Here is a 57,496-nt window from a genome sequence, read left to right as displayed (position 1 = left end):
CCTGGTTTGGTTGAGGGCTCGCGCGGCACGCTGGTGCTGTTTTCCTCACGCAAACAAATGCAGGACGTATTCGAGGGCCTGGAGCGCGACTGGCGCAAACGGGTATTTATTCAAGGCAACCTGTCCAAGCAGGAAACCCTCAATAAACACAAAGCGCGGGTCGATAGCGGTGAGGAAAGCGTGTTGTTTGGTCTGGCCAGCTTTGCTGAAGGTGTCGATTTGCCGGGCGCCTATTGCGAGCATGTGGTGATCGCCAAGATCCCCTTTGCCGTGCCAGATGATCCGGTTGAGGCAGCGCTTGCCGAGTGGATCGAGGCGCGCGGCGGCAATCCGTTTATGGAAATCGCTGTGCCGGATGCTTCGCTGCGGTTGGTACAAGCCTGCGGCCGTCTGCTGCGCACTGAGGAGGATCGCGGCATCATTACCCTGCTCGACCGGCGTGTTGTCACGCAGCGTTACGGCAAGTCAATTCTTAATGCGTTGCCGCCGTTTCGTCGAGAAATCAGCTAACACCCGCTGGTCGGCATAAGCAGGCGGCTGAACGCGAATATGGTTAAAACAAGCCGCAAGGCGATAAAGCAGAGTGACCTGCTGTAAATGAGTGTGTTGAAGCTGTTTTTTCGCTGTATTGCCAGTGCAGGTAGGTTTTAACGGTTTGTAGGCAACTTGCTGCGACCAATCAGCTCCAATCGGCGCAGGCGTGACGTTTTTGTCGTCATCAATATCTGTTTTTTGCTGTGGGCAATATTGCCCGAAGCAACCGCAATAATGGGAGAGAGTGGTTCGTGAAGGTTAAGTGCAGGCTGCAAACAGGTGTTCTGCTCTCGCTGCTGTTGGGTTATTGCAGCGTGGGTGTTACGGCAGAGCGGCAGGAGCTGTTCAACTTTGTCCGGCCAATGGACGCCGTCCAAGTCACAACGCAGGATGCTGAATTGCCCAATCGCATTGGCGAGCCTACGCCTGAGGGCGAAGTGCTGCGCCGGGTGACCTTCCATCCTGCGGCGCAGCCGAGCCTGCGTCTTACCCCGCAAAACGGCAGTTGGGACTGGTCGCAGCAGGCGTTGGTCAGCCTGCGTGTGCAAAACGCTATGGACTGGGCGCTGACCTTGGATGTGCTGATCGAAAGCGCCGACGGCCAACGTTTAAACACCCGCATTGCTTTACCGGCCGGCCCAGCGCAGACCTTGCTGATTCCCTTGCACGCCGCATCACCTCGTGACCACGGCATGCGCGCGGGGGTGCCGATGCCTTGGATGCATAAGGGCCAGCGGCTGTTGCTGGTGGACACGGTCAGTGGTGCGCTGGACTTAAGCCAGGTCAGTGCAGTCACCCTGTCGATGCCGCAACCGCAAGCGCCCCAGCATATTTTGATAAGCCAATTTGGCGTGAATGCTGAGCAGCTCTCAGATGCAGCCTATGCCGGTATCGTCGACAGCTACGGTCAGTTTGTGCGCAGCAACTGGCCGGGCAAAATCAAAAACGATGAGCAACTGCAGCAAGCCGCCGCGCAGGAACGAAAGCAACTCAATAGCTGGCTGGCTGAACGCCCAGCACAGGATAAATTTGCCGGCTGGACAGGCGGCATGCCGTTTGAAGCGAGCGGTTTCTTCCGTACTGAAAAGCGCGATGATCGTTGGTTTTTGGTCACGCCTGAAGGGCATCCGTTCTACTCACTGGGTGTCAACGCCGTCACTGCGCAACAGAGTGCCACCTATGTTGAGGGCCGCGAGGCGATGTTCGCCGGCCTGCCGCAACCGGGTGAGGCGCTGGCGGCTTACTTCGGCAGCTCTGACAGCCGCAGTGACACCGGTGCCAACCAAGGTCGGGCGTTTGCCAGCGGGCGTTGGTTTGATTTCTATAAAGCCAACGTGCAACGCAGTTACAACCAGGTTGACCCCGCAGCTTGGCGCGCGCTCAGTCAAGACCGGCTGCAAGCTTGGGGCTTCAATACCCTGGGTAATTGGAGTGAGCCAGCCTTTGGCGGCGACGCACGCATGCCGTTTAGCATTCCGCTGTCGATACATGGTGACTACGCCACCATCAGTACGGGCGTTGATTGGTGGGGCGCGATGCCTGACCCCTTCGACCCGCGCTTTGCCATGGCCACCGAGCGTGCGGTGGCGATTGCCTCACGCGATCACCGTGATAACCCTTGGCTGCTAGGTTATTTCGCCGATAACGAGCTGTCGTGGGCCGGCCCTGCGGATGACCCCAATAACCGTTATGCCTTGGCCTACGCCACCTTGCGTCTGACTACCGATGTGCCGGCCAAGCGCGCTTTTCTCAAGCTGCTGCGGGACAAATATCGTAATCAGAATGGGCTGTCGCGGGCCTGGGGTATCGAGCTGCCGGCGTGGGAATTGATGGAAGATCCGGGCTTTAAGGCGCCGCTGCCCAGCGCTGAGTTTCCGGCCATCGAGCGCGACATGCAGGCGTTTTTGCGCCTGTATGCCGAGACTTACTTCAAAACCATTGCGGACTCTCTCGACTGGCACGCACCGAATCACATGTTGTTGGGCGGTCGTTTTGCCAGCAGCATCCCCGAGGCGGTAACGGCATGCGCGCGTTTCTGCGATGTGCTGAGCTTCAATTTCTACACCCGTGAGCCGCAGCAGGGTTATGACTTTGCCATGCTGCGTAAGTTAGACAAGCCGCTGATGGTCACCGAATTTCACTTCGGCTCGCGAGACCGTGGGCCGTTCTGGGGCGGTGTTGCCGAGGTTTATAAGGAAGAGGAGCGTGGTCCGGCTTATGCAAATTTCCTCAACAAAGCTCTGCAAGAGCCGCAGATCGTGGGTCTGCATTGGTTTCAGTACCTTGATCAGCCCGTGACCGGTCGTTTACTGGATGGCGAAAATGGTCATTTAGGGTTGGTAGCCATTACCGATCGACCTTGGAAGGGGTTCGTCAACGCGGTGCGTAACGCCAACTTGGCTGTGCCAAAAACCTTGCTCAAGCCCGCGCCTGCGCCCGCCACTGAAGCGCCCTAAACATGTATTCGCAAGGCTGATAGTGCTGTGATCAGCCCAGCGCAGGGTTCACCGCACGCGGTGGACCTGAAACAATCCGGCGTTAGATTATCGACCAGTAGCAAAGGAGCGGGGCGGTGCACATACAGGGTTATTTCGACCTCAAATTCGAGACGCTCAAAGAGGCGTTTGCGGCATTGTTCGATGATCCGCAAGAGCGCGGTATGGCGCTCTGCGTGCAGGTCGGCGGTGAAACTGTGGTCGACCTGTGGGCCGGTGTAGCTGATAAAGACGGCCAGCAAGCCTGGCACAGCGACACCATTCTGAATTTATTTTCCTGCACCAAGACGTTTACCGCAGTAACTGCCTTGCAGTTAGTCGGCGAAGGCAAGCTTGAGCTGGATGCTCCAGTCGCGCGCTATTGGCCCGAATTTGCAGCGGCTGGCAAAGGCAAAATCACCCTGCGTCATTTGCTCAGCCATCAGGCTGGGTTGCCAGCGTTGCGCCAAATGTTAGCGCCTGAAGCCCTATATGACTGGCAGACCATGACTGCCGCGCTCGCCGCTGAGCAGCCCTGGTGGGCCTTGGGTGAAGGCCATGGCTACGCGCCGATCACGTACGGTTGGCTGGTGGGTGAAGTGTTACGCCGGGTCGAGGGGTGCGGGCCGGGTGAGTCCATCGTCGCGCGCACCGCCACGCCTTTAGGGTTGGACTTCCATGTTGGCCTCGCGGATGAAGAGTTTTACCGAGTGGCGATTATTTCCCGTGGCAAGGGCAATTTCGGCGATGCCGCAGCCCAGCGCCTGCTCAAGACCATGATGAGCGACCCTTCGGCCATGAGCACGCGGGCTTTTACCAACCCACCGTCGATTATGACCAGTACCAACAAGCCCGAGTGGCGGCGCATGCAGCAACCGGCTGCCAACGGCCATGGCAATGCGCGCAGCCTGGCAGGCTTTTACAGCGGGTTGCTGGATGGCCGCTTGCTGGAACCTGAACTACTGGCCGAGCTGACCCGTGAACATGCAGTGGGTGAGGACAAAACGTTGCTAACTCGCACCCGTTTTGGCCTGGGCTGCATGCTCGATCAGCCAGACGTAGCTAACGCTACCTACGGTATGGGCGCGCGTGCGTTTGGTCACCCGGGTGCGGGCGGCTCCATTGGCTTTGCCGACCCGGAGCGGGATGTGGCTTTCGGTTTTGTCACCAACAATCTTGGACCGTTCGTCTTGATGGACCCGCGTGCGCAGAAACTTGCACGCCTATTGGCTGATTGTTTATAGCCAGCTCGGCTAAACTGCTGCGCAACCTAGTACGGCCCGTCATATAAACGGGCTACCCCGGCTTTTTTGCTTATTACGTGTGGATGCCCGATGCTCGCCAACAAAACTCTCGCCATCGCCCTGTGTCTTCTGGTCAGCGGTTGCAGCCTTTTTGAAAAATCGGAAAAGCCTGCGCCGAAAATGGTCACCATGCCGCCGCCGGCAGTGACTCAGGCTTGGTTAGATGTGTATGAGCCGAAGGTGCGTGAAGCGATCAAAGGCACCCACTTTGAATTTGAGCGGCGTGAAAACCTCTTGGTGGTCACCGCGCCGGTGCAGGGTTCGTTCAACCCAGACCGTCCTCACATGATGCTGCCAAGTACCTTGGGGCCACTGAGCCGCTTGGCTAAGTTGCTGGAAAGCGACGAAAACATCGGCGTGCTGATTCTCGGTCATGCCGACAGCAGTGGTGAAGTCAATGCCAACCGTGACCTGAGTCAGCAGCGCGCCCGCGCCTTTACCTCGATTTTTCGCCTTAGCGGCCTCAAGCAAAATCGTTTGATGGTCAAGGGGTTGGGTTCGGACATGCCACGCGCCGCCAACGACAGCCAGCAAGGCCGTGCGCTCAATCGTCGCGTGGAAATCATGCTGACCGCCAAACCAACCCTCAATGCGCTTATCGCCAAGTACAGCCAGCCTGCGCCAGCGCCAAGCGTTGCTGCCGTCAAATCCGTGACTGATAAGAACGCAAAAACCGTTGCCAAAGCTGACAAACCCGCCAAGAGCCAGTGATTGTTGTTGTAGATCAAGCCCGCTAAATCGCTCGCGAGTAAGCTAGGCCCCATTTGCCCACGAGGATTTGTCGATGACTCAAACCCTGGCCGACATGCGCCGTGATTACACCCGTGATGGTCTGAGCGAGGCGCAAGCGCCGCATGAGCCTTTTGCTCTGTTCGAGCAGTGGTTTGCCGAAGCCGTGGAGACCGAACAACCGCCGGTTGAACCTAACGCCATGACGTTGGCGACGGTTGATGCTGATGGCCGACCGCACTGCCGAGTGCTGTTGCTGAAAGCCTTGGATGAGCGCGGTTTCACCTTTTTCAGTAACTACGACAGCGCCAAAGGCCAACACCTTGCGCTCAATCCATTTGCTGCGATGACTTTCTTTTGGCCCAGCCTAGAGCGCCAAGTGCGTATCGAGGGGCGGGTCGAGCGGGTCACAGCGGCTGAGTGTGATGCTTATTTTCAAGTGCGACCGCTGGGTAGCCGCCTAGGTGCCTGGGCTTCACCGCAGAGCCAAGTGATTGCTGATCGCGGTGAATTGGAAGGCTTCTTGGCACAAGCCGAGCAGCGTTTTCTCGATAAAGCACCACATTGCCCGCCGCATTGGGGCGGGTATCGCGTGCTTCCGGAGCGCATCGAGTTTTGGCAGGGCCGCTCCAGTCGTCTGCATGATCGGCTTAATTTCCGCCTACACGATGCGACTTGGCTGCGCGAGCGACTGGCTCCCTAAGCATTACTCAAGCACCGGAGTACTCTGCTGCAGCGCGTTCCAGCCAAACGGGCAGGGTGTTGCGCTTAACTCCGGCCGCTTGAGCTTCGGCTAAACGGGTCAGCATATAGCTGCGCTTTGCCGGCGAGTTACCCGCCAGTGACATCGCCAAATCGCGGGCCATCCAGCGCTTGATCCGCACATACAGCCACAAGTGGAAGCACAAGCCTGCTGCAGTGGTACTGGCGATAACAAAGTAATCCATAAATGTCCCCATCAAGGTCTGTTGCTGATGCGTTGACGCCCAACTTGGGGGCGTGCGGCCCGTAACTGGCCGTCTATGGCTAAAGGCCTATACGGTTATGGCTTAAGTTTAGGCTAATCGGTAGGTGGCTTTGAAGGTGGTGCAATGTCGCGGTAAAGGCGTTGGGGCAGGCTTGGCGCTGGTTTTGCGTTATATTGTCAGCTGTAAGTTGTACTGCGCAGGCGTATAAAGAGCGCCTGCCTAACTGGAGAAAAATCATGCGTAAACCTGTTCTGTTAGCCGTGTCGTTTGCCGCAATGGCTCTGTTGGGCGGCTGCGCCTCCAGCCTGACGGGTGACACCTATTCGCGCGATGAAGCACGTGCTGTACAGACCGTGCGCATGGGCACAATCGAGTCGCTGCGGCCGGTAAAAATCGAAGGCACGAAAACTCCGATTGGTGCAGGTGCGGGTGCAGTCATTGGCGGTGTTGGCGCCAGTACTATTGGCGGCGGACGCGGCAGCGCAGTGGCTGCGGTAATAGGCGCAGTGGCTGGCGGCCTGTTGGGTGCCATGACCGAAGAAGGCTTGACCCGCACCCAGGGCGTGGAAATTACCGTGCGCGAAGATGACGGCAGCATGCGTGCCTACGTGCAAGCGGTTGAAGAGAGTCAAATTTTCCGCGTCGGTGAGCGTGTTCGTATCATGACGGTAAATGGCACCAGCCGCGTTACTCAGTGAGTGTTACAGAAGCCGGATCAGCCTTGACTGATCCGGCTTTTTCTTGCCTGTTTTCCTTATAAACCAGACGTTTACCGGGTTTCGTTGGATATTTCAGGCAAGTGAGTGGTGGGTGGAGTGTTTGGTAATAATTCTATCCATGACGGTTATCCGATAGTTATGGATAATCGCTCACGTTTTTCAATTGTTGCTTCACCGAGTCGAGCAATGCAGTGGTTTATCAGGGTTACGCCGCAGGTGAATGCCTGTGTAGTAACACCAGTAAGCAGGTTATGCAGACGGCTGGGCATCCGTAAGTGCCGAGTTCGTAATAAGGGGTTTTATTTATGACGCTTGCGCTGATCATCGCTCTGCCATTTTTTGGCATGTTTTTGCCTCTGCTGGCTGAGCGGTTAGGCCGTTCCGCCTGCGCTGCGGCAGCGGCGTTGGCGCCGCTCGTCGCCCTCGTCCTGCTGCTCTCACAACAGTCCTCAGTGTTTGCTGGCGAGTTGCTCACGGTGAAGCTGGAATGGCTGCCTGCATTGGGCTTGAACCTCAGCTTGCGCCTTGATGGATTGGGCTTTCTATTTGCCCTGTTGATTCTCGGTATCGGTCTGTTGGTGATTCTCTACGCGCGCTATTACTTAGCGAAGAAAGAGCCCATGGGTCGTTTCTTCGCCTTCCTCTTGCTGTTCATGGGCGCCATGCTCGGCGTAGTGCTCTCAGAAAATCTGCTGTTAATGCTGATGTTCTGGGAGCTGACCAGCCTGTCGTCGTTTCTGCTGATTGGCTTCTGGGGTGCACGTTCGGATGCGCGCAAAGGCGCACGCATGGCCTTGGCGGTCACCGGTGGTGGCGGCTTGGCGCTGTTTGCCGGGATTTTGCTGATTGGTCATATCGTCGGCAGTTTCGAGTTGTCCCAGGTCTTGGCTGCAGGTGACGTAATCCGCGCTCATGCGCTGTACCCACTGGCGCTGATTTTGGTGCTGCTGGGGGTGTTCACTAAATCAGCGCAGTTCCCTTTCCATTTCTGGTTACCCCATGCCATGGCTGCACCGACGCCGGTGTCCGCCTACCTGCATTCGGCGACCATGGTTAAGGCTGGGGTGTTTCTGCTGGCGCGCCTTTACCCCGCGTTGGCGGGTTCAGAGTGGTGGTTCTATCTGGTCAGCATTACCGGCCTGGTGACGTTGCTAGTCGGGGCCGTGATGGCGTTGTTTCAGCATGACCTCAAGGGCCTGCTGGCCTATTCGACCATCAGCCATTTGGGTTTGATTACCCTGCTGTTTGGCTTGGATACGCGCTTGGCGGCGGTGGCGGCGGTGTTTCATATCATTAACCACGCCACCTTTAAGGCTTCGTTGTTTATGGCGGCGGGGATCATTGACCATGAAACTGGAAGCCGCGACATGCGGCGCATTAACGGTATGTGGAAGTACATGCCGCACACCGCAGTGTTAGCCATGGTGGCGGCCTCAGCAATGGCTGGCGTACCGCTGCTCAATGGCTTTCTGAGTAAAGAAATGTTCTTTACCGAGACACTTAACCAGCACTTGCTCGGCAGCTTCAACTGGGTAATCCCGGCCGTGGCAACCTTGGCTGGGGTGTTTACCGTGGCGTATTCGCTGCGCTTTATCCACGATGTGTTTTTCAACGGCGAGCCGATCAACCTGCCGCATTACCCGCCGCATGAACCACCGCGCTACATGAAAGTGCCCGTGGAAATTCTGGTCTTCCTTTGTCTGCTGGTGGGCATCGTGCCCGCCTATACGGTGGCGCCGTTGCTGGCGGCAGCCGCTACTGCGACTTTGGGCGGCGAGTTGCCAACCTACAGCTTGGCGATCTGGCATGGTTTGAATTTGCCGCTGCTGATGAGCTTTATCGCGCTGTTCGGCGGGGTGTTGATCTACGTACTGCGCCAGTCGCTGTTCCGTTGGTATGCCGGGCTGCCGGGTGTGGATGCCAAATTGATCTTTGAGCGTGGCATTGTGCTGTTGCTCAACCTTTGCAGCGCCGTGACCCGCTGGCTTGAGAACGCCTCACTGCAGCGTTACTTGGCGCTGCTGCTGGCTGCAGCTTTGGTGGTGGTGACCCAGGGCCTGAGTTCTCTGCCGCAAATCCGTGGGCCGCTTGAGTTGGGCGCCATTGACGGTATCACGGCTCTAGGTTTGGGCATCATGGCCTTAGCCGCTTTGGTAACGGTGATTTTCCATCGCCAGCGTCTTGTTTCGCTGCTGATGCTCAGCGTGGTCGGGTTGATGGTGGCCTTGGCTTTCGCCCGTTTTTCGGCCCCGGACCTGGCCTTGACCCAGCTCTCAGTGGAGGTGGTCACCATCATCTTGTTGATGCTCGCGCTGTTCTTTCTACCCGCTCATACCCGCGTCGAGTCCAGCAGCCTGCGGGCCTTGCGTGATTTCATCTTGGCGGTGGGCAGCGGGCTGATGGTGGCGATGTTAGCGTTTGCGGTGCTGACCCGGCCGTATGACAGTATTTCTGGATTCTTTCTCGAAAACAGCAAGCCGGGCGGCGGCGGGACCAACGTGGTCAACGTCATTCTGGTGGACTTCCGCGGTTTTGATACCTTGGGTGAGATTGTCGTACTGGCGATTGCCGCAGTCGGCATCCTGGCATTGCTCGACGGCCTGCGCCTGATCCAGCCACAAGTTGATGCGCAAGGGCGTAACTGGGCGCGTGACCGCCATCCGCTGGTTCTCGCTACCCTGTCGCGGGTACTACTACCCATGGCGTTACTGGTCTCGGTGTTTATCTTCTTGCGTGGGCACAATTTACCCGGTGGTGGCTTTATTGCTGGGTTGGTAACGGCCGTGGCGCTGATTCTGCAATACGTCGCCAGTGGCGTGCAGTGGACGCAATCACGCTTGCCCTTGAATTACCAAGGCATGGCCGGGCTGGGTGTTTTGATCGCCGGGTTGACGGGGCTGGGCAGTTGGCTGTTTGACCACCCGTTCTTGACCTCATCCTTCGGCTATTTCCAGATTCCGTTAATCGGTGAAATCGAACTGGCCACCGCCATGCTCTTTGACTTGGGCGTGTACCTGACGGTTGTCGGCGCGACCCTGCTGATTCTCGCCAACCTGGGCAAGCTGACCCAGGAAAAAGCTGCACACGAGGTGCTTTGAGATGGAAGCCATATTTGCCGCGACGTTGGGCGTGCTAATCGCCAGCGGTGTCTACCTATTACTGCGCGCACGGACGTTCCCGGTTGTGCTGGGGCTGACGCTGATTTCCTATGCAGTCAATTTGTTCCTGTTTGCCATGGGCCGCTTGCAAACGGGCGCGGTCACGGTGATCGGGGCGGGTGCCGAATATGCGGATCCGCTGCCGCAAGCATTAGTGCTGACCGCCATCGTGATCGGCTTCGCCATGACGTCCTTCGCGGTGGTGTTGGCACTGCGCAGCGTCGGCGAAACCCAAACCGACCATGTTGATGGCCAGGAGCCTGCGCAATGAACCATGGTTTGATCCTGCCCATTCTTTTGCCCATGTTTGCTGGCGGCCTGTTGCTGCTGGGGTCTGGCCTGAGCCTGCGCTTCAAGCGCAGCCTGTCGCTGGTGGCGACTTTACTGTTGCTGCCGGTAAGCGCCTATTTGCTCTGGCTGGCCGACCAAGACGTGTTGCAGGTGTATGCCGCCGGTAACTGGGCTGCGCCGTTCGGCATCATCTTGTTGCTCGATCGCCTCAGTGCCTTGCTGGTGCTGGTGACGGCGGTGTTGGCCAGCTTCGCCTTGCTGTATGCGGTGCGTGGCGATGATCAGCGCGGGCAGAGCTTTCACGCGCTTTTCCAGTTCCAGTTGATGGGCATCAACGGCGCCTTTCTGACGGGCGATTTGTTCAACTTGTTCGTGTTCTTTGAAATTTTACTGATCGCCTCCTACTCGTTGCTGCTGCATGGCGGCGGTGCCGAGCGGGTGCGGGCTGGCTTGCATTATGTGGTGCTGAACCTAGTCGGATCGGCCTTTTTCCTGCTGGCCGTCGGCGTGCTGTATGGCATTACCGGCACCCTGAACATGGCTGATATGGCGACGCGTGTGGCTGCTGCCGGGCCTGATGACGCCGCACTGTTAGGCGCTGCTGGCTTGCTGTTACTGGTGGTGTTCGGGCTTAAGGCTGCGTTTTTGCCGTTGTATTTTTGGCTGCCCAAGGCATACGCCTCAGCCAGCGCGCCGGTTGCCGCACTGTTTGCGATCATGACCAAGGTTGGGCTGTATTCAATCATCCGTGTGTACACGCTGATCTTTGGCGACGATGCCGGCAGCCTAGCCAATATGGCCAATGACTGGCTCTGGCCGATTGCCCTGCTGACCCTGGCCCTAGGCGTAATCGGCGCGCTGGCGGCGACAACGCTGCACGGGTTGTTGGCGTACTTGGTGGTGGTATCGGTCGGTACCTTACTTTCAGGTATTGCTATCGGCACCGAGCAAGCCTTGGCGGCTTCTTTGTATTACCTGGTGCACAGCACCTGGGTAGCCGGCGGTTTATTCTTATTGGCGGATCTGATTGCGCGTCAGCGCGGCGAAAAGCAGGCGCTGCTGGTGCAGGGGCCGGCGCTGCAGAACCCTCATCTGCTCGGTGGTCTGTTCTTTTTTGGCGCGATTGCAGTCGCGGGTCTCCCGCCGCTTTCCGGCTTTATCGGCAAACTGCTGTTATTACGCTCCCTTGAACCAGGTCTGCAGGCACTGCTGCTGTGGCCGGTGGTGTTGGGCGGTGGCTTGTTGACCTTAATTGCGCTGAGCCGCGCCGGTAGCACCTTGTTTTGGCGGGTGGGGTTGAGCCAGCTGGACAGCGCCGAGCTGGACTATGGCAGGCTGTTGGCCTGCATGGGCTTGCTGTTGCTGAGCCTGCTGCTGGTCGCAGGGGCGGCACCTTTGTTGAGCTATGTCGAAGCAACAGCCAGCCAGTTACATGACCTGGCGCTGTACCGGCAGATCATCGAATCGGGAGTCGCACGATGAAAACACGTCGCTGGTTACCCCAGCCGCTGCTGAGCTTGTGCCTGCTGTTGGTTTGGCTGCTGCTGATCAACGACTTGAGCTTGGGTCACTGGCTTTTAGGCGCGCTGCTTGGCTGGGCCATTCCACTGCTGACCCAATTGTTCTGGATCAATCCGCCACGGGTGCACAAGCCTTTTAAGCTGTGCTTGTTTTTGCTGCGCATTCTCGGCGATATCGTCGTTGCTAACCTGCATGTGGCCAAGCTGATTCTCGGCCCGGCGGCCAAGTTGCGGCCCGCATTCGTGGAAATTCCCATGCTGCTGGAGGATGAGTTGGCGCTGACCATGCTCACCAGCATTATTTCCCTGACGCCGGGTACGGTTTCCGCTGACCTGAGTGATGACCACAAAACGCTGCTGGTGCACGGCCTTGATGTGCCCGATGCGGCCGAATTGGTGGCTGTGATCAAACAGCGCTACGAAGCACCTTTGCTGGAGGTATTCACATGCTCGTCTACGTGATTCCGTTGTGCTTGGTGATCATAGGTTTGGCGTTGCTGCTGACCATGGCGCGGCTGATTATCGGCCCGGACCTGCCCGACCGCATCCTGGCCTTGGATACCTTGTATATCAACGCCATTGCCATGCTGGTGTTGTTTGGCGTGTGGCTGGGCTCTGACCTTTATTTTGAAGCCGCTCTGCTGATTGCCATCATGGGCTTTATTGGCACCGTGGCGGTGGCCAAGTATTTGCTGCGCGGCGACATTATCGAATGAGGACTCTCTGATGGCTTTCTGGATCGAAGCGCTGGTGGCGTTATTCCTACTGATTGGCAGCCTGTTCGCTCTGGTGGGGGCGATTGGTCTGTATCGGTTACCAGACTTTTTTATGCGCCTGCACGGCCCGACGAAGGCCAGTACCTTAGGCGTTGGCGGCATGGTCATCGCCTCGCTGATTTACTTTAGCTTTAACGGCGAGGGCATCAGCCTGCATGAACTGTTGATCGCCTTATTTCTGTTTATCACCGCGCCGGTTAGCGCCCATATGCTGGCCAAAGCGGCCCTGCAGCAAAAGCTGCGGATCAGCGATAAAACCCGCGGTAAGCCTTGGGAGCAATAAGCCTGCACAGTTTGCGCGACTGACTGTATCTGTCTGCGGCGCGTTGGCCTCTCTACACTGCTGCTTTTGCGCAGAGGCGCGGTATGCACGAGCAGGGTAAACGCGTTGCAGTAGTCTGCCTAATCATCGCCATGGCGCTGTGGGGCAGTTCGTTTATTGCGCTCAAGTTGGCCTTCGCCGAACTGCCGCCGTTATGGGTGATTTTTGGTCGCATGGCTTTAGGCAGCTTGGTATTTTTGCTGGCTTGGCGTTGGCGCGGGCAGATGCATTACCGCGCCGGTGATTGGAAGTACCTACTGGGTTTGGCTGCTTGCGAACCCTGTTTGTATTTCCTCTTCGAGGCCTTAGCTTTACAGCACACCAGCGCCGCCCAGGCTGGCATGGTCACCGCCTTATTGCCGCTGCTGGTTGCGGTGGGTGCGTTTATCTTCCTGCATGAGCGCATCAGCCGAACCACTCTGGCTGGCTTTCTTCTCGCCTTGATCGGCGCCGTTTGGTTGAGCCTGGCCGGCAGCGCCGACGAACATGCCAGCAACCCCATGCTTGGTAACGCCTACGAGCTGTTGGCGATGCTCTGCGCCACGGGGTACACCCTCCTGCTTAAGCACCTGTCGGCGCGTTATTCGCCGTTTTTGTTGTCCGCTATGGTGGCGTTTGTCGGCACTGTTTTCTTCCTGCCTTTGGCCTGGCTCAGCGCGCCACTGCCGACTACGATCAGCCTTATGGGCGTGGGTGCGGTGGCGTATTTGGGCATCGTGGTCACTGTCGGTGCGTATGGGTTGTACAACTTTGGCGTCAGCCGGATGCCAGCCAGTCAGGCATCCGGTTTTACCAACTTGATTCCTGTGTTCACCTTGTTGTTTGCCATCGTGTTATTGGACGAAAGCCTCAACCCTATGCAAATGCTTGCGGCGGCACTGGTATTCGCGGGGGTGTTGCTAAGCCAGTGGCGTGCGCCCCGCGTGGGACCGGCTGGCGTGTTGGATTAAGGAGTAAGGCATGAGTGATTCACGACGCTGGGCACGCGAAGCGATCCATATTATCGAGGCGGATTTTCAACGCAGCGCTGATACCCATTTGATCCCGTTACCGCTGCCAGGTTTGCCGGGTGTGGAGTTGTACTTCAAAGATGAGTCCAGCCATCCCACCGGCAGCCTTAAACACCGCTTAGCGCGCTCATTGTTTCTCTATGCACTGTGCAATGGCTGGCTCACGCCTGGTGCGCCGGTGATTGAGGCGTCCAGCGGGTCCACGGCGATTTCTGAAGCCTATTTCGCCCGTCTGCTGGGGCTACGGTTTATCGCGGTGATGCCCGCCAGCACCTCAAAGGAGAAGATCGCGCAGATCGCGTTTTACGGTGGCCAGAGCCACTTGGTGAACGACCCGATGCAGATATACGCAGAGTCCGAGCGCTTGGCCCGTGAGACGGGCGGCCATTTTATGGACCAGTTCACCTATGCCGAGCGCGCCACCGATTGGCGCGCTAATAACAATATTGCCGAGTCGATTTTCCAACAGCTGCGCAGTGAGCACTTCCCTGAGCCGAGTTGGCTGGTGTCCAGCGCGGGCACCGGCGGCACATTGGCGACGTTAGGGCGCTATGTCCGCTATCGCCGCCACAACACCCGCGTGCTGTGCGCCGACGCTGAGCGTTCGGTGTTCTTCGATTACTACCGCACGGGTAATGCCAGCCTGACCCTGAGCCATAGCTCACGCATCGAAGGCATCGGCCGGCCACGGGTCGAAGCCTCCTTTTTGCCAGCGGTGATTGATGCGATGTGTAAGGTGCCAGATGCGCTGTCGCTAGCGGCCATGCATTATTTGGCGCAGCGTTTGGGCCGAAAAGTAGGAGGCTCCAGCGGCACCAACCTAATTGGTGCGTTGCGGGTGGCGCAGCAGATGGTGGCGGCCGGCGAATCGGGCTCGGTGGTGGCGATACTCTGCGATGGCGGCGAACGGTATGCAGATACCTATTACGATCAAGCCTGGTTGAATACGCAGGGCTTCGACCTGACTGACTTGATATCAGTAATCGCCGCCTGCGCTGAAAAGGGCGAGTCTTTGCCGGGCAATATACTTACGGCTGGCTTGTAGCCCGGATGCAATTCAGGCCCCCTGTTCCGCCTGTAGAGCCCCGCATTGCATAAAGGCTGCAACCCCCTAAACCGGCTGTTCGCCCAGCATGTCTTTGATCAACGCTTCTGCCACGCGAATGCCATCGACCCCTGCCGAGAGAATACCGCCGGCATAGCCTGCGCCTTCACCTGCTGGGTACAGGCCGCGCACATTCAAGCTTTGCATGTCGGCGCCACGGGTGATGCGCAGCGGCGAAGAGGTGCGAGTTTCGATGCCGGTGAGCACCGCATCCGCAAGGTCGAAACCTTTGATCTGCTTACCAAAGGCCGGCAGCGCTTCGCGAATAGCCTCAATGGCAAAGTCCGGCAGTGCCAGGGCCAGGTCGCCCAGTTTGATCCCCGGTTTGTAGGATGGCTCGACAGTGCCCAGTGCGGTGGACGGCTTACCTGCGATAAAGTCGCCGACCAGCTGCCCCGGTGCTTCATAGGTGCTGCCGCCGAGCAGATAAGCCTGCGATTCCAAGCGTTCCTGCAGTTCAATGCCAGCCAGCGGACCACCCGGGTAATCCTGTTCTGGGAAGATGCCGACAACAATCCCCGCGTTAGCATTGCGCTCGTTGCGCGAGTACTGGCTCATGCCATTGGTCACCACCCGGTTCAGCTCCGAGGTGGCCGCCACCACGGTGCCGCCTGGGCACATGCAAAAGCTGTAAACCGAGCGACCATTCTTGGCGTGGTGCACCAATTTGTAATCCGCCGCGCCTAATTTGGGGTGGCCGGCGTATTTACCTAAGCGCGCACGGTCAATCAGCGATTGCGGGTGCTCGATGCGAAAGCCCACCGAGAACGGCTTGGCTTCCATAAACACCTCGCGCTTATGCAGCATGCGGAAGGTGTCACGTGCGCTGTGGCCCAGTGCGATGATCACTTGACGGCTGAGAAGCTGCTCGCCGCTGTCGAGTACCACGCCTTTGAGCTGGCCATCCTCAATCAATACATCGCTGACGCGCTGCTGAAAGCGCACTTCACCGCCCAGCGCCTTGATCTCTTCGCGCATGGTCGCCACCACGCCAGTGAGGCGGAAGGTGCCGATATGCGGTTTATTAACGTAGATAATTTCTTCCGGTGCGCCGGCTTTGACAAACTCCTGCAGCACCTTGCGGCCATAGTGGTGAGGGTCTTTGATCTGGCTGTAGAGCTTGCCGTCAGAAAATGTGCCGGCACCGCCTTCGCCAAACTGCACGTTGGATTCCGGTTTAAGCACATTCTTGCGCCACAGGCCCCAGGTGTCCTTGGTGCGCTGGCGCACTTCAGTGCCGCGCTCCAGCACGATAGGTTTGAGTCCCGCCTGAGCAAGAATCAGTGCGGCAAAAATACCGCACGGGCCAAAGCCGACCACGAGCGGGCGCTCTTCAAGGTTCTCCGGCGCGTGGCCGACGGGGTTGTAGACGGTATCCGGGGTTAGGCTGATATGCCGGTCATCGGCAAACTTACTCAGCAACGCGGCTTCATCCTGCAGGCAGCAGTCGATGGTGTAGATAAACTGTATTTCGCTGGATTTTTTTCGCGCATCGTAGCTGCGCTTAAACAGCGTGAACTCAAGCAACTCGCTGTCGGTAATCCCTAAACGCTGGATGATAGCTGGGCGCAGCGCCTCGATCGGATGGTCGAGCGGCAGCTTGAGTTCGGTGATGCGTAACATGATGGGCAATCCACAGACAAGGGCCGGAGGCAACCCGGCAGCTTTTAAGAGGCGGCGATTATACCTACGAATGAGCGCCGTCGGCTTAGGTGGGGTGCCTGCAAAGTTGGCTGCGTGTTGGCGTAGTATTTTTATGCAGCCAAGAGGTGCGCCTATGCAGGCTTTACCCAGGCCATCAGCACATCCAACATGCGGTTGGCAAACGCCCACTCGTTGTCGTACCACGCCAATACCTTGACCAAATCACCTTGTACGCGTGTGTGGTTAAGGTCGACCACGCAAGACACCGGATAACCGTTGAAGTCACTGGACACCAGTGCCAGCTCGTTGCACTCCATTACCCCAGCTGGCAACCGCGCAGCACCGGTTTGCAGCGCCGCATTGATTGCCTCGCGGGTTGTTGGGCGTTCGCAGGTAAAGGTCAAATCAACCAGTGACACATTCGGCGTTGGTACGCGTACCGACAGCCCATCCAAGCGGCCGGCTAATTCCGGCAACACCAGGCCGATGGTCTTAGCGGCGCCGGTGCTGGTGGGGATCATCGACAGCGCTGCGGCGCGGGCGCGGTACAAGTCGCTGTGGGTTTTATCCAGCAGGTTTTGATCGTTGGTGTAGGCGTGAATGGTGTTGACCAGACCCTGACGAATGCCCACGGCCTCATGCAGCACTTTGGCTAATGGTGCGAGGCAGTTGGTGGTGCAGGACGCGTTGGAGACGATCTGCTGATCGCCCAGCAACTCATGATTGACGCCATACACCACGGTCAGGTCGGCGCTGTCGAGTGGGTGCGAGAGCAGCACCCGTGGGCTACCCGCCGTGATGTGTTGCTCGACGTGCGCGCGCTTTTTCAGCTTGCCGGTGCACTCAAGCACCACGTCAATCGCCTGCTCACCCCAGGGCAGGTTCGCCACTTCACGTTCGCACAGCAGCTTGATTGGGTAACCATCGACCCGCAACACATCACCTTCTAAGTTGATTTGACCGGGGAAGCGGCCGAAGGTGGAATCGAAGCGGGTTAGGTGGGCGAGGGTGCTTTGCTCACCCAAGTCATTGATCGCGACAAGGTGAATCTGGTCCTGCAGGTTGCGCTCAAACAATGCGCGGACCAAGCAGCGACCAATACGTCCATATCCATTGATAGCAATGCGCAGCATAACGGTATCCCTTTGGCTGACTTCCCTTGCAGCTTAGGCCAAACACCTTCCGGCAGGCTGATCTATCTCAGCTATCGACGCATTGCTCGGGCAATGAGGCGTTAGTCGTTACGCGCGCCGCCAAGGAAGGCGCAGCCGCGTAACACGTCACCATTAAGGCGTAACTCGGCACTCATGTGCTGCACCGCGCCGCTCATGCTGTCGACACAGCGCTGTTTGGCAACCCAGAGCTCAAGGCGTTGACCATTGGCTTCGCTGCTCAGGCTTAGGCGACCTTCCGGCAGTTGTTCTTCAAGATAAGGCAGCGCTTGCGGCTCCTGGCCGACACGGTTAAACACCATGCCCTGATTACTCACGGCAATGCTCCACTGCGGCTCACGGCCACTGGCGCGCAGCATGGTGCGGGCAAAGTTAATGTCTGAACAACCTTGGCCTTCAGCCTGCACGCGATAAACCTGGCTGGGCACGAATTGGCCGTCGACACTCGTTTTAGCGTTGGCTTGCAGTTGCCCGCGCATGTCTACATAAAGGGTGCTGTGCCCAATGCTGAACAAGTTATTGGCATCACTGCTCAGCCCGGTTGCCCCGGCGTTATTAACGATAAATTGCCGCTGCTCCCGGCACGGACGAAACAGCAACTGGCCAGCGCTAAGGCTTAACTCGCCTTGCATGCGCGTTTGCTCACTCTCAGGCTCAGCCGTTTTTTCGGTAAACACCTGGCAACTGGCGAGCAATGGCAACAAAGCAAAGCAAAAAATACGGCTGGCACGCATGCGGATACTCCTCAAAAGTGCGCCCACGTTACCGAGGCACCCGCCGCATCACAAGGGTGCCGATCCAGTTGATTGCTTCGCCAATTCGCTAATTCGCCAGCGCGGGAGCCGCATTTATCGGGTTGCCGGCTATTGGGCGGCTACTTGATGGAGGCTTGGGTGTTCGCTGGGGCAATCGCCAGCCTGATATTGAAATATGAGGCAGAAAAAAGCCCCGTGCAGACGGGGCTAGTCTCGACGACCTTGGGCTTAAATCAACTCAGCCCACATGTCGTATTCATCGGCATCAACGATACGCACGCGTACTTTGTCGCCAGGCTTGACCTCCGTGCTGGCGATAAACACGCTACCGTCGATCTCCGGTGCGTCGGCATAGCAGCGGGCGACTGCGCCTTGGTCGTCGACCTCGTCGATCAGCACATCCATTTCTTTACCGACTTTCAGCTGCAGGCGTGCGGTGCTGATGGCTTGTTGATGAGCCATAAAGCGGTCCCAGCGGTCCTGCTTCACGTCATCCGGTACGTGGTTGTCGAGCAGGTTGGCGGATGCCCCTTCGACGGGCGAGTACTGGAAGCAACCCACGCGGTCGAGCTGGGCTTCGGTCAGCCAGTTGAGGAGGTATTGGAAGTCTTCTTCAGTTTCACCGGGGAAACCGACGATAAAGGTCGAGCGGATGGTCAGTTCCGGGCAGATTTCGCGCCAATTCTTGATCCGCGCCAAGGTCTTGTCTTCGAAGGCTGGGCGCTTCATCGCTTTAAGTATTTTCGGGCTGGCGTGCTGGAAGGGGATATCCAGGTACGGCAGGATTTTACCAGCGGCCATCAGCGGGATCAGTTCGTCGACGTGCGGGTAGGGGTAGACGTAGTGCAAACGCACCCAAACACCCATGCTCGATAAGGCTTCGCACATTTCGGTCATGCGAGTTTTCACCGGCTGGCCGTTCCAGAAGTCAGTTTTGTACTTCATGTCGACGCCATAGGCGCTGGTGTCCTGAGAAATCACCAGCAGCTCTTTAACGCCGGCTTTCACCAGGCGCTCGGCTTCGCTGAGCACGTCGCCCACAGGCCGGCTGACCAGCTTGCCGCGCATGGACGGGATGATGCAAAAGCTGCAGGTGTGGTTGCAGCCTTCGGATATCTTCAAATAAGCGTAATGGCGCGGGGTGAGCTTGATGCCTTGCGGCGGCACAAGGTCGATCAGTGGATTGTGTGAGGTCGAGGGTGGCACCACGTCGTGTACGGCGTTGAGCACCTGTTCATACTGTTGCGGGCCGGTCACTGAGAGCACGCTGGGGTGTACGTTGCGGATTGCGCTTTCTTCCACGCCCATGCAGCCGGTGACAATCACTTTGCCGTTTTCTTTAATGGCTTCGCCGATTACTTCCAGAGATTCAGCCTTGGCGCTGTCGATAAAGCCGCAGGTGTTGACCACCACCACGTCGGCGTCCTGATAGGTCGACACCACCTCATAACCTTCCATGCGCAGCTGGGTCAGAATGCGCTCGGAGTCCACCAAGGCTTTGGGGCATCCAAGTGAAACGAAGCCGACTTTTGGCGCAGCGGGGGTGGACATGGCGGTAACCTCAGGCATGAACGTATGGATGCTGGGCGCATGGCTGCGCCTCTGATCAAAAAGTGCGCAATTCTAGCGGTGACGCCGCCAGTTGACCAGCGCTGAGCGGTCCATATGCGAGCGTTTAAGGGTGGTGTTGCATGCTTAACAGCGGAGCAGCCTGGCCGCGTGATGCAAACTAAAGTAACCAATAATCGCCGCGGTGTTGGCTGGCCTTGTTTGTTCGGCGCTGCTGCGACCCGTCCAAAACCCTGCAGGGCTGGTGTTATGGCCTAGTTTGTTGCGATTAAGCGTCATCGCAGGCGAATCTGGGAGCAGGGAAACATGCGGAGCGGGTAGCGAGGGGCTGTTGATTGAGCGGTGCTGGTGCGCCGTTTAAACAAGCCAAAACAAAAAGGCCACTCGATTGAGTGGCCTTTCTGAATATCTGGTTGCGGGAGCCGGATTTGAACCGACGACCTTCGGGTTATGAGCCCGACGAGCTACCAGACTGCTCCATCCCGCGCCGACGATTCTATACAGAAGAGAATCTTTGTCAATCGATTAGTGGTTTTTAATCAATAACTTAAGTGGTGAGGGCGGAAAGCAAAAAAGGCCACTCGAGTGAGTGGCCTTTTTTGAGTATCTGGTTGCGGGAGCCGGATTTGAACCGACGACCTTCGGGTTATGAGCCCGACGAGCTACCAGACTGCTCCATCCCGCGCAGACGATTCTATACAGAAGAGAATCTTTGTCAATCGATTAGTGGTTTTTAATCAATAACTTAAATGGTTAGGGCGGAAAGCAAAAAAGGCCACTCGAGTGAGTGGCCTTTTTTGAGTATCTGGTTGCGGGAGCCGGATTTGAACCGACGACCTTCGGGTTATGAGCCCGACGAGCTACCAGACTGCTCCATCCCGCGGCGCCAACTATAGCGGCAAAATACAATCTGTCAACCAAAACGTAAGAAGAATTCTATTTTATTCAGATGCTTAGCCACATTAGCTGAGTTCTCCACGCCTGAGCCCTGGGCTGCGTCTGGCTGCCTCAGCCTGACTAAAGGGGTGCAAACGCTTTCGTCATAGCCTGTGACCAGGCTGTTGGGCTAGAGTCCATGCCCATTAAAGGAGAGCGGTGTTATGCGCAGTAAATGCAAGTCGTGTGGTGCCCAGGTCGTAGTTGAGGCCAAGACCTGTCCCGGATGCGGTGCAGCTGTGGCGGGTAAGAGCAAATTGTTGCCCTTGGCGGCCTTTATGTTGATCGTTATTTTGGTTATCCAGTCTTATATCAGCAAGTCGGATGACGTGCAGAGTGAGGCCACACCGGCCGCTCCCTTGAGTTCAGCGGCGCAATAGCGGTAGGGTTGATGGCTTTGACGATGAACAGCCGCAAGATCATCCACGTTGACTGTGACTGCTTTTATGCTGCCATCGAAATGCGTGATGACCCGAGTTTGGCCAACAAGCCGCTGGCGGTCGGCGGCTCGGCGGATCGGCGCGGGGTGATTGCCACCTGTAACTATGAGGCGCGCAGCTACGGTGTGCGTTCGGCGATGGCGTCGGGGCACGCGTTAAAGCTGTGCCCAGACCTGGTGATCGTTAAGCCGCGTATGGAAGCTTACAAGTTGGTTTCGCGCGAAATTCAGGCGATCTTTCGAGACTACACCGAGCTCATCGAGCCGTTATCGCTTGATGAAGCCTACCTAGATGTTACTGACAGTCCGCACTTTGCCGGCAGCGCTACGCGCATCGCCCAGGATATTCGTCGGCGAGTATCGCAGGCGTTGCACATCACGGTTTCTGCAGGCGTGGCGCCGAACAAGTTCCTCGCCAAGATTGCCAGCGACTGGAAGAAGCCCAACGGCTTGTTCGTTATCACCCCTGATGAGGTGGACGATTTTGTCGCCTCCTTGGCGGTGAATAAATTGCATGGCGTGGGTAAGGTCACGGCTGACAAGCTCGGACGCTTGGGCATCCGCACCTGCAGTGACCTACGCGAGTACAACAAGCTGGCGTTGGTCAAAGAGTTTGGCAGCTTCGGCGAGCGCCTGTGGGGGTTGGCGCGCGGCATTGATGAGCGCGCAGTGCATAACGACAGCCGGCGTCAGTCCGTTAGCGTGGAAAACACCTTCGACAAAGATTTGCCCGATCTCGCCGCCTGCCTGGAACAATTGCCCGCTCTGCTAGAGGAATTGGACACGCGTATGGCGCGTTTAGACCCCAGTTACCGACCCGATAAACCCTTCGTTAAAATCAAATTTCATGACTTTACTCAGACCACGCTGGAGCAAGCTGGGGCGCGACGTGACCTAGACAGTTACAGCCGGCTGCTGAGCGCTGCTTTTTTGCGCGGCAACAAGGCTGTGCGCCTGCTGGGTGTTGGCGTGCGCTTGCATGACCTGCGTGGCAAGCACGAACAGTTGGAGTTGTTTTCACGTCAAGAATCAACGTGCTGACTACCCGCAGGGCGGCCGCGATGAACAGTCGGCCACTAAAAAGGCGAAGCCGCACAGCTTCGCCTTTTTAGCGGCGCGGCGATCAGTTTTTGCGCGGCACCGGCTTAAGCAGCTCGTCGGGCGGCATTTCGCAGGCGATCTTGCGGCCCAGTAGTGCTTCGATGCCCGGCAGGGCGTAGGCATCGTCTTCGCCGGCAAAGCTGATTGAGGTGCCGCTGGCGCCAGCACGACCGGTACGGCCGATGCGGTGCACGTAGTCGTCTGGGGTTTCCGGCAGGGTAAAGTTGATCACGTGACTGATTGCATCGACGTGGATGCCACGACCTGCCACATCGGTGGCGACCATCACGCGAATTTTACCCTCACGGAAGCCTTCTAAAGCGCGGATGCGCTTGTGCTGCGGCACATCGCCGGACATTTGCACGGCGCTGATGCCGTCGCGGGTTAGGCGCTCTTCGATGCGCCGCACTTCATCTTTGCGGTTGGCGAAGACCATCACCCGAATCCAGTCGTTTTGGGTAATCAGGTTATACAGCAGCTTGTATTTGTCGCTGCCAGCCACGGCATAGACGTGCTGCTCCACCGAGTCGCTGGCGACGTTTTCTGGTTCAATTTCGACGATGGCCGGGTCAGTGGTCCACTGTTTAGCCAGGTTCATCACGTCGTCGGTGAAGGTGGCGGAGAACAGCAAGGTTTGGCGTTCGCCCTTCATTGGGGTCTGGCGAATAATTTGGCGTACTTGCGGGATAAAGCCCATGTCGAGCATGCGGTCGGCTTCATCCAATACCATCACTTCGACCATGTCCAAGTGCACTTCGCCGCGCTGGTTAAAGTCGAGCAGACGACCTGGCGTGGCCACCAAAATGTCGCAAAAGCGCGACTCGAGCAGCTTGAGCTGTTTGTCGAAGTCCATGCCGCCGACAAAGCTCATCACATTGAGGCCGGTGTATTTGGTCAGGTCAGCAGCATCTTTGGCGATTTGCACCACCAGTTCACGGGTCGGCGCGATGATCAGCGCCCGCGGTTCACCCATATAGCGGTCTTTCGGCGCCGGAGTTTGCTGCAACTGGGTGATGATCGAGATCAGAAACGCTGCCGTTTTGCCCGTGCCGGTCTGTGCGCGACCAATGGCGTCACGGCCGCTAAGGGTGTAACCCAGTACCTGGGCTTGAATCGGTGTGCAATAGGGGAAGCCAAGGTCATGGATGGCGTGCATCAGCCCAGACGAGAGTTTGAAATCATGAAAGCGAGTTTTGCCCTCGGCCGGTTCTACCGCGAAGTCTTCAAGTTTCCAGTTATCAAGCACTTTGGCAGGACGGTCGCGGCGCGGTTTTGCCGGTTTTTCCTTGCTCGGTAATAGGTTCTCAGGCGCTTCAGTTGCACGTGGTGCTGCGCTGCGACGAGATTTTTCAGCGTTGGCGTCGTGTTCGACGCGCGGCGCGCTGGGCGTTTCAGTGCGCTGAATTGCTGGGCTGTGCTGCTCGCCCTCGGCTTTGCCGAACATTTTTTTGAGTGCTTTGAGCACGGTCATCTCATTAATTGGTTAAGAAGTGAACGGCGGTCAGTGTAAAGCAAGAAGCCGGCGCGGCGAAGTGCCGCGCCGACGATGCTAGGCAACGTGCGATTAGTCGGGATGTCAGTCCACCGGCAGGCGGCTGAGCAGCAGTCACTGGATGTTGCCGCCGATGATGGCGGATCTAAGATATGTGGGCCTTTGTAGGTGTTTGTTAGTCTGTATGGGAGAGCAGGGCCAGGCGCCTGACCATGCCCAGAGCATTTTCAATCAACAGGCATGAGGTGTGGGCCGGGCCAATTAACGTGGCTTTTGCTCGCACATGGCGGTTGGCGAATCGTTGTCAAACAAGGCGATCAACGTACAGCCGGCACTTGGCGTTAGCCACAGAGGCAGTCGCGACCTTGTTGCTTGGCTTGGTACAGCGCGCTGTCGGCCCTAGCGATCAGGCCTTGAAGGCTGTCTTGCGGCTGCATTTGCGCGAGGCCGATGGACACCGTCACGCCCGGCAATACGCCAATGGGCGCGTGGAATGACTTGACCTCACCCAGCGCCACACGCAAGCGCTCGCCGATGCTGCGGGCTTCCTCGGCACTGATTTCCGGTAGCAAAATAACGAATTCTTCACCGCCGTAGCGGGTCAGGCTGTCCTTGGGTCGTAATTGGTTGCTCAGGGTGTGGGCAACCAGGCACAGCGCGTAATCGCCCGCCAAATGGCCGTGCTGGTCGTTGTAGGCTTTGAAGTGGTCAACATCGAGCATAAGCATGCACAGGGGTTTTTCATTGAACGCGCTGCGGGTGCTTTCGCGCTCAAAAATATGCTCCAACCAGCGCCGGTTATAAGCGCCAGTCAGGGCGTCGATATTGGCGGTTTGTTCGCTGTCGAGAATGATCCGATTACCCTTGCGCACGCGGTCGCACAGCAGCTCAAGCAGGTTTTGCATCAACTCAGGGGATTTCTGAAGCAAGCTGAACAGCGATTCGCGGTGCAGGCACAATACAAAGCAGGGTTCTGTGGCTACTACGTAAGCAGAGGGGTGACCATTATCAATAAAGCTGATTTCGCCGACGCAGTCACCGGCTTTGAGCGTGCTCACGGCGTGCCCATCGAGCGAGCCTAGATAAACCTTGAGTTGACCCTTCAGCAATAGATAGAGGTATTGATTGCGGTTGAAGGGCGAGAGCAGAACGTCGCCAGCGTCTAAATCGCAGGCGCTGAACGCGGTGAGCAGCCTGGTCATGCTCCCAGCGGCAACGTTGTTAAACAGCCGCAACTGATGGAGTTGCTGCAGGTCGGCCTGCCACGCGGCGGTTTTCATGGGGTGGACAGGTATGACGAGGTGTTGAATATTTTGGGCATCGCTATCGCTCCCTGCGTTAATTGCGGATACCAAGCATGACCTTATGCCGCTCAATTAGTGCTGACAATGCTGAGCGGTAATTAAGCGACCAACGGTTTTAACGTTGAAAGGCCCATTTTAATAGTGGCGTATCCATGTGCCGGTTGATTACTCGTTTTGCAGATGCATGGCTTGCTTTGCTAGCAAGTAAGTTGGCCGCTTAACGCTCTGCAGCGATGCAGCCTGTCAGTTTTGAGTCTTAGGTTGCGGTCGGCAGTGTGTGTTTTAGTTGTTCCTTAAATGCCGCCAAAGGGCTTTATTGCCCGGTGGCGGTGTCGGTGTTCCTAGAGAAAACAATTAACGACTGAGGCGTTGCTCCAGCCAATCGGCAATATCGCGGATCTCTTCATTCACCACTTCATGGCCCATCGGGTAATCCTGCCACTGCACGCATACACCCGCAGCGTTGAGGAAGTCATAGGCTGCGCGGCCCATGGCCGGTAACACGATGTCATCGCGTGTGCCGTGCAAACACAGCACTGGCAGCTGTTTTTTTGTATCCGCGAGGGTGATGTCGTTAGCAAAAGTGGGTGCGTAGGTCGACAGGGCTATCACGCCGCCTAAGGCGAATTGCCAGCGCAAGAAGGCGGTGTGCAGCACGACTGCGCCACCTTGGGAGAAACCAGCAAGAATAATCCTGGCCGGATCAATGCCGCTGTCACGCTGCGCTTCAATCAGGCTGATGACCTGCTGCGCTGAGGTTTCCAGCTGCTCGCGGTTAATCGCGCGCGCCGGGCTCATGGCCAAAATGTCGTACCAGCTGGGCATGGCGTAGCCGCCATTGATGGTAACTGCCTGAGTCGGCGCCTGCGGCAGGACAAAGCGAGTGCTGCGCAAGCGCTGCTGCAACGCTTCGGCCACCGGCATAAAGTCATAACGGTCGGCTCCCAGGCCGTGCAACCAAATGACGCACGCGTCGGCAGTGAGTGTGGGTTGAAGGATCAATGGTTCGCTCATTTAAAGCTCCGCTGTGGTGCGATCGCACTGATTTAGTGCGTGATGAAAATTGAGTCAGGCGATTATGGAAAGAAGTTGTCGCCAGAGTGAAACCTTTGCTCTTGACCTACCTTTATCAGAGGCTGAAAGCCTGTCTGGTACGACCTTTGCTGTATATCTTCGGGACTGATGACGTTGACCAGGAGTGGTAACACTGCCACCCGCTGGGCACGGCACAGGCTGAGCCGATTTTACCGGTGTTTCACAGGTTCGCCAGGCGCTGCAGGCTGCGCGACTCGTCACTTGTTAGCTGTCTCTGGCTCATTTAAATAATGGGCGGGCAAGAGTTTATGGTCGCTGGAGCAATCGGCAACTAGACTCGAGCTAAGGTTTGATCCCCGGTTGAGTGTGTTGCGGCTGACACAGTCAACGTGCCCCACAAGGGTTGGGCGGTAGAACCGAGACTCCAATCACAACAAAAGCAACTGGAGATTTTAATGAAGATGGTGAAATCCACATTGGCAGTACTTACCACCGCCGCTGTTCTGGGCGTCAGCAGTTTTGCTCAAGCAGGCGCTACCTTGGATGCAGTCCAGAAAAAAGGTTTTGTTCAGTGCGGCATCAGCGATGGCCTTCCTGGCTTCTCTTACGCTGACGAGAAAGGCAATTACATGGGCCTTGACGTCGACGTGTGCCGCGCTGTTGCAGCCGCAATATTCGGCGATGCGACCAAGGTCAAGTACAGTCCCCTTACTGCTAAAGAACGCTTCACCGCGCTGCAGTCTGGTGAAGTCGACGTTCTTTCGCGCAACACTACTTGGACCAGCTCGCGTGATGCTGGCTTGGGCTTGAACTTTGCTGGCGTCAACTACTACGACGGCCAAGGCTTCTTGGTTAACAAGAAGCTCGGCGTTTCCAGTGCCAAGGAACTCGACGGTGCGACTGTCTGCATTCAGGCAGGTACCACTACCGAGCTGAACCTTTCGGACTACTTCCGTGCCAACAACCTGAAGTACACCCCAATCACCTACGACACCTCAGACGAAAGCGCTAAGTCGGTCGAGGCTGGCCGTTGTGACGTGCTGACCTCTGACCAATCGCAGTTGTATGCACAGCGCATCAAGCTGGCTGACCCAGAGTCTTATGTCGTACTGCCAGAAGTGATCTCGAAAGAGCCGCTGGGTCCGGTTGTGCGCCAGGGTGACGAAGAGTGGTTCGACATTGTTCGCTGGTCGCTGTATGCGATGGTCAACGCTGAAGAGCTGGGTGTGACTTCAGCCAATGTCGTGGAAATGTCCACGTCGACTAAGAACCCTGATGTCGCTCGTTTGTTGGGTGCTGAAGGTGAGTTTGGTAAAGACCTGAAACTGCCGAAAGACTGGGCTGTGCAGATCGTCAAGCAAGTGGGCAACTACGGCGAAAGCTTTGAGCGTAACGTCGGTGTCGACAGCGAGCTGAAGATCGAGCGTGGCCTCAACGCCCTGTGGAACAAAGGTGGTCTGCAGTACGCACCGCCGGTGCGCTGACCGTCCGTTGCCAGCTACTCGTCCTGAGTGGCTGGCATTGTTCTGATTGATGTGGACCTCATGCCCGCTGCTGCGGGCATGAGGCTTCGTAGAGGGTTCCTATGCAAACCACTGCAAATGCTCCGCGCCCTGGTGGATCGGTCTGGACCGACCCCAAGGCGCGTGCTTGGCTATTTCAAATTCTTGCCGTTATCGCTGTTGTGGCGCTCGGCTGGTTTCTGTTTGATAACACCCAAACTAACCTAGAAAAGCGCGGGATCACTTCCGGATTTTCCTTTCTTAACAACAGCGCCGGCTTCGGCATTGCCCAGCACCTGATCGACTACGACGAAAGCAACTCCTATGGGCGTGTTTTCGTGGTGGGCCTGCTCAACACCTTGTTGGTGTCGGTGATCGGTATCGTGTTAGCCACGTTGTTAGGTTTTTTACTGGGAGTGGCGCGTCTCTCGCCAAACTGGTTGGTTAGCAAGCTGGCTAGCGTGTATATCGAGATCTTCCGTAATATCCCGCCGCTGCTGCAAATTTTCTTTTGGTACTTCGCGGTCATGCTGTCTTTGCCAGGACCGCGGCAGAGCATGGGCGTGGGAGATGCGTTCTTCCTCAATAGCCGTGGCCTGTACATGCCATCGCCAATCCCAGCTGAAAACTTTGGTTTGTTTGCCGGTGCATTGATTGTGGCGATCATTGGCACTGTGCTGTTGTCGCGTTGGTCGAAGGCGCGTTTTGAGGCAACGGGGCGGGTATTCCCTGTCTCTTTAGGTGCGGCTGCACTGCTGATTAGCCTGCCCGGGTTAGCGATCTTGGTCGGTGGCAATCCACTGCAGTGGAGTGTGCCGGCATTAACTGGCTTCAACTTCACGGGCGGCTGGGTGCTGATTCCTGAACTGATGGCTCTGACGCTGGCGCTTACTATTTACACCGCCGCTTTTATTGCTGAAAACGTACGCTCCGGGATCATGGCGGTTAACCACGGGCAAACCGAGGCGGCGCGTTCGCTTGGCATGCCTGCGGGCAAGACGCTTCGGTTGGTGATTATTCCGCAAGCGCTGCGGGTGATCATCCCGCCGCTGACCAGCCAATACCTGAACCTGGCAAAAAACTCCTCACTGGCCGCCGGTATCGGTTATCCGGACATGGTGTCGTTGTTCGCCGGTACGGTACTCAACCAGACCGGGCAAGCCATCGAGGTGATTGCCATCACCATGAGTGTGTACCTGGCGATCAGTATCAGCATTTCCATGCTGATGAACTGGTACAACAAGCGCATTGCGCTGATCGAGCGGTAAGGAGCAGCCATGCAAACGCATATGTTTAAACCTGATCTACCGCCACCCGCGCTCAGCGTTGGCGTGGTGGGTTGGCTGCGTGCCAACCTATTTTCCAGTTGGTTCAATACGCTGCTTACGCTGTTTGCGGCCTATTTGGTTTGGCTGATTGTGCCGCCACTGATCCAGTGGGCCTTGATTGATGCGGATTGGACCGGGACTACCCGCGCCGACTGCACCAGCGGCGGAGCCTGTTGGGTGTTTGTGCAGCAGCGATTTGGCCAGTTTATGTATGGGTTCTATCCGACTGAATTGCGCTGGCGCGTTGACCTGACCTTGTGGCTGGCGATCATTGGTGCTGCACCACTGTTCATCGCGCAAATGCCGCGTAAAGTGGCCTATGGCCTGGGCTTCTTGGTGGTCTACCCGCTGCTGGCTTATTGGCTGCTGCACGGCGGTTTCTTAGGGCTGTCGACGGTGTCTACCAGCCGCTGGGGTGGCTTGATGCTGACGCTGGTTATCGCCGCTGTCGGTATTGCTGGCGCTTTACCGCTGGGCATCATGCTGGCGCTGGGGCGCCGCTCAGATATGCCGGCCATCCGGGTACTGTGCGTCACCTTTATCGAGTTCTGGCGCGGCGTGCCGTTGATCACCGTGTTGTTTATGTCGTCGGTGATGCTGCCGTTATTTCTGCCCGAGGGCATGAGTTTCGACAAGCTGATGCGTGCATTAATCGGGGTCATTCTGTTCCAGTCGGCTTATATCGCCGAAGTGGTACGCGGTGGTCTGCAGGCGATTCCCAAGGGTCAGTACGAAGCGGCTGCAGCGATGGGCTTGGGGTACTGGCGGATGATGGGTCTGGTGATTTTGCCGCAAGCGTTGAAGCTGGTGATTCCTGGCATCGTTAATACCTTTATCGCGCTGTTCAAAGACACCAGCCTGGTGATCATCATCGGCCTGTTCGACCTGCTCAACAGCATCAAACAAGCCACCACCGATCCGGCTTGGCTGGGCATGGCCACTGAAGGTTATGTATTCGCCGCGCTGATTTTCTGGATTTTCTGTTTTGGTATGTCCCGCTACTCCCAACACCTGGAGCGCAAGCTGGACACCGGCCACAAGCGTTAGGAGCCACGCCATGAGTGAAGCAAGCATGAGTGAAGTAAATAAACAGCCGGCAGCCGCTGAAGGCATGATTCAGATGCAGGGCGTGCACAAGTGGTACGGCCAGTTCCATGTGCTCAAAGACATCAACCTCAATGTGCAGGCTGGTGAGCGGATCGTGTTGTGCGGGCCGTCTGGCTCTGGCAAGTCGACCACCATCCGCTGCCTAAACCGTCTGGAAGAACACCAGCAGGGGCGCATTGTTATTGATGGCACTGAGCTGACCCACGACCTCAAGCACATCGAAGCGGTGCGACGCGAAGTGGGTATGGTGTTCCAGCACTTCAACCTGTTTCCGCACCTGACAGTGTTGCAGAACTGCACCTTGGCGCCGATGTGGGTGCGTAAAATGCCCAAGCGTCAGGCTGAGGAGATTGCCATGCACTTTCTTGAGCGGGTACGCATCCCAGAGCAGGCCAATAAGTTTCCCGGCCAGTTATCCGGCGGCCAGCAGCAGCGTGTGGCGATTGCCCGTGCGCTGTGCATGAAGCCCAAAATCATGCTGTTCGATGAGCCGACCTCAGCCCTTGATCCGGAAATGGTCAAAGAAGTGCTGGACACCATGGTCAGCTTGGCTGAAGACGGTATGACTATGCTCTGCGTCACCCACGAGATGGGCTTTGCCCGCACCGTGGCGAACCGGGTGATCTTTATGGATAAAGGCGAGATCGTTGAAGAAAACGAACCCAACGCCTTCTTCACCAGCCCGCAGAACGAGCGTACCAAGCTGTTCCTCAGCCAGATCATTCACTGAGGTTTAGCGGCAATAAAAAAGGGAGCTTTTCAGCTCCCTTTTTTTATTCGATTAGCCGTACGCCAAGGCCTGTTTCGGATTGCGGCTGGCCAAACATGCTTTTGATTGGTGTGTGTGCGCACTCGAATATACCGGTGATAAATAAGCGCGCAGGCCCCGTTCAAAAAAGTTTTACCGACGTGCAGCAGAGCCGAGATAGGCGCTTAGTTGCTTTGCGGCCACAGGCGCAGCGGCTTGCCTTCAGCAGGCCAAAGGCGTAGCTGCTCGATGGTTGAAAAGTCCCAGCGCTGCACCTTGCTTAGGCTGTCGAGAAAGCGCGCTTCCTGCTCCATCAGCGCCGGTGCGCACATTTTACGCGTGCTGCCGGCGGCGCTGAAGCTGAGCATGTTGCCATTCAGGGTGTAGCCGGCAAACCAGTGGTTACAGCCGGCGTTGCCGTAGGCGCGGCCATCGTCACCTAAGGTGATGGTTAGATGGCTGTTATCAATCAGCGGGCGTTCGCCGATCCATTCCACTTGGTAAGTACGCTCAGTTTCCATTTGCAGCGCAGGTGTGGCGCAACCTGTGAGCGCTGCAGCCAGCCAGCAGATTGTTAAGCGTCGGTTCATGCTGCCTCCTTACTGATACAGGCCGGGCACAGGTGTTTGGCGTTTTTTGACTGCCAGCCCAGTTCGTTGATGCGCGTTTCAGCCGCTGGGGCTTGGACTTTTTTGCCGAGGGCGGCATCGACTGCAAATTCGAAGTCCAGCTGAGCATCACAGCTGTCGCAATTGACCTGCCAATTAAAAATGGCCAGTTCTTTGAACGCAGGGCCGGTCGCGACCGCCACCCATTGGCCGCGCGGCGTAATCAGGTGACGAACCTTGTCCGCCAATAGGCGCATGTGCAGTTCGCGGCTGCCCTTGAGGGTCACCAGCAGGGTATCGCCGCTCTGGATCGAGCCGCCATTGCCGGTAACCTGATAACGGCCGGGTGCTAAGGCGCGGCATTCAATCAGGGTGTGCTCGGGGTTGAGCAGGTTGTAGCGAAAGTCGTGTTCAGCCATGGGTCCTCCAAATGAATTGAAATGCTATCACGCGGCAGGATGCAGCTGATTGATCGGTGTATCGGCCAGCCAGGCGGCGATATTGTCGCGGGTGATGCCGGCAATCGCGGCCAACGCTTCGTGGGTGAGAAAAGCCTGATGCGCGGTAATCAGCACATTAGGGAAGCTCAGCAAGCGCGCCAACACATCATCCTGCAGCGGTTGCTCAGAGTGATCCTCAAAGAACAGCTCAGCTTCTTCTTCATAAACATCCAAGCCCAGATACCCCAGCTGCCCGCTTTTCAATGCGCCGATCAGCGCCGGTGTGTCAATTAATGCACCGCGCCCGGTATTGATCAGCATGGCGCCGCGCTTCATCTGCTGCAAACGCGCAGCGTTGATCAGGTGCTGCGTCGCGTTATTTAACGGGCAATGCAGGCTGATAATGTCGCTGTTTTCAAGCAGCTGATTAAGCTCGACTTGGCACGCGCCGATAGGCAGGTCGGCGATCGGCAGCGGGTCATGGATGAGCAGGTGACAGCCGAAACCGGCCATGATCCGCGCGAAGGTCAGGCCGATTTGCCCGGCGCCGATGATGCCGATGCGCTTGCCGTACAGGTCGAAGCCGATCAGCCCGTGCAGGGAGAAGTCACCTTCGCGGGTGCGGTTAAAGGCGCGGTGGGTGCGCCGGTTGAGGGTCATGATCAGCGCCAGGGCGTGCTCGGCCACCGCATGCGGTGAATAGGCGGGCACTCGAACCACCGTCAAACCGAGGGCGTGTGCGGCGTGCAGGTCGACATGGTTGTAACCGGCTGAGCGCAGGGCAATCAGGCGGGTGCCGCCCGCTGCAAGTTGCGCCAAGACGGCAGCGCTGAGGTCATCATTAATAAACGCGCAGACCACCTCGTAACCCTTAGCCAGTCCGGCGCTGTCTTGACGCAGGTGCGCTTCCTGATAACTCAGCTGCCAGTCATCGGGGCAGCCTGCTGCGTTAAAGCTTTGTTGGTCGTAAGGTTTGCTGCTGAACAAAATAATACGCATGGGGCTTTCCTTGGCTCGCGTGGATGTTGGGCGCCCTCAATGACTGGCCGTGGCGTGCTGAGCCAGCCGCTCAATAGCGGCTTCCAATTCATCCAACGCTTGCTGAGCGGCGGGGTCATTTTGTTTGAGGAGGGTTTCACTGCGCTGGCAGGCTGCGCGCAACTGTGGCACGCCGCAGTAGCGAGTTGCCCCGTGCAGGCGGTGCACTCGTTCGATCAGGCTGAGACGTTCGCCACTTTCACGCGCTTGACGAATGGTTTGGCGATCGGCGGGCAGCCCGGCCAGCAGCATGCTCAGCATGTCGGCCGCCAAGTCGGCTTTACCGGCCGCCAGGCGCAGGCCCTCATCGGCATCTAACACGCTGAGGCTGCTGTGCGCGGCACTGATGCCGGTGTGTTCACTGCTCTGGGTGCGCAGCGCCAGGCCCGTCCATTTGAGCACTACTTGGGCCAGTTGACGCTCGCTGATCGGCTTGGTCAGGTAGTCATCCAGTCCGCTTTGCAGCAGGGCGCGTTTCTCATTGGCCAGGGCGTGAGCGGTCAGTGCGACGATCGGTACTGGGCCTTGGGCGCACTGGTTTTCTTGTTGACGGATGGCTTCGGTGGCTTGGCGGCCGTCCATGCCGGGCATTTGTACGTCCATAAAGATCAGGTCGAAGGTTTGCTCAGCCGTTTTTTCCACTGCCTCATAGCCACTGTTGGCGATGCTGACCTGCGCACCCATATCGCCCAGCAGGGTTTGTACGAGCAGCAAGTTGGCCGGGTTGTCGTCGACGCAGAGAATCAGCGGCGCGCGGCTGGGGGCGTTTTGCTTAAATTCGGCGCGGTTGTGGCGCGGGCTGACCAGCTCAGTTAAGCCGCGCTGCAGCTTACGGGTACAGGCGGGCTTGGCCTGCAGTTGGCTGTGCGCATCGGGCAGCAGGCTGTGATAAAGCGACTGCTCGGTGGTGGGGCACAGCAGCAGGGTTTTACAGGCCAGGCGTTCCAGCTCCCAGATGGGTTGCTCAAGGCGCTCCGGAGGCAGGTTCTGGGTGCTGACCCCGAGCACAGCCAGCTCAAGCGGGTAGGCACTATGCTGCGCTTCCGCCACTGCAGCCAGCAGGCAGTCGAGGTTGTCGAAGCAGCTGACTTCTAAACCGCAATCTTCTAGCTGATGCTGCAAGGCCTGACGGGCCAGCTCATGGTGTTCGAGGGCCGCAACGCGGCGACCCAGTAGCGGCGGGCGCGGCAGGTCTTCAGCGTCATCACGGGCCTTGGGCAGGTTGAGGGTGATCCAAAATTCAGAGCCCAGCTCGGGGGTGCTGTCGACGCCGATCTCGCCGCCCATTTGCTCAATCAAGCGCTTGGAAATCACCAAGCCCAGCCCGGTGCCGCCAGCCTGACGGCTGAGTGAATTATCGGCTTGGCTAAAGGCCTGGAACAGTTCACGCAGCTCTTCTTCGGACAGGCCAACGCCGGTGTCCTGCACGCTGATGCGCAGCTGAGCGCGGTCGGCGCTTTCATCTTCAAGCATGGCGCGCATCACCACGGTGCCGGCGCGGGTGAACTTAATGGCGTTGCTGACTAGGTTTGTCAGCACTTGTTTGAGCCTTAGCGGATCGCCGATCAGCGACAACGGCGTGTCGCGGTAAACCAGACTGAGCAGCTCCAGCTGTTTCGCATGGGCAGCTGGGGCGAGAATGGTCAGGGCTTCTTGGAGCAGATCACGCAGGTTAAACGGGGTACTTTCCAGCACCAGTTTGCCGGCTTCGATTTTTGAGAAATCGAGGATTTCATTAATGATCGCCAGCAGGCTATCAGCAGATTTTTCAATGGTGCCCAGGTAATCCTGTTGGCGCGGGGTTAGCTCGCTTTTTTGCAGCAAGTGGGTAAAGCCGAGGATGCCGTTAAGCGGGGTACGGATTTCATGGCTCATGTTGGCGAGAAATTCAGATTTGATCCGGCTGGCTTCCAAGGCTTCCTTGCGCGCCAAGTCCAGTTCGATGTTCTGGATCTCGATGGTTTCAAGGTTCAGTCGCACGTCCTCAGTGGCTTGGTCGACGCTTTGTTGCAACTCTTCTTGGGCGTTTTGCAAGGACTCGGCCATGCGGTTGATGCCGGAGGCCAGTTCGTCCAGCTCATAGCTGCCCAAGGGGGGTAAGCGAGTTTCGAGGTGGCCATCCTTGAGCTGAGCAACGCTGTGTTTGATCTGCCGCAACGGCTCATTGATGGTGCGGCTCATGCGCACGGCGAGAAGGGCGGTGACCATCAACCCAGCGGCAATTAACAGCAAACTGGTGAGTAGGCTGCGGTAACCGCTGAGCAGTGTGGTGTGATGCGACAACTCCAGCTCAACCCAGCCCAGCAGCCGGGTACCTGGTTCGTCAGCGGCTATGCCGGTCAGGCGCAGGTGCTGCTGATACACCGGCAGGAGAAAACGCGTAGCGTTCTGGTTGCTGTTTTGAGCGGGCTGCTCGCCCGTCGCTGGCGAGGGGTTGAGCATGCTGGGCCCGGCATGCGCCAGTGTTATGCGTTCGGCAGTGAGAAAGCTCACTGCGCGCACATCTGGCTGCTCCAACGCTTGGCTGGCAATGCGCTGCAGCACATCACTGTCGCGCACATGCAGCGCAGGGGCGGCCAGCGGTGCGAGCTGATCAATGACCATTTGTCCGCGCTGGAGCAGTTGCGCTTGTAAGCCGGACAACTGCATCCAGGTGAAATAGCCGCCCAGCACCAATGCCAAGAGGCTGGTGGGCAGGAGGGTGAGCATAAGTACCCGGCCTTTAATGCCTAAACCCTTTATCACACACTACCTCCGCAACTGACGTGACGGCAGTTTAGCGGTTGCGCCCGCCCTCGGGGCAAATGCTGTCACGCAAAGCGGCTCGGTTGTGTAGCCGCACCGGGTTTGCCGGTATCATGGGCGCCTTATTCGCTTCTGGATTATTCCGTCCGCCATGAGCCTGCATTACCCAACCATCGCCGACTGCGTCGGCAACACTCCACTGGTGCGTTTGCAGCGGTTGCCCGGCACCACCAGCAATACCCTGCTGCTAAAGCTTGAAGGCACCAACCCCGCGGGGTCGGTGAAAGACCGCCCGGCCTTGTCGATGATCAGCCGTGCAGAGGCGCGTGGTGATATCAGCCCAGGTGATGTGTTGATCGAGGCCACCAGTGGCAACACCGGCATCGCCTTGGCCATGGCGGCGGCGATCAAGGGTTACCGCATGGTGCTGATCATGCCGGACAACTCCACTGCCGAACGTAAGGCAGCAATGACCGCGTACGGCGCGCAGTTGATTCTGGTTAGCGGCATGGAGGAAGCGCGCGACTTGGCCTTGAAGATGCAGGCTGAGGGCAAGGGCAAGGTGCTTGATCAATTTGCCAATGGCGACAACCCGATTGCGCACTACACCAGCACCGGTCCTGAAATCTGGCAGCAGACAGGCGGGCAGGTTACCCACTTCATCAGCTCCATGGGCACCACCGGCACCATCATGGGTGTTTCGCGTTTCTTGAAAGAGCAAAACCCCAAGGTGCAGATCGTTGGGCTGCAGCCTACAGAAGGCGCCACAATTCCCGGTATTCGCCGCTGGCCGCAGGCCTACCTGCCGAGTATTTATCAGGCTGAGCGGGTTGATCGAATTATTGACATGGGCCAGCAGGAAGCCGAAGTGATGATGCGCCGCCTGGCGCGCGAGGAAGGCGTGTTTTGTGGGGTGTCTTCCGGCGGTTCGGTGGCCGCCATGTTGCGTCTGTCAGAAGAGGTTGAGAACGCGGTGATGGTGGCGATTATTTGTGATCGTGGCGACCGTTACCTGTCCAGTGGCATTTATGAGGCACCGAGCAACTGATGGCGAAGAAAGACGGCGGTCTACGCTTTCAACCCACGGGTGGTTCCCGCGCGCCGCAAATACCGGTGGGCAAAAAACAGAAACTGACTATTGAGCGCTTGGCCAACGATGGTCGCGGCATCGGTTTTGTCGAAGGACGAACTTGGTTTGTCAGCGGCGCGCTGGCGGGTGAGGATGTCGAGGCGCGCTTGCTCGGCGCCCATGGCAAGGTGGTCGAGGCACGTGTTGAGCGCATTCTCAACGCCAGTGCTGAACGCCGTAATGAGGCCTGCGTGCACGCCAAAGTGTGTGGTGGCTGCAGCTTGCAGCATATGCCACATGCCGATCAGCTGGCCCTGAAACAGCGCATGCTGGCTGAGCAGTTGAGTCGTCTGGGCAACCTTGAGCCGCGTGAGTGGGCGCCGCCGCTGATCGGCCCGGAGCTGGGTTATCGTCGCCGCGCAAGAATTGCTGTGCGCTGGGAGCACAAAGCCAAGCGTTTAGATGTCGGTTTTCGTGCGGCCGCCAGCCAAGACATTATTGCCATCGCGGATTGCCCGGTACTGGTACAGGCTTTGCAGCCGATTCTGCGTGCCTTGCCGCAGGTTTTACGTGAGCTGGATAAACCCCAAGCCATTGGCCATGTCGAGTTGTTCAGCGGCAGCTGCAGTGCTGTGTTGGTCAGGCATACGGCTGCGTTAGGCGAGGCTGACCTGGCTCGCCTGCAGGCGTTCTGCACGGCGCACAATGCCCAGTTATGGTTGCACGGCAGCGCTGAGCCGCAGCCGGTTGAGCCCGCACAGCCACTGCATTACCGCCTAGACGCCTTCAACCTCAGCTTGGCCTACCAGCCCGGAGATTTTATTCAGGTTAACCAGCCGGTTAACGACGCCATGATCGCCCAGGCGCTAGATTGGCTGGCGCCGCAGGCCGATGAGCGGGTACTGGATTTGTTCTGTGGCCTGGGTAACTTCGCGCTGCCCCTGGCTCAGCGGGTGGGTGAATTGATCGCGGTCGAGGGCGTGCAAAGCATGGTTGAGCGCGCGGCACTGAATGCGCAAATGAATGGTCTGAGCAATGCCCAGTTTTTTCAGGCGGATTTGTCCAAGCCGCTGGCAGACCCGCAATGGGCACAAGATGGGTTCGCCGCTGTGCTGCTGGACCCGCCGCGTGATGGTGCGCTGCAGGTGGTTCGGCAAATGACCGCCTTGGGTGTCAAACGGGTGCTGTATGTATCCTGTAACCCAACAACCCTGGCCCGTGACAGTGCTGAATTGCTGGCGCAGGGCTACCAGCTTGAACGGGCAGGCATTCTCGATATGTTTCCGCAAACGGCGCACGTCGAGGCGATGGCGCTGTTTGTAAGGCCATAAGTTCCAACACAGATTGTGACCAGGGCGAAGCCTTCGTGGGTTGCAACGCAACGTACAGCCACTGTGCGTTCAAGCGGTTAAACCGCCTGACTTGATTGAAGTCGGCGACTATTCGCCAGGCCCTTAGCCTGGCGTAGGAAGGGTAAGCAAGATGGTTCAGGTCAGAGCGCATCAGCCGATCAACGAAGACGGCAGCATCAACCTTGAGGCATGGCTTGAACACGTGTTGAGTATCGATCCAGCCTTGGATCGTGACGCTCTGCGCGAGGCCTGTGATTTCGCCCGTGAGGCTGAACAACAAGCCAATGCGGCAAAAAATCTATGGACTGAAGGCGCGTCGAGCTTTCGCGCGGGCCTTGAAATCGCTGAAATTCTCGCCGACCTCAAACTCGATCAAGACTCCTTGGTGGCGGCAGTTATCTACCGCTGCGTGCGTGAGGGTAAAGTAACGTTGGCCCAGGTCCATCAGCGTTTCGGTCCGGTGGTGGGCAAGCTGGTGGACGGCGTGCTGCGCATGGCGGCGATCAGTGCGTCGATGAACCCGCGTGATTCGCTGGTGCTCGGCTCCCAGGCGCAGGTGGAAAACCTGCGCAAAATGCTTGTGGCCATGGTCGATGACGTGCGCGTCGCCTTGATCAAGCTGGCTGAGCGCACGTGCGCGATCCGAGCGGTGAAAGAGGCTGCCGACGAGAAGCGTCAGCGTGTGGCCCGTGAGGTGTTCGATATTTACGCGCCCTTGGCTCACCGGCTGGGCATTGGCCATATCAAGTGGGAACTGGAAGATTTGTCCTTCCGCTACTTGGAGCCTGAGCAATACAAACAAATTGCTAAGTTGCTGCACGAACGCCGCTTAGACCGTGAGCACTACATCAACGAAGTGGTTAATCAACTGCGTGGCGAGCTTGAGGCCACAGGCGTTCAGGCGGATATCAGCGGGCGAGCCAAACACATCTATTCCATTTGGCGGAAAATGCAGCGTAAAGGCCTGCAGTTCAGCCAGATTTATGACGTGCGTGCCGTGCGCGTGCTGGTGCCGCAAGTGCGTGACTGCTACACCGCACTCGGCATCGTGCATACGTTGTGGCGGCACATCCCCAAGGAGTTTGACGACTACATCGCCAACCCTAAGGAAAACGGCTACCGCTCGCTGCATACCGCTGTGCTGGGCCCGGAAGGCAAGGTGCTGGAAGTGCAAATCCGCACCCAGGCCATGCATGAAGAGGCTGAGTTGGGCGTATGCGCGCACTGGCGCTACAAAGGCACCGACGTCAAAGCCCGTTCGAACCATTACGAAGAAAAAATCTCCTGGCTGCGTCAGGTGCTTGAATGGCACGAGGAACTTGGGGATATCGGCGGTTTGGCTGAGCAGTTGCGTGTGGATATCGAGCCGGATCGGGTCTACGTCTTCACCCCCGACGGTCACGCCATCGACCTGCCTAAAGGTGCGACGCCGTTGGATTTTGCCTACCGCGTGCACACCGAGATTGGCCATAACTGCCGCGGCGCCAAGATCAATGGGCGCATTGTGCCGCTCAATTACAGCCTGCAAACCGGTGAGCAGGTGGAGATTATTACCAGCAAACACGGCACGCCGAGCCGCGATTGGCTGAACTCCAACCTCGGTTACGTCACCACCTCGCGGGCGCGGGCAAAGATCGTCCACTGGTTCAAGCTGCAAGACCGCGACCAGAACGTCGCCGCTGGTAAAGTGCAATTGGAGCGTGAGTTGCAGCGCCTGGCGTTGCCAGCAGTGGACTTCGACAAGCTGGCCGAAAAAGCCAATATGAAGACCAGCGAGGACCTATTCGCCTCTCTAGGTGCGGGCGATTTGCGCCTGTCGCAATTGGTCAACTTGGCGCAGCAACTGGTCGAGCCAGACCGGGTCAACGAGCAGCTTGAGTTAATCCCGCGCAAGGCACTGGGCTTCAAGCCAGGCAAGCGTGGCGATATTCAAATTCAGGGCGTGGGTAACCTGATGACGCAGATGGCCGGCTGCTGCCAACCGCTGCCGGGCGACCCGATTGTCGGCTATATCACCTTGGGTCGTGGGGTCAGTATCCACCGCCAAGATTGCGCCTCGGTGCTGCAATTAGCCGGGCGTGAGCCGGAGCGGATTATTCAAGTCAGCTGGGGTCCGGTGCCGGTACAGACGTATCCGGTGGATGTGATTATTCGCGCTTACGACCGTTCCGGCCTGCTGCGCGATGTGACACAAGTGCTGCTCAACGAGAAGCTCAACGTGTTGTCGGTCAACACCCGCTCGAACAAAGAGGACAACACGGCCTCTATGTCGATCACCATAGAAATCCCCGGGCTGGATGCCTTGGGCCGTCTGCTTGGGCGTATTTCGCAGTTGCCGAATATTATCGAAGCGCGCCGGCACCGATCTTCCTAACGCCAGTGGTGCGCTGAGTTTTTAAGGTGCACAGCAGCCCCTAACCCAGCCTGTTGTTGGGTTAGGGGCGACCGCGATGCAGCATTGTGGGCGCCCGCGCCGTTGTAAGGCTGCGGGGCGCATCGTCGGTTTGCTTAGTCGACCTTCAATATCAGCTTGCCGAAGTTCTCGCCGCTGAACAGCTTGAGCAGGGTTTCTGGGAAGGTCTGCAGACCGCTGACGATATCTTCCTTGGATTTAAGCTGGCCGCTGGCCAACCAGCCGCCCATTTCCTGTGCTGCTTCGGCAAAGCGTGGGGCGTAAGTCATGACCACCATGCCTTCCATCCGCGCGCTGTTGACCAGCAGGTTCAGGTAGTTGGCCGGGCCTTTGACGTTTTCTTTGTTGTTGTACTGGCTAATCGCGCCGCAGATGATTACCCGTGCTTTAAAGGCTAAGCGGGTCAGTACTGCATCGAGAATATCGCCGCCAACGTTGTCGAAATAAACGTTCACGCCTTTCGGGCACTCGCGCTTAAGGCCCGCAATCACCTCTTCATTTTTGTAATCGATGGCGCCGTCGAAGCCTAATTCGTCGATCAGGAACTTGCACTTGTCTGCACCGCCAGCGATGCCAATTACGCGGCAGCCTTTGAGTTTGGCAATCTGCCCGGCCACACTGCCAACGGCTCCGGCTGCACCGGAGATCACCACCGTTTCGCCGGCTTGCGGCGTGCCGACATCCAGCAGAGCGAAGTAGGCGGTCATGCCGGTCATGCCCAGCGCTGACAGGTAAAGCGGCAACGGAGCACGCTTGGGGTCGACCTTATAGAAGCCCTTGGGCTCACCGAGAAAATAATCCTGCACGCCCAGCGCGCCGTTGACGTGGTCACCCACAGCAAAGTCAGGGTGTTGCGAGGCGAGCACTTCGCCTACACCAAGGGCGCGCATCACCTCGCCAATGCCAACCGGTGGGATGTACGACCTTGCATCATTCATCCAGCCGCGCATGGCGGGGTCCAGGGACAGGTAGGCGTTTTTCACCAGTATCTGTCCTGGGCCGGGCTCACCGACGCTGGTTTCCACATAATTGAAGGTTTCCCGGCTGGGCAAACCAACCGGGCGTTGCGCGAGCAAAAATTGGCGGTTGAGTGGGGCAGTCATGGCAGGTACTCACTGAGCGGGAAGAGTGTTGATAGCCCGTGCCGGGCCAATGGGCAAGCGATGCCCCGCTAAAGAATGGTGATCAATCCATTCAAATGATGAATGGCTGGGTGCATTAATCACTCATTTGGATGGAGCCATCACCGCTAAGTTGATAGTGCTGCCTTGGATGTGGGCAGCTGATTAGAATCTGTGCAGTTTTTAATCCTTGCGAGGACACGTAGATGAGCTTGAGCTTTTCCGGCCGGGTTGCCCTGGTCACCGGTGGTGCAGCAGGTATTGGGCGTGCCACGGCACTGGCATTCGCCAACGAAGGCCTGCAAGTGGTGGTGTCTGATGTTGATATAGCGGGCGGCGAGGCGACAGCTGAGCTGATTCGCGAGGCAGGCGGCGAGGCGCTGTTCGTGCGCTGCGACGTGACCCGCGACGCCGAGGTTAAGGTGTTGATGGAACGCACGCTGAGCGCTTACGGGCGCCTGGACTATGCCTTCAACAATGCCGGTATTGAGATCGAGCAGGGCAAGCTCGCCGAAGGCAGCGAGAGCGAGTTCGACGCCATTATGGGCGTTAACGTCAAAGGCGTTTGGCTGTGCATGAAGCACCAGATTCCGCTGATGCTGGCTCAAGGCGGCGGTGCCATCGTTAATACGTCATCGGTTGCCGGCCTGGGTGCAGCGCCAAAGATGAGCATCTATTGCGCGTCCAAGCATGCGGTTATCGGCTTAACCAAGTCAGCCGCCATTGAATACGCCAAGAAAAAAATTCGGGTCAACGCGGTATGCCCGGCGGTAATTGATACCGCCATGTTCCGCCGTGCGTATGAAGCCGACCCGAAGAAAGGCGAGTATGCTGCCGCCATGCACCCGGTTGGGCGCATCGGTAAGGTTGAAGAAATCGCCACTGCCGTGCTCTACCTGTGCTGCGATAACGCTGCTTTCACCACGGGGCAAGCCTTGGCGGTGGACGGCGGCGCCACGGCCATCTGATTGACCACGGCAGCAAAATAAAGGTGCCCGAGGGCACCTTTTTGCATAAGGGGTCTGGAGCTGAGCGATTGGCCGCTAAAGTCACTGCGAGCAATGCCATGCGCTCGCCAGAATTGCGGCGTTGTCCTGACTTCGGAGCCGAACAAGAATGACTGCTGACCCGTTACTGACCCTATTTCTTCCCCTGGCGCTGGGCATCATCATGCTTGGCCTGGGTTTATCCCTGACCCTGGCAGATTTTGCCCGGGTGGTGAAATTTCCAAAGCCCATCGTGATTGGCTTGAGTTGCCAGCTGTTGCTGTTGCCGCTGGTGTGTTTTTTTCTGGCCAAGGCGTTTGGTCTTGCGCCGGCGCTGGCCGTGGGTTTGATGCTGTTGGCGGCCTCGCCAGGTGGCACCACCGCTAATCTGTATAGCCACCTGGCGCATGGCGACGTGGCCTTGAATGTCACCCTGACGGCGGTCAACTCGGTGATTGCGGTACTGACCCTGCCGCTTATCGTTAACGTATCGCTTGCTTACTTTATGGAGGGCGATCAGGCGCTGCCGCTGCAATTCACCAAGGTGGTGCAGGTGTTCATCATCGTTCTTGGCCCTGTGGCGATTGGGATCTGGCTGCGCAGCCGTTTCCCCAGCTTTGCGGCGCGCATGGAAAAGCCGGTGAAGATTATCTCTGCGCTCTTTCTGTTGATCATCATTGTGTTGGCGGTGGTCAAGGATTGGCAGACTTTTATCGATTACGCGCCCTTGGTCGGCGGTGCGGCGCTGGCGTTTAACCTGATCAGCCTGGCGGTCGGCTACTGGGTGCCGCGGCTTTGCAACCTAAGCCTGCGTCAGTCGATTGCCATCGGCATGGAGATCGGCATCCACAACGGCACCTTGGCGATTGCTTTGGCGCTCAGCCCGATGCTGCTGAATAACCCGACCATGTCCATTCCGGCCGCGATCTACAGCATCATCATGTTCTTTACCGCTGCAGCCTTTGGTTGGTGGGTGAATTTCGCCCACGGTAAGCAATTGCAGCGAGGCGAGTGAGTAGCACGTTATGGCGGGCAGCAAAAAGCCGGTCGATTGACCGGCTTTTTGTTAACTCATTACTAGTGCAGCGGTAAATCAACCCCTTCAAACAGTTCTTCCAACTCGACTTTGTTATGGCATTGCACCGCTTTGGCCAGCACATCACGGGTCAGGTGTGGGGCGAACTTTTCGATAAAGTCGCACATAAATCCGCGCAGGAAGGTGCCACGGCGAAAGCCAATTTTGGTCACGCTGGATTCAAATAACTCACCGGCATCCAGCACCACCAAGTCTGGGTCGAGCTTGGCATCGACCGCCATCTTGGCCACGATGCCCACGCCCAAGCCCAGCCTTACATAAGTCTTGATGACGTCGGCATCGGCAGCGGTGAAAACTACTTTTGGCGTTAAGCCACGGTGGCTAAAGGCTTCGTCCAGCTTGGAGCGGCCGGTAAAGCCGAACACATAAGTGACGATGGAATATTCGGCCAGTGCTTCCAGCGTGAGCTTCGGCAGCTTGGTCAGCGGGTGGCCCTGGGGCACCACCACGCAGCGGTTCCAGCGGTAACAGGGCATCATGATCAGGTCGTTGAACAGCTCCAGACCTTCGGTGGCGATGGCGAAGTCGACGGTGCCATCGGCGGCCATTTCAGCGATCTGCAGCGGCGTGCCTTGGTGCATGTGCAGGGATACATCGGGGTATTGCTTGATAAACGCGCTGATCACCGGCGGCAGGGCATAACGCGCCTGAGTGTGAGTGGTGGCAATCGATAGGGTGCCTTTTTTCTCGTTGGAAAATTCTTGAGCGATCTGCTTGATGCTCTCAACTTTGCGCAAAATCTCGCCAGCAGTGTTGATGATGCGTTCGCCTGCCGGCGTAATGCGCGTCAGGTGTTTACCGCTGCGGGCGAATACTTCAACCCCCAGTTCATCTTCGAGCAGGCGGATCTGTTTGCTGATGCCCGGCTGCGAGGTGTAAAGACTTTGCGCCGTAGCAGAGACGTTGAGGTCGTGATGCGCGACTTCCCAGATGTAGCGCAGTTGCTGAAGCTTCATAAAAATCCCTCAAAGCAAAAAAGCCGTTTAAATCACCGGCGTTTATATAACCATAATGATGATTGAAGCATTAAATCTAGACCAGAAAATAGAAAGCACAGCGCTTCTTTTAAGCATCATCTCGGCTGCGATGCTGCAGCATCGGCACCAAATACACCGGCACTGCAGACAATTGCACAATCCGCGAGGCCGTGCGCCCCAGCGGAATTGCCATGTCGGCGCCATGGCTATGGCTGCCTAGTACCAACAGATCAACGCCCAGTTGCTGTGCTTCATCGAGTATCACTCGCGGTGGATCACCCTTAACCACGCGCACGGCTTTAATCAGGTCGATGTCCTGCAGGGCATCACCCATCTCGTCACGAAACCCCTCCAGCACCCGTTGCTCAATGCCCGCCATGACCGTGTTTAAACCGTTATTGCGCAGTTCCTTGAGCTGTGTTTCATCCAGGTAGGTTTGTAATACTGACTCGGCAAACAAGCCCATCGGCCCGACAGCATGCACCACGTAAAGGGTGGCATTGAAGGCGCGGGTCAGCGCTAAGGCATGCTGCAGAACATAGGGGGCGTATAGGCCCAGATCAGTGGCATACAGAATTGAGCGAACCATGCGGCCTCCTTGATTGCCTGGCGGGCGGGCCTGACCTGAGCTTAGCAGTGCCGGGGTCAGGGTTTTGCCGCTGGGTGTTTTGGGGACCAATGGTTATCGATGCAGGTGGGCAGTGGGCGCAGCAGCGCGCCCTTATATGGAAGGTTAAAGCAGCGGCTCGTTGCTAATGCCGTGCGGCACGTGCCCGGTGGCAACCACTTCGCGGGCTTTTTCACAGTGCCCAGCCTGATCGTCGAAAAATACATCGGCGCCGAAGGTTTCTAGGATGGCGCTTTTTTCAAGGCCGCCTAGGAAGAACGACTCATCTAGGCGGATATTCCATTCGCGCAGGGTGCGTATCACGCGCTCATGGGCCGGGGCCGAACGGGCCGTGACCAAGGCGGTGCGAATCGGGCAGCTTTCCTCGGGAAACTCCTGCTGCAAGCGATGCAGGGCGGCGAGGAACGGCTTGAACGGACCGCCACCGAGTAACTCGCGAGCAGATTCGCGCTCGTGACTTTGGAAGGCCTCAAGGCCGCCCTGCTGGTAGACCCGCTCGGACTCATCGGAAAACAGCACCGCGTCACCGTCGAAGGCGATACGCAGTTCGTTACTGGCCGCACGCCGGGCCCCGCCGGACAAAATAGTCGCCGCGCCAAAGCCCGAGCGCAGCGCGCTGCGCACATCCTCAGCATGGGTGGAGAGAAACAGGTGGCAGCCGAATGCGGCCAGATAAGGGTCGGGACTGCGCCCACCGACAAAGGCGGCGCGGGAGATACCCAAGTTGTAATGCTGAATTGAATTAAACGCGCGCAGGCCCGTGTCGGCGCTGTTACGCGAGACCAGAATCACCTCAACCCGTTGTTGTTGCAGCGTGTTGTTCAGTGCCAGCAGTTTTTCCACCAGAGGGAAGGCATCGCCTGGGGCGAGTATTTCGTCCTCATGCTCGATTTGGTACTGGCGATAGGCTTCGACGCCCTGGCTTTCATACACCTGGTGACTGTCACTCAAATCGAACAACGCGCGTGAGGAAATCGCCAGTACCAGTTTGTCGCCTAATTCCTTGCTCATGCGTGCTCCAGTTTTACGGTTGGCGTTGTTCAAGAAAACGCAGGGCTTGGTAGAGCATCTCGGTGCGCGGCATGGCGCAACCGACCTTGGCCGCTGCAGCCAACGGTGCTGCATAGATCGCGTGCAGCTCAAGCGGGCGCTTTAGAGCGAAGTCGTGGTACATGCTGGGCAGGTAATCCGGCATGCGATCAGTGGCGGCTAACAATTTGCCGGCAAAGCCTGCTGGCAGCGGGTAGCCGCACGCGCCGGCGGCGTCTACCACCTCCTGCATGATGGCCTCAATCAGCCCCCGGCTGTCGGCATTCGCCATCAGTGCAGTGGTGGCGCTGTCGAGTAGCACGGCCAAGCCGTTATACGGCACGTTCCACACCAGCTTCTGCCAGCGGGCTTGGTTCAGTTCGGCCATGGCGGTGGAGTCCAGACCGGCCGCCTGGAACATGCCAGTGCCTTGCTCAAGTAATGACTGGCGACTCGCTGCATCATCGGCCGGGCCCGAGTGGTAGCCCAGGTTGATGCCGCCCAAGGCCTGATGCTCAATCACACCCGGTGCGCTGCGATGGGCGCAGATGTAGCAGAGGCCGCCGAGCAGGTGCAGTGAATCAGGCAGCAGCGGGCGCAGTTCATCTTCCACGGCCAGGCCGTTTTGCATCAACAGCACCTTCGCGTTGGGCGCTGCAGCTTGGCTGATAAGCCCAGCCAGTTCAGCATTGCTGGTGGTTTTAGCGCCCACCAACAACCAATCACAGGGCGGCATGTCGGCAACTGATTGGTAGGCCTGAACCGGTTGCAGGTGCAGGCTGCCATGCACGCTACTGTTGACCTGCAGGCCTTGGCTGGCGACGGTGGCATATTCGCTGCGCAGCAAAAAATGCACATCAAAGCCGGCGCGGGCCAGCATCAGGCCATAAAAACCACCAATCGCGCCGCTGCCGATAATGCCGATACGGGGTGCTGCAGTCATCAGGGTAATTCCTCTGCGGGGCGCGACAGGGCAGTGTCCAGCGCCAGGGTGAGTTCTGCGCAGTGCAAAGGGCTCTGCAACGCGCCATAAAATTGGCCATCGTGCACCACGAACAATGCAGGCAAATGGAAGACCTCGTAGCGCGTCACTAAACCGCCATTATCAGCGGCATCGATCCAGGCCAGGCGCTGCACAGGAAGGCTCAGTTTGCCTAGCTCGCGGCGCGCCCAGCGGCAGCTGGCACACCCTATGCTGGTGAATATCAGCAGCGAGGTGCCGGGCAGGTCGAGCAGCAGGCGGTCTGCATCTAAATCAGTCAACTCCAGCTCAGTCACTATACTGTTCCTGTGGTATCAAATTGATAGCATCCGAGGTGGTCATTGATGCGTCACTTTCTTCGTCATCCCAGTGATATGCCGGTTGAGTTGGTGTTGCGTAAACAGGCATTCGTGCCCAAGCAACGGCTCAACAATATCAGTCTCGGCGGTGTGGCTTGCAACTCCGGCCGCGCTTTTCGCCGTGGCACGGCCATTGAGCTGCGTATTCCGCTGTTTGGCGAGCAGGCGCGTTATCCCGGTTTAGTCGCCTGGTGCCGCAAGCTTGAAGGGTGTTATTTAGTGGGTATTGCCTTTATAGATGAAGACACCTTGTTCCGCGCACGCATGGTCGAGCAGGTCTGCCAGATCGAGCATTACCGCCAGCAGCGCGAGCAAGAGCTGGGCTGCAGCTTGCCGGTAGAAGACATGGCGCAGGAGTGGATCAGCCAGCATGCCGCTGCGTTTTCCCGCGCCAGCCTCAATTGAGCATTTGCCTCAGCAATCCAGCGGTTGGCATGCCTTAAGCGCTTAAGCCCATTGTCGAGCCGGGCCTTTACGCGCTAAGGTTCGGCTTCCCCGCTGTGCTCCTATTGCTGTGCTCCGCCCCACGGGGAGCGCTGGCGGCCGGCACCCGTGACCTGATGACTCTGACTGATGAATAGCACGATGGCTGATTTACCGATTGATGACCTCAACGTTGCCTCCAATGAAACCCTGATAACTCCCGCACAGCTCAAGCGTGAAATCCCGCTGACTGAAGCTGCATTGCGCACGGTTGCCGGTGGTCGTGAGGTGATTCGTAATATTCTCGATGGCAAAGACCATCGCTTGTTCGTGGTGATTGGGCCGTGCTCAATTCACGACATTAAAGCCGCGCACGAATATGCCGAACGCCTAAAGGCGCTGGCTGCCGAGGTCTCGGACAGTTTGTATCTGGTCATGCGCGTGTATTTTGAGAAGCCGCGGACCACGGTGGGCTGGAAAGGCCTGATCAACGATCCGTTTATGGACGACTCGTTCAAGATTCAGGACGGCCTGCACATCGGTCGGCAGTTGCTGCTTGATCTGGCTGAAATGGGCCTGCCAACCGCCACTGAAGCCCTCGACCCGATCTCCCCGCAATACCTGCAGGACTTGATCAGCTGGTCGGCCATTGGTGCGCGCACCACCGAATCGCAAACACACCGTGAAATGGCCTCCGGCCTGTCTTCTTCGGTCGGCTTTAAAAACGGCACCGATGGCGGTTTAACCGTCGCCATCAATGCCCTGCAGTCGGTTTCCAGCCCACACCGTTTCCTCGGTATTAACCAGGAAGGCGGTGTGTCTATCGTCACCACCAAGGGCAATGCATACGGTCACGTGGTACTGCGTGGCGGCAATGGCAAGCCCAACTACGACTCTGTCAGCGTGGCGGTGTGCGAGCAGGAGTTGACCAAGGCCGGCATCCGCCCGAGCATCATGGTCGATTGCAGCCACGCCAACTCCAACAAAGACCCAGCCCTGCAACCGCTGGTGATGGAGAACGTAGCCAACCAGATTCTCGAAGGTAACCAATCCATCGTCGGCCTGATGGTGGAAAGCCACCTAGGCTGGGGCGCTCAATCGATTCCTAAAGATTTAAGCCAGCTTAAGTACGGCGTATCCATCACCGATGCTTGCATCGACTGGGACACCACCGAGAAAACCCTGCGCAGCATGCACGCCAAACTCAAGGATGTGCTGCCAAAGCGCCAGCGCAGCTGACGGTATAGCCGTAACAAAAAACGGGCTTATGCGTTGCGTATAAGCCCGTTTTTTTATGGCACTGCTCTGCGCAGTCATAGGGCATCAATGGTTGCGACCTTACCTATTGATATGATTATTCGCCCTTGAGCATTAACTCCGGCATACGGTTTAGCCGGCCATGAATGGCGTGGTGGATAAACGACAGCTTAGTGCGTACTGTTTGCGTTAGCACAAACGGATAAGCATCATTCATTCCCATGCTGCGGTTTAATGAGTTGAGAATAATGGAGAAGTCCATCCAAGTATCTAGAATACTGGTGATAGAGGCTTGTGAAGAAAAGAAATAGGCATCTTGAGGCAAGTTCAAGTCAGTTAATTCTTCATGGGCGTCTGTGTTGCCAGCGATTGAGCTGGTGATTGAGAAATTTTGCGCGGTCTCTAACGTGTCAATGATGTGCATGTAATGCGCCCATGTCTCCGCCCAATCTTCGTAGGGATGCATGGTGGCGTATTCGCTAATAAATGCATCGCGCCAGTTTTGCGGGGCGCCATTTTCATAATATGTGTTCAAAGATTTTTGGTAGTCGAGCTCGTCGTCGCCGAAATATTTTTTACTGAGTGTGTGTTTTTCCGGCGATTCCAAGATCAATTTGTCAAAATAATAATGGCCCAGCTCATGTCTAAAGTGGCCTAGCAAGGTGCGGTATTGTTCACCCATTGCCATTTTTGTGTGTGAGCGGGCAACGTCATCGGCTTCAGCTAAGTTAATGGTTATATGGCCACAGTCGTGCCCTGTGAATACCGCCTCACTGCCTTTCAACTGACTTGCAAAGTGATCACTCACATCACGGTCAGTGGTGAAGTCAAAACTCAACCCGCCATCAGGATCCTGGCTGAGGTTGTGCAATGGCAAGGACAAGGCTTTCAGGGTATACAAAGCACGGCGCTTGGCTATTTCCATTTTTTGCCACAATGGGATGTGCTCAGCTATTGATAAGTCCGGTATTGTTTCATTGAAGCGACAAGCAAAACATAAAACCTCATGCTTGGCGGTAGAAGGGCTGGACGGGTTCAATTTAATCATGCCGTTGCATGTCTTGAAGTTGGCGTGGTTATCACATTTTTGAAAATAGACGTTCGGCTGCGCTACTTTAAAGTACTGTCCCGTTTCTGGGGCGAGTTCATAAGGCTCTACCTTGTCAAAAGTATCATCAAGACCAACAGTGCGGTGGCAGGCAACGCAATAGCTGCTTTCAAAGAATAAAAGTTGATGATCTTTGCAAGTGCACGTAAACGTTTTCATATAAATATCTGACTCGGTAAATAGGTGTGAAATAAAAATTTCTTGCCAAGATTATGATCAAGTTGCCGAAAAATAGATAATCACAAAATTAAATTGTGGCTCAGGTACGTGAGACAAAATCGTCTAAATACTATCGCGGGCTCTGAATTAAGAAAAATATGTTTTCGTGGATTTTTTTATCCTATCTGCCGGTCGCCCAGATGCTGGTCAGTGGCGAATGCCACTGTCATCAGTTTTCAACGTAGCTGCAACTGGCGGGTGCGCTGCAATGACACCGCAGGGGAGGGCGAGCGAAGCGTTACCCACCGATCAAGCGTCCTGCCTGCCCCGGTTGAGAATGGCCAGGGTCAACAGCCCCGCAACAATCCCCCAGAACGCCGAACCTACCGACATCAGCGTCATACCTGATGCGGTTACTAGGGAAGTGAGGCCATGCCCATCATGTTCTAAGGTGCCTAAGGTGTTTGATCGATTGCCGCGTGATTTCCGCTGCGATTAACCTATCCAAAGCACTGCAGCTATGAGTAGTCCTGCCAAACGCTCATGCTAAGTAGGAAACTATCGGGCGTTATTGGGTCTTTGTCCGAAGGTTGATCTGTCTCTGTCAGCGTTTTTCGCCAACAGAACCGCCTAAGTCGACCTGTTTTAATCAAGGCAACTGCGCTGCAAAAGCTGCGCGCCATTTCCCATCACGAGCGGCTCGTAATGACCAAAGACTGGCAGAACCCAGCATTGTTGGCGCTTACCTTAATCGCCCTTCCCGCTGGCTGGCTGGCGTATGAGCTAGGTAACCCGCCTCTGGCAGCTCAACTGTGGAACCTCAGCGCGCTGGTGGTGGCGGCCGTTCTGATACTGGAAATTGTGCAGCGCCTGATCCGCCGCGAGGTGGGGGTTGACCTGATCGCCTTGCTGTCGATTGCCGGAGCCGTTCTGCTCGGTCAGGCACTGGTCGCGGCGGTTATTGCTGTGATGCTAGCCAGCGGTCGTACCCTTGAATTCTTCACCGCACGGCGTGCGGAACGTGAATTAAACAAGCTGATTGATCGCGCGCCACGAATTGCTTCGCGCATGGTTGAAGGCCAGTTGCAGCAGATCCCGGTTGAGGAGGTAATGCCCGGTGACCGCCTGCTGGTGCGCATGGGCGAAGTGCTGCCGGTTGACGGCGTACTGCTCTCGCTCACCGCTACCCTCGATGAGTCGGCTCTGACCGGTGAGCCCTTGCCAGTAACCTTGCAGACCGGGGCGAGTATCCGCAGCGGCGGCGTGAACGTCGGCGCGCCCTTAGAGTTACAAGCAAGCGAGACGGCCGCATACAGTACCTACGCCGGCATCGTGGGCATGGCGCAAGCGGCCAGCCAGTCTCGCGCGCCTTTCGCCCGTATGGCTGACCGCTATGCCCTAGCGCTGATTCCGTTAACCCTGTTGATCGCGGGCTTAGCCTGGCTGCTCAGCGGCGACCCGATCCGTGCGCTGGCGGTGCTGGTGGTTGCGACGCCGTGCCCGCTGATCTTGGCCGTACCTATCGCCATCATGTCGGGCATCTCGCGGTGTGCCAAACGCGGCATTCTGGTCAAAGATGGTGCCACGCTTGAAGCCCTCGCTGAGGCGCAAGTGCTGTTCCTCGACAAAACAGGCACCCTCACCACTGGCCATGCCACCGTGCAATCGGTAGAAAGCAGCGGCGCGTACACCCAGGAACAACTGCTGCATCTGGCAGCCTCGCTGGCCCAAGCCTCGCCCCACCCGATTTCTGCTGCGATTGTCGCAGCGGCCAGCACCAACACACGCCCTCTGAGCACGCCTGAGCAGGTGGTCGAGGAGCCCGGCGCCGGTCTGTCTGGCGTGGTCGACGGGCATCAAGTGATGCTCGGTGCGCATCACTTTATCAATGCCAATCAACCTGCTCAGGCCTGGGATGAGGGCATGCTCAGGCGCATGGATTACCAGGACTCCAGCGGCAGCTTTATTGGCGTGGATAGCGCGATGGCCGGCGTCGTGTTGTTTGCCGACCCGTTGCGCATCGAATCGCCCAACGCCCTGCGGCGCCTAAGGCAGGCCGGCATCCGCAAAATAATAATGCTCACCGGCGACCGTGCTCAAACCGCGCAGATGATCGGCCTTGCCGCCGGGGTCGATGAAGTCCGTGCCGAGCTTGATCCGGCTGCTAAGGTCGCCGCTGTGCAACAAGGACGCAAAGACGGCAAAACGTTGATGGTGGGTGACGGTGTCAATGACGCCCCGGCGCTGGCCGCTGCTGACGTAGGTATAGCGCTGGGTGCCAGTGGCGCGACGGCCTCATCCGAGGCGGCCGGTGTGGTGTTGTTGGTCGATCGCTTGGACCGAGTCGCCGAAGCTATGCACATTGCCAGTCGATCGCGCCTCATCGCCCGGCAAGGTGTGCTCGTCGGCATGGGGCTTTCGCTATTAGCCATGCTCGCTGCTGCACTGGGTTATTTACCACCGCTGGCAGGTGCGATTCTGCAGGAAGGGATCGACATCGCCGTGATCTGCAATGCTTTGCGCGCACTGGGTGCGGGCTTCAATGCGAACGCCGCAAGTAAACTGCAGGGCAGTCACGTCGACGAATTAAAGCGTGAGCATGCCGATCTCGCGCAACTGCTGGAGTCGGTGAGTCACCTCGCCGATCAATTCTCGACACTGGCCCAGGACCAGGCCCAGAACAAACTACAGCGTCTATTAACGCGGCTCGAGACTCAGTTAATCCCCCATGAGCAGGCTGATGAGAACGAACTGTATCCCTTGCTGGCACGTCATCTAAAAGGTGAAGACCCGATGTCAGCACTGAGCCATACGCACCGAGAAATCTTTCGCTTGGTCAAACTACTAGGCCGCATGAACAGCGATTTTTCCGCTAACAGCGCAGCGCTCAGCCAGGATGAAATAGGTCAGACCTTGCTGCGCTTGGACACCGTGCTAGGGCTTCACTTTCAGTTGGAGGATGAACTGTTCCATAACCTCGACGTTCGCTGAACGCCTGCACAAAATGATTTCGCCCTTAAATCGACCTAAGCAGCAGGGTCGAGCGCAGTGGCACCCATCACTCATGCTGGGTGTTTGCCCCAGTTGAGAATGACTAGGGTCAACAGCCCCGCAACAATCCCCCAGAATGCCGAGCCCACCGACAACAGCGTCATACCTGACGCGGTTACCAGGAAGGTGATCAGCGCCGCTTCGCGCTCTTTTGGCTCGCTCATGGCTTGGGCCAGACCACCGATGATCGAGGCGAACAGCGCAAGCGCCGCGATGGACAGGATCAGCGCTTTCGGCAGGGCGCTAAACAGCGCGGCCAAGGTGGCGCCGAAGATGCCGGCGATGGCGTAGAACACCCCGCACCAGATGGCGGCGGTGTAGCGTTTGTGCGGGTCTTCGTGGGCTTCTGGGCCGGCGCAGATCGCAGCGCTGATAGCGGCCATATGGATGCCATGACTGCCAAACGGCGCCAGTATGATCGAGGTCATTCCGGTCGTCGTTAACAATGGGCTGGCCGGCACGTCATACCCATTTGCGCGCAGCACCGCCATGCCCGGTAAGTTTTGCGAGGCCATGGCAACGATAAACAACGGGATGCCGATGCTGATGCTCGCGGCGAGAGAAAAGTGTGGCGTGGTCCACTCGGGCACCGCCAGTTGCAACTCGAACTGTTCGAAATTTAGCAGACCGAGAACACCCGCTAGGCCGCTGCCCACCAGCAAAGCAGCCAGCACCGCGTAGCGCGGCAGCAGGCGTTTACCCAGCAGGTAGGCCAGCAACATGGCGATCACCAGCACCGGCTGCTGCTCGGCGGCCACGCAAATTTCCAGGCCAATCTTGAACAACACACCCGCCAGCAAAGCCGCCGCCAGAGAACCGGGAATACGCCGCATGATGCGGTCGAAGGTGCCCGTCAGGCCGATCAGCACGATCAAGCCCGAGGCCAGCATATAAGCGCCAATTGCTTCGCTATAAGGCACGCCGGGCAGGCTGGTGATGAGCAGGGCCGCCCCTGGCGTAGACCACGCGATCATGATTGGTGCGCGATAGCGCAACGACAGGCCAATGCAGCAAATAGCCATGCCAATCGACAGTGACCCGATCCATGAAGAAATTTGCCCGCTGCTCAAGCCAGCGGCCTGGCCGGCTTGAAACATCAACACCAAGGAGCTGGTGTAACCGGTGAGCATGGCGATAAACCCAGCGACCACCGCCGAGGGTGAAGTGTCGGCCAGCGGCCTTAGGCGCAGTGGTGACGAGTCGTGCATCAGAACAGCCCTGTGTCCGCGAGAATGGGGTAGAGCGAGGCTACCAGCAGCAGCGCCATGCCGATATTGAATGCGCGCAACCTGCGTGCGTCATCGAGCCAGTTACGCAACAGGCTGCCGACGAGGGTCCAGATGCTCATTGTCGGGCAATTGACCAGCGCGAACAGCGCCGAGATCAGCAGCACATTGACCATGAAATTTTCTTGCGGCGTGTACGTAGTGATCGCGCCGATCGCCATAATCCACGCCTTGGGGTTAACCCACTGGAAGGCGGCGGCCTGTATAAAACTGAACGGCTTGCCGCTGGCCGACGCTTGGCTGTTCGGCGCGCCGGCATTGGCGATTTTCCAGGCTAGGTACAGCAGGTAGGCCGCCCCAACGTAGCGCAACACGGTGTACAGCACGGGCACTTGCTCAAATAGCTGACCGAGCCCCAAGCCGACCGACAGCACCAGCAGCATCAATCCCAAGCTAATACCGAGCATATGCGGCAAGGTCCGGCGCAGGCCGAAATTTGCCCCGGAGGCCAGCAGCATGGTGTTGTTGGGGCCAGGTGTGACTGAGGTGACAAAGGCAAACGCAACAAAGGCAATCATTAATTCGAGGGTCATGGCGCGTACTCATAGGCAATGTTTATCAGCCTAAAGGCAGGCGAGCAGGGCGTCGCGGTACAGCAGGAAGCGCAATAGACGCATCAGTTGTGAAGTGTTTGCCCAAACCACCGGTACAGTTTTGCCAACGCAGACAACGCCGCTAACGCCCTAGCGGGCTCCTGTCCTAGTAAGGCTCATGTAAGGCCTTAAGCGTTTTCTCGCCCCTAGATTATGGGAAATGGTTCGGGGCCGATCACATCCCAGCTATCCAGGGGTTAACGCCCCGCCAGCGCCTGGTTGACCTTCAGCCAGCCTTGCACGGTGGCTTCATCCACCTCAGCGAAAACCCGCTGGAGCAATTTGGTCTGTTCGCGGTGCAGCGCTTGTTGCAGCTTGGCTCCTTCAGTCGTGAAGCCGAGCAGGCGTTTGCGCTTGTCATCCTTTGCGGTAAGGCTCTCGACCAGGTGCATCTCTTGTAACTGACGCAGCGGGGTGCTCAGTGCCTGCTTGCTCACGCCCAAGTAGGCGAGCAGTTCTTTCATGCTTAAGCCCGGGTACTTGGCGATAAAAAACAAAATACGGTGATGCACCCGCGACAAACCGCGCCGCGCCAGCATCTCATCGGCCTTGGCAGTGAAGGCTTGGTAGCCAAAGAAGAACGCTTCCATGGCCGCTTGCTGGGTGGCCGTGCTCTTGAAATCAATCATTAAGGTCAAGCCTGTTGACGTATATGCGGTGGTCGTCGTAATTTCAGGCGAATCGAATTTCAGTCAAATAGTTTGACCTATTTTTATTTGCCTTTGCTACCGGTGCATCCATGGCCTTCTCCGAACGTGTTACCCGCCTGAAAAGCTCCCTGATCCGTGAAATTCTCGCTGCCGCGCAGCGCCCGGAAGTCATGTCCTTCGCCGGTGGGTTGCCTGCCGAGCGGATGTTACCCAAAGTCGAGTGGGAAGCGATGCCGGCCAGCATGGGCCAATACGGCATGAGTGAAGGCGAACCGGCCTTACGTGAGGCGATTGCCACTGAGGCACGTGCTTTGGGCGTACCGTGCGATGCCAGCCAAGTGTTAATCGTCAGCGGTTCGCAGCAAACCCTGGATTTGGCCAGCAAGCTGTTTATTGATCCGGGCACCGAAGTGCTGGTTGAGGCGCCAACTTACCTGGCGGCCCTGCAAGCCTTTCAGCTATTTGGTGCTGATTGCATCGCCGTCGCGCAGGAGGCTGATGGCCCACAGCTGGATGCTATGCGCCAGTGCTTGGAAGCGCACAAACCGGCGTTTGCCTACCTGATCCCAACGTTCCAGAACCCTTCGGCGGTGCGCTACAGCGCAGCCAAGCGCGACGCAGTCGCGGCGCTGCTGGATGAGTTCGGCGTGACCCTGATTGAAGACGAACCCTATCGAGAGCTGGTATTCGATGATGGCCAAGCCACGCCGATTGTCAGCCGTCTGCGCAAAGCCAGCTGGATCTATACCGGTACCGTGTCGAAAACGCTGCTGCCGGGGCTGCGTGTGGGTTATTTGATCGCCACCCCGGACCTCTATCCCTACCTGCTGCGCCTCAAGCAATCGGCGGATTTGCACACCAATCGCATTGGTCAGTGGCAGGCGTTGCAGTGGCTGGGCAGTGAGAAATACCGCGGCCATTTGGCCGAGCTGCGCGATTTTTATCGGCTGCGTCGTGATGCCATGCAAGCGGTGCTGGCAGAGCATTTCAGCGACCTGGCCGATTGGCAGATCCCTCAGGGCGGTTTGTTCTTCTGGCTAACGCTGAAACAGCCGTTGGATACCCGCACGCTGCTCGCCCCTGC

50 protein-coding genes, 3 tRNA genes and 1 pseudogene (2 of these 54 cut by a window edge) are annotated in these 57,496 nt (G+C 57.5%); 28 read left to right on the top strand and 26 right to left on the bottom strand.

Annotation, left to right across the window (positions count from 1 at the left end):
* The 5 genes from dinG to pdxH all read left to right on the top strand — a co-directional run.
* Positions 1-510 carry the 3' portion of an ATP-dependent DNA helicase DinG gene (gene dinG, locus WF513_RS10820; RefSeq protein ID WP_339079376.1) on the top strand. 1,635 nt of this gene lie to the left of the window's left edge, so only the last 510 of its 2,145 coding nucleotides appear in the window; its start codon lies beyond the left edge, outside the window; it ends in the stop codon at positions 508-510.
* A 293-nt stretch (positions 511-803) separates the two neighbouring features.
* Positions 804-2,990, top strand: coding sequence for a beta-agarase (locus WF513_RS10815; protein ID WP_339083528.1), 2,187 nt, complete (start codon positions 804-806; stop codon positions 2,988-2,990).
* A 116-nt stretch (positions 2,991-3,106) separates the two neighbouring features.
* The gene (locus WF513_RS10810) at positions 3,107-4,252 is read left to right on the top strand and encodes a serine hydrolase domain-containing protein (protein ID WP_339079375.1); all 1,146 of its coding nucleotides are present in this window, start codon (positions 3,107-3,109) and stop codon (positions 4,250-4,252) included.
* 90 nt (positions 4,253-4,342) lie between these two features.
* Positions 4,343-5,023 (top strand): OmpA family protein, encoded by a 681-nt coding sequence (locus tag WF513_RS10805; RefSeq protein WP_339079374.1) that lies wholly within the window; start codon positions 4,343-4,345, stop codon positions 5,021-5,023.
* A 73-nt stretch (positions 5,024-5,096) separates the two neighbouring features.
* Complete coding sequence (gene pdxH, locus WF513_RS10800; RefSeq protein WP_339079373.1) at positions 5,097-5,744, top strand: pyridoxamine 5'-phosphate oxidase; 648 nt, start codon at positions 5,097-5,099, stop codon at positions 5,742-5,744.
* 7 nt (positions 5,745-5,751) lie between these two features.
* On the opposite strand, the gene WF513_RS10795 is transcribed toward pdxH, so the two are convergent.
* A complete protein-coding gene (locus WF513_RS10795; protein WP_339079372.1) occupies positions 5,752-5,988 on the bottom strand; it encodes a hypothetical protein in 237 nt (78 codons plus the stop codon).
* 257 nt (positions 5,989-6,245) lie between these two features.
* On the opposite strand from WF513_RS10795, the gene WF513_RS10790 reads away from it, so the two are divergent.
* From WF513_RS10790 to WF513_RS10750, 9 genes are all read left to right on the top strand, one after another.
* Positions 6,246-6,707, top strand: a complete 462-nt coding sequence (locus tag WF513_RS10790) for a hypothetical protein (RefSeq protein ID WP_339079371.1) — start codon at positions 6,246-6,248, stop codon at positions 6,705-6,707.
* Between the two features lie 326 nt (positions 6,708-7,033).
* The gene (locus WF513_RS10785; protein WP_339079370.1) at positions 7,034-9,826 is read left to right on the top strand and encodes a monovalent cation/H+ antiporter subunit A; all 2,793 of its coding nucleotides are present in this window, start codon (positions 7,034-7,036) and stop codon (positions 9,824-9,826) included.
* Position 9,827: 1 nt separating this feature from the next.
* On the top strand, positions 9,828-10,157 hold the full coding sequence (locus WF513_RS10780) for a Na+/H+ antiporter subunit C (protein WP_339079369.1): 330 nt from the start codon (positions 9,828-9,830) through the stop codon (positions 10,155-10,157).
* A complete protein-coding gene (locus WF513_RS10775) occupies positions 10,154-11,659 on the top strand; it encodes a monovalent cation/H+ antiporter subunit D (protein WP_339079368.1) in 1,506 nt (501 codons plus the stop codon). The genes WF513_RS10780 and WF513_RS10775 overlap by 4 nt, the downstream gene beginning before the upstream one ends.
* Positions 11,656-12,159 carry a Na+/H+ antiporter subunit E gene (locus WF513_RS10770; protein WP_339079367.1) on the top strand — a complete coding sequence of 168 codons (504 nt, stop codon included), beginning with the start codon at positions 11,656-11,658 and terminating at the stop codon, positions 12,157-12,159. The genes WF513_RS10775 and WF513_RS10770 overlap by 4 nt, the downstream gene beginning before the upstream one ends.
* Positions 12,144-12,413 (top strand): K+/H+ antiporter subunit F, encoded by a 270-nt coding sequence (locus WF513_RS10765; protein WP_339079366.1) that lies wholly within the window; start codon positions 12,144-12,146, stop codon positions 12,411-12,413. Before WF513_RS10770 ends, WF513_RS10765 begins: the two co-directional genes overlap by 16 nt.
* Positions 12,414-12,423: 10 nt before the next feature.
* Positions 12,424-12,756, top strand: coding sequence for a Na+/H+ antiporter subunit G (locus WF513_RS10760; protein WP_339079365.1), 333 nt, complete (start codon positions 12,424-12,426; stop codon positions 12,754-12,756).
* Positions 12,757-12,839: 83 nt separating this feature from the next.
* Complete coding sequence (locus WF513_RS10755) at positions 12,840-13,745, top strand: DMT family transporter (protein WP_339079364.1); 906 nt, start codon at positions 12,840-12,842, stop codon at positions 13,743-13,745.
* 10 nt (positions 13,746-13,755) lie between these two features.
* Positions 13,756-14,850, top strand: coding sequence for a PLP-dependent cysteine synthase family protein (locus WF513_RS10750; RefSeq protein ID WP_339079363.1), 1,095 nt, complete (start codon positions 13,756-13,758; stop codon positions 14,848-14,850).
* 66 nt (positions 14,851-14,916) lie between these two features.
* Here WF513_RS10750 and WF513_RS10745 read toward each other — a convergent pair whose 3' ends face one another.
* The 7 genes from WF513_RS10745 to WF513_RS10715 all read right to left on the bottom strand — a co-directional run bounded on the left by WF513_RS10745 (position 14,917) and on the right by WF513_RS10715 (position 20,933).
* Entirely contained in the window at positions 14,917-16,533 is a 1,617-nt protein-coding gene (locus WF513_RS10745; protein WP_339079362.1) for an NAD(P)/FAD-dependent oxidoreductase, read from the bottom strand.
* 152 nt (positions 16,534-16,685) lie between these two features.
* Positions 16,686-17,687: a type I glyceraldehyde-3-phosphate dehydrogenase gene (gene gap, locus WF513_RS10740; protein ID WP_339079361.1), complete on the bottom strand. Its 1,002-nt coding sequence runs from the start codon at positions 17,685-17,687 to the stop codon at positions 16,686-16,688.
* A 101-nt stretch (positions 17,688-17,788) separates the two neighbouring features.
* On the bottom strand, positions 17,789-18,460 hold the full coding sequence (locus WF513_RS10735) for a hypothetical protein (RefSeq protein ID WP_339079360.1): 672 nt from the start codon (positions 18,458-18,460) through the stop codon (positions 17,789-17,791).
* A gap of 249 nt (positions 18,461-18,709) precedes the next feature.
* Complete coding sequence (rimO, locus tag WF513_RS10730; RefSeq protein ID WP_339079359.1) at positions 18,710-20,032, bottom strand: 30S ribosomal protein S12 methylthiotransferase RimO; 1,323 nt, start codon at positions 20,030-20,032, stop codon at positions 18,710-18,712.
* Positions 20,033-20,460: 428 nt separating this feature from the next.
* Positions 20,461-20,537 (bottom strand) — tRNA-Met (locus tag WF513_RS10725).
* 121 nt (positions 20,538-20,658) lie between these two features.
* Positions 20,659-20,735, bottom strand: a tRNA-Met gene (locus WF513_RS10720).
* 121 nt (positions 20,736-20,856) lie between these two features.
* Positions 20,857-20,933 (bottom strand) — tRNA-Met (locus WF513_RS10715).
* 456 nt (positions 20,934-21,389) lie between these two features.
* On the opposite strand from WF513_RS10715, the gene dinB reads away from it, so the two are divergent.
* Complete coding sequence (gene dinB / locus WF513_RS10710) at positions 21,390-22,466, top strand: DNA polymerase IV (protein WP_339083526.1); 1,077 nt, start codon at positions 21,390-21,392, stop codon at positions 22,464-22,466.
* Positions 22,467-22,548: 82 nt separating this feature from the next.
* Here the strand turns inward: dinB and rhlB are convergent, their stop codons facing one another.
* The 3 genes from rhlB to WF513_RS10695 form a co-directional block, all read right to left on the bottom strand.
* Positions 22,549-23,991 carry an ATP-dependent RNA helicase RhlB gene (gene rhlB, locus WF513_RS10705; RefSeq protein WP_339079358.1) on the bottom strand — a complete coding sequence of 481 codons (1,443 nt, stop codon included), beginning with the start codon at positions 23,989-23,991 and terminating at the stop codon, positions 22,549-22,551.
* Between the two features lie 368 nt (positions 23,992-24,359).
* On the bottom strand, positions 24,360-25,298 hold the full coding sequence (locus tag WF513_RS10700) for a GGDEF domain-containing protein (RefSeq protein ID WP_339079357.1): 939 nt from the start codon (positions 25,296-25,298) through the stop codon (positions 24,360-24,362).
* Positions 25,299-25,676: 378 nt separating this feature from the next.
* Positions 25,677-26,336, bottom strand: a complete 660-nt coding sequence (locus tag WF513_RS10695; RefSeq protein ID WP_339079356.1) for an alpha/beta fold hydrolase — start codon at positions 26,334-26,336, stop codon at positions 25,677-25,679.
* A 476-nt stretch (positions 26,337-26,812) separates the two neighbouring features.
* On the opposite strand from WF513_RS10695, the gene WF513_RS10690 reads away from it, so the two are divergent.
* The 4 genes from WF513_RS10690 to WF513_RS10675 all read left to right on the top strand — a co-directional run bounded on the left by WF513_RS10690 (position 26,813) and on the right by WF513_RS10675 (position 31,024).
* On the top strand, positions 26,813-27,841 hold the full coding sequence (locus tag WF513_RS10690; protein WP_339079355.1) for an amino acid ABC transporter substrate-binding protein: 1,029 nt from the start codon (positions 26,813-26,815) through the stop codon (positions 27,839-27,841).
* Positions 27,842-27,942: 101 nt separating this feature from the next.
* On the top strand, positions 27,943-29,127 hold the full coding sequence (locus WF513_RS10685; RefSeq protein WP_339079354.1) for an amino acid ABC transporter permease: 1,185 nt from the start codon (positions 27,943-27,945) through the stop codon (positions 29,125-29,127).
* 9 nt (positions 29,128-29,136) lie between these two features.
* Positions 29,137-30,234 (top strand): amino acid ABC transporter permease, encoded by a 1,098-nt coding sequence (locus WF513_RS10680; protein WP_339079353.1) that lies wholly within the window; start codon positions 29,137-29,139, stop codon positions 30,232-30,234.
* A gap of 25 nt (positions 30,235-30,259) precedes the next feature.
* The gene (locus WF513_RS10675) at positions 30,260-31,024 is read left to right on the top strand and encodes an amino acid ABC transporter ATP-binding protein (RefSeq protein WP_339083524.1); all 765 of its coding nucleotides are present in this window, start codon (positions 30,260-30,262) and stop codon (positions 31,022-31,024) included.
* 203 nt (positions 31,025-31,227) lie between these two features.
* Here WF513_RS10675 and WF513_RS10670 read toward each other — a convergent pair whose 3' ends face one another.
* The 4 genes from WF513_RS10670 to WF513_RS10655 are packed head-to-tail and all read right to left on the bottom strand — an operon-like array spanning position 31,228 to position 35,873.
* A complete protein-coding gene (locus tag WF513_RS10670) occupies positions 31,228-31,632 on the bottom strand; it encodes an META domain-containing protein (RefSeq protein WP_339079352.1) in 405 nt (134 codons plus the stop codon).
* Positions 31,629-32,069, bottom strand: a complete 441-nt coding sequence (locus WF513_RS10665; protein ID WP_339079351.1) for a hypothetical protein — start codon at positions 32,067-32,069, stop codon at positions 31,629-31,631. The genes WF513_RS10670 and WF513_RS10665 overlap by 4 nt, the downstream gene beginning before the upstream one ends.
* A gap of 27 nt (positions 32,070-32,096) precedes the next feature.
* A complete protein-coding gene (locus WF513_RS10660; protein WP_339079350.1) occupies positions 32,097-33,089 on the bottom strand; it encodes a 2-hydroxyacid dehydrogenase in 993 nt (330 codons plus the stop codon).
* A gap of 36 nt (positions 33,090-33,125) precedes the next feature.
* A complete protein-coding gene (locus WF513_RS10655) occupies positions 33,126-35,873 on the bottom strand; it encodes a response regulator (protein ID WP_339079349.1) in 2,748 nt (915 codons plus the stop codon).
* 151 nt (positions 35,874-36,024) lie between these two features.
* Here WF513_RS10655 and cysM point away from each other — a divergent pair, with 151 nt between their 5' ends.
* From cysM to relA, 3 genes are all read left to right on the top strand, one after another.
* Positions 36,025-36,921 carry a cysteine synthase CysM gene (gene cysM / locus WF513_RS10650; RefSeq protein ID WP_339079348.1) on the top strand — a complete coding sequence of 299 codons (897 nt, stop codon included), beginning with the start codon at positions 36,025-36,027 and terminating at the stop codon, positions 36,919-36,921.
* The gene (gene rlmD / locus WF513_RS10645) at positions 36,921-38,273 is read left to right on the top strand and encodes a 23S rRNA (uracil(1939)-C(5))-methyltransferase RlmD (protein ID WP_339079347.1); all 1,353 of its coding nucleotides are present in this window, start codon (positions 36,921-36,923) and stop codon (positions 38,271-38,273) included. The genes cysM and rlmD overlap by 1 nt, the downstream gene beginning before the upstream one ends.
* A gap of 151 nt (positions 38,274-38,424) precedes the next feature.
* Entirely contained in the window at positions 38,425-40,668 is a 2,244-nt protein-coding gene (gene relA, locus WF513_RS10640; protein WP_339079346.1) for a GTP diphosphokinase, read from the top strand.
* Positions 40,669-40,802: 134 nt separating this feature from the next.
* Here the strand turns inward: relA and WF513_RS10635 are convergent, their stop codons facing one another.
* Positions 40,803-41,810: an NADP-dependent oxidoreductase gene (locus WF513_RS10635; protein WP_339079345.1), complete on the bottom strand. Its 1,008-nt coding sequence runs from the start codon at positions 41,808-41,810 to the stop codon at positions 40,803-40,805.
* Positions 41,811-42,034: 224 nt separating this feature from the next.
* Here WF513_RS10635 and WF513_RS10630 point away from each other — a divergent pair, with 224 nt between their 5' ends.
* The gene (locus tag WF513_RS10630; protein WP_339079344.1) at positions 42,035-42,796 is read left to right on the top strand and encodes an SDR family oxidoreductase; all 762 of its coding nucleotides are present in this window, start codon (positions 42,035-42,037) and stop codon (positions 42,794-42,796) included.
* A 148-nt stretch (positions 42,797-42,944) separates the two neighbouring features.
* On the top strand, positions 42,945-43,829 hold the full coding sequence (locus WF513_RS10625; RefSeq protein ID WP_339079343.1) for a bile acid:sodium symporter family protein: 885 nt from the start codon (positions 42,945-42,947) through the stop codon (positions 43,827-43,829).
* A 62-nt stretch (positions 43,830-43,891) separates the two neighbouring features.
* Here the strand turns inward: WF513_RS10625 and cysB are convergent, their stop codons facing one another.
* The 5 genes from cysB to WF513_RS10600 all read right to left on the bottom strand — a co-directional run bounded on the left by cysB (position 43,892) and on the right by WF513_RS10600 (position 47,822).
* A complete protein-coding gene (gene cysB, locus WF513_RS10620) occupies positions 43,892-44,866 on the bottom strand; it encodes an HTH-type transcriptional regulator CysB (protein WP_339079342.1) in 975 nt (324 codons plus the stop codon).
* Between the two features lie 109 nt (positions 44,867-44,975).
* The gene (locus WF513_RS10615; protein ID WP_339079341.1) at positions 44,976-45,476 is read right to left on the bottom strand and encodes a universal stress protein; all 501 of its coding nucleotides are present in this window, start codon (positions 45,474-45,476) and stop codon (positions 44,976-44,978) included.
* A 144-nt stretch (positions 45,477-45,620) separates the two neighbouring features.
* On the bottom strand, positions 45,621-46,526 hold the full coding sequence (locus WF513_RS10610; protein WP_339079340.1) for a 5'-nucleotidase: 906 nt from the start codon (positions 46,524-46,526) through the stop codon (positions 45,621-45,623).
* Between the two features lie 13 nt (positions 46,527-46,539).
* On the bottom strand, positions 46,540-47,487 hold the full coding sequence (locus WF513_RS10605) for a putative 2-dehydropantoate 2-reductase (RefSeq protein ID WP_339079339.1): 948 nt from the start codon (positions 47,485-47,487) through the stop codon (positions 46,540-46,542).
* Positions 47,487-47,822, bottom strand: coding sequence for a thioredoxin (locus tag WF513_RS10600; protein WP_339079338.1), 336 nt, complete (start codon positions 47,820-47,822; stop codon positions 47,487-47,489). The genes WF513_RS10605 and WF513_RS10600 overlap by 1 nt, the downstream gene beginning before the upstream one ends.
* Positions 47,823-47,870: 48 nt before the next feature.
* On the opposite strand from WF513_RS10600, the gene WF513_RS10595 reads away from it, so the two are divergent.
* Together WF513_RS10595 and WF513_RS10590 are read left to right on the top strand one after the other, a co-directional pair.
* The gene (locus tag WF513_RS10595; RefSeq protein WP_339079337.1) at positions 47,871-48,290 is read left to right on the top strand and encodes a PilZ domain-containing protein; all 420 of its coding nucleotides are present in this window, start codon (positions 47,871-47,873) and stop codon (positions 48,288-48,290) included.
* A gap of 180 nt (positions 48,291-48,470) precedes the next feature.
* Positions 48,471-49,547 carry a 3-deoxy-7-phosphoheptulonate synthase gene (locus WF513_RS10590; RefSeq protein ID WP_339083522.1) on the top strand — a complete coding sequence of 359 codons (1,077 nt, stop codon included), beginning with the start codon at positions 48,471-48,473 and terminating at the stop codon, positions 49,545-49,547.
* A gap of 115 nt (positions 49,548-49,662) precedes the next feature.
* On the opposite strand, the gene WF513_RS10585 is transcribed toward WF513_RS10590, so the two are convergent.
* Together WF513_RS10585 and WF513_RS10580 are read right to left on the bottom strand one after the other, a co-directional pair.
* On the bottom strand, positions 49,663-50,832 hold the full coding sequence (locus tag WF513_RS10585) for a putative zinc-binding metallopeptidase (RefSeq protein ID WP_339079336.1): 1,170 nt from the start codon (positions 50,830-50,832) through the stop codon (positions 49,663-49,665).
* Positions 50,833-51,141: 309 nt separating this feature from the next.
* Positions 51,142-51,261, bottom strand: a pseudogene (locus tag WF513_RS10580) (benzoate/H(+) symporter BenE family transporter); the annotation flags it as partial.
* A gap of 276 nt (positions 51,262-51,537) precedes the next feature.
* On the opposite strand from WF513_RS10580, the gene WF513_RS10575 reads away from it, so the two are divergent.
* Positions 51,538-53,823 (top strand): heavy metal translocating P-type ATPase, encoded by a 2,286-nt coding sequence (locus WF513_RS10575; protein ID WP_339079335.1) that lies wholly within the window; start codon positions 51,538-51,540, stop codon positions 53,821-53,823.
* A gap of 71 nt (positions 53,824-53,894) precedes the next feature.
* On the opposite strand, the gene WF513_RS10570 is transcribed toward WF513_RS10575, so the two are convergent.
* The 3 genes from WF513_RS10570 to WF513_RS10560 form a co-directional block, all read right to left on the bottom strand.
* Positions 53,895-55,091 (bottom strand): benzoate/H(+) symporter BenE family transporter, encoded by a 1,197-nt coding sequence (locus WF513_RS10570; RefSeq protein WP_339079334.1) that lies wholly within the window; start codon positions 55,089-55,091, stop codon positions 53,895-53,897.
* Complete coding sequence (locus tag WF513_RS10565; RefSeq protein WP_339079333.1) at positions 55,091-55,702, bottom strand: LysE family translocator; 612 nt, start codon at positions 55,700-55,702, stop codon at positions 55,091-55,093. The genes WF513_RS10570 and WF513_RS10565 overlap by 1 nt, the downstream gene beginning before the upstream one ends.
* Positions 55,703-55,959: 257 nt before the next feature.
* Positions 55,960-56,391 carry a MarR family transcriptional regulator gene (locus WF513_RS10560; RefSeq protein ID WP_339079331.1) on the bottom strand — a complete coding sequence of 144 codons (432 nt, stop codon included), beginning with the start codon at positions 56,389-56,391 and terminating at the stop codon, positions 55,960-55,962.
* A 110-nt stretch (positions 56,392-56,501) separates the two neighbouring features.
* Here WF513_RS10560 and WF513_RS10555 point away from each other — a divergent pair, with 110 nt between their 5' ends.
* Positions 56,502-57,496 carry the 5' portion of a PLP-dependent aminotransferase family protein gene (locus WF513_RS10555; RefSeq protein WP_339079330.1) on the top strand. 172 nt of this gene lie beyond the right edge of the window, so 995 of the gene's 1,167 nt are visible here — the first part of the coding sequence; it begins with the start codon at positions 56,502-56,504; its stop codon lies off the right edge, out of view.

The sequence above is a fragment of the Pseudomonas sp. TMP9 genome, assembly GCF_037943105.1.
GTDB lineage: Bacteria > Pseudomonadota > Gammaproteobacteria > Pseudomonadales > Pseudomonadaceae > Aquipseudomonas.
The sequence above is the reverse complement of the archived record's forward strand: the minus strand, read 5'-3'. Positions and strand labels throughout refer to the sequence as shown.

Coding starts and splice junctions, on each gene's coding strand:
- WF513_RS10805 (WP_339079374.1), top strand. CDS start 4,343: ATGCTCGCCAACAAAACTCTCGCCATCGCCCTGTGTCTTCTGGTCAGC.
- pdxH (WP_339079373.1), top strand. CDS start 5,097: ATGACTCAAACCCTGGCCGACATGCGCCGTGATTACACCCGTGATGGT.
- WF513_RS10795 (WP_339079372.1), bottom strand. CDS start 5,988: ATGGATTACTTTGTTATCGCCAGTACCACTGCAGCAGGCTTGTGCTTC.
- WF513_RS10790 (WP_339079371.1), top strand. CDS start 6,246: ATGCGTAAACCTGTTCTGTTAGCCGTGTCGTTTGCCGCAATGGCTCTG.
- WF513_RS10785 (WP_339079370.1), top strand. CDS start 7,034: ATGACGCTTGCGCTGATCATCGCTCTGCCATTTTTTGGCATGTTTTTG.
- WF513_RS10780 (WP_339079369.1), top strand. CDS start 9,828: ATGGAAGCCATATTTGCCGCGACGTTGGGCGTGCTAATCGCCAGCGGT.
- WF513_RS10775 (WP_339079368.1), top strand. CDS start 10,154: ATGAACCATGGTTTGATCCTGCCCATTCTTTTGCCCATGTTTGCTGGC.
- WF513_RS10770 (WP_339079367.1), top strand. CDS start 11,656: ATGAAAACACGTCGCTGGTTACCCCAGCCGCTGCTGAGCTTGTGCCTG.
- WF513_RS10765 (WP_339079366.1), top strand. CDS start 12,144: ATGCTCGTCTACGTGATTCCGTTGTGCTTGGTGATCATAGGTTTGGCG.
- WF513_RS10760 (WP_339079365.1), top strand. CDS start 12,424: ATGGCTTTCTGGATCGAAGCGCTGGTGGCGTTATTCCTACTGATTGGC.
- WF513_RS10755 (WP_339079364.1), top strand. CDS start 12,840: ATGCACGAGCAGGGTAAACGCGTTGCAGTAGTCTGCCTAATCATCGCC.
- WF513_RS10750 (WP_339079363.1), top strand. CDS start 13,756: ATGAGTGATTCACGACGCTGGGCACGCGAAGCGATCCATATTATCGAG.
- WF513_RS10745 (WP_339079362.1), bottom strand. CDS start 16,533: ATGTTACGCATCACCGAACTCAAGCTGCCGCTCGACCATCCGATCGAG.
- gap (WP_339079361.1), bottom strand. CDS start 17,687: ATGCTGCGCATTGCTATCAATGGATATGGACGTATTGGTCGCTGCTTG.
- WF513_RS10735 (WP_339079360.1), bottom strand. CDS start 18,460: ATGCGTGCCAGCCGTATTTTTTGCTTTGCTTTGTTGCCATTGCTCGCC.
- rimO (WP_339079359.1), bottom strand. CDS start 20,032: ATGTCCACCCCCGCTGCGCCAAAAGTCGGCTTCGTTTCACTTGGATGC.
- dinB (WP_339083526.1), top strand. CDS start 21,390: ATGAACAGCCGCAAGATCATCCACGTTGACTGTGACTGCTTTTATGCT.
- WF513_RS10700 (WP_339079357.1), bottom strand. CDS start 25,298: ATGAAAACCGCCGCGTGGCAGGCCGACCTGCAGCAACTCCATCAGTTG.
- WF513_RS10695 (WP_339079356.1), bottom strand. CDS start 26,336: ATGAGCGAACCATTGATCCTTCAACCCACACTCACTGCCGACGCGTGC.
- WF513_RS10690 (WP_339079355.1), top strand. CDS start 26,813: ATGAAGATGGTGAAATCCACATTGGCAGTACTTACCACCGCCGCTGTT.
- WF513_RS10685 (WP_339079354.1), top strand. CDS start 27,943: ATGCAAACCACTGCAAATGCTCCGCGCCCTGGTGGATCGGTCTGGACC.
- WF513_RS10680 (WP_339079353.1), top strand. CDS start 29,137: ATGCAAACGCATATGTTTAAACCTGATCTACCGCCACCCGCGCTCAGC.
- WF513_RS10675 (WP_339083524.1), top strand. CDS start 30,260: ATGAGTGAAGTAAATAAACAGCCGGCAGCCGCTGAAGGCATGATTCAG.
- WF513_RS10670 (WP_339079352.1), bottom strand. CDS start 31,632: ATGAACCGACGCTTAACAATCTGCTGGCTGGCTGCAGCGCTCACAGGT.
- WF513_RS10665 (WP_339079351.1), bottom strand. CDS start 32,069: ATGGCTGAACACGACTTTCGCTACAACCTGCTCAACCCCGAGCACACC.
- WF513_RS10660 (WP_339079350.1), bottom strand. CDS start 33,089: ATGCGTATTATTTTGTTCAGCAGCAAACCTTACGACCAACAAAGCTTT.
- cysM (WP_339079348.1), top strand. CDS start 36,025: ATGAGCCTGCATTACCCAACCATCGCCGACTGCGTCGGCAACACTCCA.
- rlmD (WP_339079347.1), top strand. CDS start 36,921: ATGGCGAAGAAAGACGGCGGTCTACGCTTTCAACCCACGGGTGGTTCC.
- relA (WP_339079346.1), top strand. CDS start 38,425: ATGGTTCAGGTCAGAGCGCATCAGCCGATCAACGAAGACGGCAGCATC.
- WF513_RS10635 (WP_339079345.1), bottom strand. CDS start 41,810: ATGACTGCCCCACTCAACCGCCAATTTTTGCTCGCGCAACGCCCGGTT.
- WF513_RS10630 (WP_339079344.1), top strand. CDS start 42,035: ATGAGCTTGAGCTTTTCCGGCCGGGTTGCCCTGGTCACCGGTGGTGCA.
- WF513_RS10625 (WP_339079343.1), top strand. CDS start 42,945: ATGACTGCTGACCCGTTACTGACCCTATTTCTTCCCCTGGCGCTGGGC.
- cysB (WP_339079342.1), bottom strand. CDS start 44,866: ATGAAGCTTCAGCAACTGCGCTACATCTGGGAAGTCGCGCATCACGAC.
- WF513_RS10615 (WP_339079341.1), bottom strand. CDS start 45,476: ATGGTTCGCTCAATTCTGTATGCCACTGATCTGGGCCTATACGCCCCC.
- WF513_RS10610 (WP_339079340.1), bottom strand. CDS start 46,526: ATGAGCAAGGAATTAGGCGACAAACTGGTACTGGCGATTTCCTCACGC.
- WF513_RS10605 (WP_339079339.1), bottom strand. CDS start 47,487: ATGACTGCAGCACCCCGTATCGGCATTATCGGCAGCGGCGCGATTGGT.
- WF513_RS10595 (WP_339079337.1), top strand. CDS start 47,871: ATGCGTCACTTTCTTCGTCATCCCAGTGATATGCCGGTTGAGTTGGTG.
- WF513_RS10590 (WP_339083522.1), top strand. CDS start 48,471: ATGGCTGATTTACCGATTGATGACCTCAACGTTGCCTCCAATGAAACC.
- WF513_RS10585 (WP_339079336.1), bottom strand. CDS start 50,832: ATGAAAACGTTTACGTGCACTTGCAAAGATCATCAACTTTTATTCTTT.
- WF513_RS10575 (WP_339079335.1), top strand. CDS start 51,538: ATGACCAAAGACTGGCAGAACCCAGCATTGTTGGCGCTTACCTTAATC.
- WF513_RS10570 (WP_339079334.1), bottom strand. CDS start 55,091: ATGCACGACTCGTCACCACTGCGCCTAAGGCCGCTGGCCGACACTTCA.
- WF513_RS10565 (WP_339079333.1), bottom strand. CDS start 55,702: ATGACCCTCGAATTAATGATTGCCTTTGTTGCGTTTGCCTTTGTCACC.
- WF513_RS10560 (WP_339079331.1), bottom strand. CDS start 56,391: ATGATTGATTTCAAGAGCACGGCCACCCAGCAAGCGGCCATGGAAGCG.